The following is a 57,479-nucleotide window of genomic DNA, read 5'->3' on the forward strand; positions in this document are numbered from 1 at the left end:
CAATTTCTAAGAAGGGTTTCAATAATGTCGAAACTCAGGCCCCAAATCACCTCTAAATAGGAGGAGAATTACAGTACTACTGGTGTAATAGAATAGCTCTAACACCCTCAGAATTTCAATAACGATGGAAACCGAATTTCCCTCTTCCTCCTTTTGGGGTCATTTTGATTCATTTGACGATAAGATGACTACAGACAGGGCGCGAGAAGACGTCGCTCGACACTCTGGAAGAGCAAAACTATATTGTGGTCCAGCGATAGATATGAACACATGGTGATTGTTGCCGCAGTTGATCGATCCGAGAAATCGTCGCTCGTTATTGACGAGGCAGCAGTATTAGCAGAGGCATTCGATGAGACGGTTCACGTTGTACACGCACTGACACGTTCTGAATTCCTTGACCTGGGTATTACCAGCGCGCAGGCAGACGAACCGAAGGACATGGAACAAATCCGGTCTGCAGCGGCAGAGATGGCAGAGAAGTCTATCTCCAGCCTCAGTGTACCTTACGAGACTGTTGGCTTGGTCGGAAACCCCGCAGACAAGATTATTCAGTACGCTGAAGAACAGGATGCACGGTATATCGTAGTTAGTCCTCGAAAACGCTCCCGGACCGGGAAAGTTCTGTTCGGGAGTGTTGCCCAGTCGATTCTGTTGAATGCCAGCTGTCCTGTCGTTTCTCAGATTGACGCCCAGTAAGAAGATGATCGCCAATCGTGAGTTCAAGTCCTGTGTAGGACGCTTTGAGGAATTCCCTTGTCACTTGGCGGTGGATTTATCACCATCTCGCTCCACTTTTGAACATGGTACGCTTCAAGGATAGAACCGACGAGGTAAAAGACGATCTTGAGGAGAAGCTTTCTGAGGCAAGAAACACGACGGTTTCGGCGTCTCTGGTAGAGAGTTCGCTCTCGGACAACAAACTTACATTCTCGATAGAGGCGGACATCCGTGAGCTATTCCCCGAACTCGACGACGACCAACGCTACAACGATATCTCTCTGGTCGAATTAAGAATCTCAACTATACCCGATGAGGAGTTTGCCAACTTAGAAGATTCGACCTTTCCTGAGTGCTAAAGAGGGCTGAACGAGGAAGATACGACCGCATTTATTCGATTTCTTGGTCGTCTGTAAGCATCGGATTCGTGATTTTGTCGTGAAGCGATGTCGGTGGGCAAGGCTCTTCTGAATCTTTGATGAGCTTTGCGAGTTCTTTGAGACTATACTCGTCGGAGCCAACGTTCCTTCCGGCTTCGTTCACTGGAGCATAGGCAAGCTTTGAGCCATATGCCGGTGCAATAACACGGGTATGGCGGCCAATTTCTCCTCTCGCGATTCCTCCAATTCGGATATCTCCGTTCGTTGCTTCGTTGATAATAGTGAGAAGGGTTAAAGCGTCATCTAGTTTTTGCGCTGTTGTTTCGATATATACAACGTCCCCGTACTCGGCAGCTTCCTTAACGATGGAGAGCAGTGTTAGACGTTTTTGAGTATCGGAGTAATCACGATATGAAACGATGATTTCGACATCGGTTTCTCGTAATGAATCGAGAATCTCTGGGTTTTTCTTGACAATATCATAGTTGATGTCTACCGCTTCAACGGAATCCAGTTTCGCTGCTTGCTCTATGTTCTCGATTCTGCGCTCAATGTTCAATCTACGTTCAGATTTGCCGTATCCCGCAGTAGCGATTATTGGGGTTTCGGCGCTGTACTTGTTCAGTTCCCTTATATCGTCTCTGTTATTCACCTCAAACGAAATAGCGTCGGCGTGCTCTCTCGCACCAATTTCTTCTGATAACTGATTTACCATCCCCGCAAGAACTAGCTCGGTGAAATCCATGCCCTGGAGTTGCAACTCAACGAATAAAAATGTTTTATCAAGCCCTTGCCACCCATCACAGGCTAAACGGGGAGGAAACTGTAGAAGACTAAAAAGTCATATTCTTGGCCGTAAATTTCCAGAATGAAACAGGAAAAATATACTATTATTGTACATTTATTCCCTCGACCTTCACGACTGCCCCTCCCTATATTAGCCAGACGTACTCTCAAGGCTGAAAAGTTTGGGCATTAAATAAAATTTAGTAATATCCAATTCCTAGCTAGATTAGGTTATTACCCCATTACTTCGTACTGCTCCACGTCGATTTCTTGTGGGCCACTTATATGAACTAGTTGTCAAGAGGCTGGTTTCCATTTCTTGGCTATGGAACACCCACATGCCGTTCATCAACTACGGGGACCAGCACATCTCCATCAACGAGGGCTCCCGGGAAATCCGCCTCATCCAGGAGAAGGGCGTCTCGCTCACTACGCGCGACCATGAGAGTGACTAAGCGAATGACGATGGGCGACGTGATGACCGAGCGTCGCTACAATAGCCGATAGATTTCTCGTCGATGTACCGATTCGATGTCCTCGTAGTAGGTGTGAATGTAGTCGTCGATTCCGGCCCGCTCCGTGATTGACTCGCTATCCGGCCGATCACCACGCATGTACTTCACTAACGGCCGAGGGAGGTCCTGTTCTACTCGCCAATATGACGTGAATCGGTGTCGGCCGTAATGGCTTGAGACAGGTCGGTGGTGTTCGGTTTCCGCGTACTTTGGGTGAAACACGTCACGCCAAATCTCACTAACTACTTTTCGTCGCAACTTGTTCCCTTTCTCGCTGAGGAATATCCACGGTTCGCCGCTATCGGGCCGAACGAGAAGGTACCGTGTGAGAACGTCTTGGAGTTCTGTATCAAGGGGCAGGACTCGGGGACGTCCGGATTTGTTTCCAAATCGGTCGTGAGGAATGTACACGGCATTCGGGCGTCCGTTGAGCATCCAGTGATTGCCGAGAGACTGGAAGTGTGTTTGGAGTTCCTCGTCTTGAAGGTTGAGTTCACCAAGGGGTAGATTACAAACCTCTGTTGCGCGGAGTCCCAATTTGAGCTGCATCAGGACAATCGCCAGATTGCGCAACGTCTTAACACGTCCGACGAAGTCTCGTAGCTCTACAAGCGGAATTCGTGGGAGCGGCTTCTGCTCTGGTGCATCCAGCGCTACCGTCTGCTTCACGATAGTGAACGGATTGTACTCCGAAGAGTGTGGGAAACTCGGTGAAGCCTGCCAGTATCGATAGACCTCCTCGAGTTTGCGGACTTTCTCTTTCACGGTCCCCGGGTGATTCCCCTTATCGTCGCGCTCATGGTAGATGAACGACCGTAAATGCTGTTCAGCCAAACACGCGGGGTGGCGGCCCTGTTCGTGCATGTGCGCTCGCCACTGTTTGAACAATCGATGGTAGCCAGCCCGCGTCCGTGGTGTGATACTCTTCGCATCTAGGACTTCATCTGCGAACAGGTCGAACGGGTCAATACCTGTTGCTTCGAACGTCGCCTCGTACTTGGCAAGAGGGTCAATTTCTTGACCGAAAGCTTCGGCGAGTCGCTCTTTGTCTGCGGAAAAATCATCAGTCATCGCGACCCTCCTCTTCGCTCAATTTTCTTGTCCCAAACACGACCTGCGTGTTCGAGGTTTGCGGCGACCATCAGAACGGGATGGTACAAATGTGGATGATTCGGGTGATTTTGGAGCCAGCCATAGAACCGCTCGATTTTCACCCAATAGGTGTTATAGGCTGTATCGAGCGAAACTTGTTCGAGCAGATTTCCAATCCATGCCTCAACATCGGTAGGACCGGCAAGTGCATGATGGCGTTCGCGCCAATCGAGGTGTTCTTTCCAGCGCCGGCCAGCCAACAGGTACTCCTCTCTTCCCCGGGTCGAATTGCATCTTTCAAGGATGTACTCTGTCAGGAATGTTCCGTAGGTATCTTCACCTTCCGCGCCCGATGTCGGCCTTCACGAGAACGTCCATGAGTTGGACTTCTCCTCGCTGTATCCGAACATCATCCGGACGCGGAACGTTAGCCCGGACAAGATTTGCTGTGAGTGTCATTCAGACCGCGAAGATGTCCCAGGACTCGGCTACAGCATCTGCGACGATCGAGGGTATCTGCCGGACGTACTGGCGCCGCTCATCGAGGACCGCGACGATATCAAGGCCGAGTTGCGGGAGACGGACGACGAACAGCGCCGCGAGGAACTCCAGGGCAAGTCGGACGCTATCAAGTGGATTCTGGTGTCGTGTTTCGGCTATCAGGGGTTCTCGAACGCGAAGTTCGGCCGCATCGAGTGCCACGAGGCTATCAACGCATTTGCCCGCGAGATTCTTCTGGACGCAAAGGAGGCGCTCGAGGACGGCGGGTGGCGCGTCGTCCACGGCATCGTCGACTCCATCTGGGTGACGCCGCGCGACGGCGAGGAACAGGAATCGCTGGAGACGCTCGCCGAGGAGATCACGGCAGACGTCGGGATTCGATTGGAGTACGAGTCGGCCTACGACTGGGTCGCGTTCGTCCCTCAGCGAACCAGCGACGCCGGGGCACTCACGAAGTACTTCGGGGCACTGGCGACCGACGTCGACGAACGGGAATTCAAGTACCGTGGCATCGAGATTCGCCAGCGGAGTACCCCGCCGTTCATCGCCGACGTCCAGGAGGACCTCGTTAGGGTTCTCGACGAGACGCGATCGCCGGAAGCGGTCTGCGACCGACTCCAGCGGGCGCTTCAGGAGCTTCGGACTGGCGAGGTTGATTCGGGCGAGCTAGTCGTTGAGCAGCGAACGTCGAAGAAGGCCGAACAGTACGCCCATTCGACGCGGACTGTCGCGGTGCTCGAGCGAGCGGCGGACGACGGCCCGGACATCCAGCCGGGCCAGGGCGTGGCCTACGTGGTGGTCGACGACTCGAAGCGGTCGCGAGAACGCGTCCAGTTGGCCGGAGAAGTCGACGAGTACGACGCGGAGTTCTACGCCGAGGAGTTGCTTCGGGCGGCCGAGAGTGTGCTCTCGCCGTTAGGCTGGCAGCAGACGGATATCGAGGAGTATCTTGCGGAGCGGACTGACGCTAGTCTTGGAGCGTTTATAGGCACCAGGTACTAGTACTAGGCTTCAAGGTCGGATAGGTGGTGAACCTTGGCAGAACAAACAAGTCCAGCTACGATGGCTTTTGAGGTGGCAGACCAGTTACGAACTTGGCTGGAAAGCACTTTAGAATCGTAGTTCGTCGCACTTAGCCCGCTAACTGTACACCGCAGTGATGTGCGTCAATAAGGTCAATATCACAACTCGTCGAGAGTCGACGGTGCGTCCTCACTCAGTATCCCCGAATTTTCTCCGTATTCGATCGAATCAAATCCACCTTCGAGTACCCCGAGGAACACTGGACCGCGGTTGGGTAGGCGTGTGATCATGTGGTCCGCATCGGTGACCGTGATCGTTCCTCCACCTTTCTTCTCGTGAACGTACTCTGCGGCGTCCTTGATGGCTGGTGTCACGATGTACCGACGAGAATTCCGACGACTTCTAAAAGGACGCCCTTCTGAGTCGACGCTGATTTGGTAACCGCCAAGCGGACCCTCGTAAGGGTCTCCTCGACTCAGCGACTCGGGGTCGGGGACTTCGGGCAGTTCGAACTCGTCAACTTCTGGGAGTTCGTCTTCTGTCGCAGGCCGTAAGGTTCCATCAATGGCGCTCTCGTTGGTTTCCCAGATATAATGATTCACTTCGGCGTTCGCGGTCCTGTCACAGGTTGTCCAAGCAATTATTTCCAGCTTTACTGAATCTATACTGAATTTACCAGCGAACCTGTGCTTTGAATAGTGGTGGTCCTCCCTCTCTTCGGCAAGTTCCTCTGCAATACAGATTGCAGTCCGTCATTGTCCAAGGGAAAAACACATTACAACATCAAATAATCTACCTGTAATGTACCTGTATACCCCAGACGAGATCGACAGAGAACGAGCAAACCATCAGGCGGTTATCCAAGGATGCGACGATATCGACGTCAAGCGAATTGGGAACCTCGGTGAACTTGCCTTCGAGCAGTTCTGCCGAGAGTATCTCCCGGTCGAGATGTGGGACTGGCAAAATGAGGAGGCTATCCGTCGCTGTAACCCCGAGAGTTTCTCCGGATATGATTTCGAGGTTTTTGGCTACGAAGTTGACGTTAAAACCTCACGAGATGTCTCTGCATTCCGGCCTGCAAACATTCTAGAAAACGATCCTGACGATGACATCATCGTCATGGTCTGGCATCGCGACAACGAAGATGCACTCATCCTCCTCGGCTGGGAACACACTGAGACACTCAAGTCGAAGGTTCGTACCCAAGCTGCATATTCAGGTGATGAGCCGGAGAAACTCGCCCACCTTGCTGCTCGCCCAATGAACGAGCTACACGATTTAGGGCCGAACACAGCCCACATGAACCAGAAACCAGAGAACCCGTTCAAACCGGGTAATCGGGTGGTGAAAGCTGGCGATGATGATGCGTCTGTGGCAGTCGTCATAGAAGTTCTCCCGCCAGAGCAAGACGTCGATCTCTATGGCCAGACGATGGATGGCGAAGCCGTTAAAGTCGCGTTCCCCAGCACGCTCGACGAAGGGCCTGGAAACTGGCGTGAAATTCACCCCGCTAAGCTCGCCTCTTACTGTGACGACCAAGATATCAGGCTCTACACGTACAAACATACAAACCTCGAGTATCCGGAGAACCCGTTCACCCTGGGGGATTACGTCATAAAACCCGATTATGATGATCCGGATTTAGCCAAGGTCGTTGAAACTGCACCAGATGAGCCGGAAAGAGATGTGAGCATTGCGTTTGTCCATCATCTCGACAAGGAATTAGGCGACCAGAGCAATGTCCCTTCTGCAGAACTCGGTGTTCAGTGTGAGGAATCCGGCATCAAACTTTATTCCTACAATCACACAGAATTGAGTTTCAAACCTCAGTATTAACCAGGGGAGCATATTCTGCTGAGACAGCACTGTCTCGCAACTTAACCTATCACCACGACCCTTTACATTGCTAAACGATGATATGTGGGATAATGCCCGAGTTCACTCCCTTAGTATCACAAGATGTTCGCGACTATTGGAGCCACGAAGAGCAAGAATTTACTCCGTGGCTTGCAAGGGAAATCGAAGCCGAAGAGCCCTCGAATCTGGAAAATACTCTGGGTCTTGATCTGGAGGTTCTTGAACGCGAGAAGAACGTCGGCAAGTACAACGTTGATATCTACGGCCGGGTCGCCGACGATGGGCGTACAGTGATTATTGAGAATCAGCTCACGGTGTCAGACCATGATCATCTCGGGAAAGCTATGGCCTACGCCGCTGGGGTTGATGCGGATATCATCGTATGGATTGCGCCTCGTTTTAACGACGAGCACACAGACGCCTTTCAGTGGCTCAATAGCAACAGTCGAGAGGGAATCGATTTCTTTGCAATTCGCCTCGAGGTCTGGCGCATCGGTGATTCGGACCCTGCCGTTCGCCTGAATCCAATTGAGGAACCTAGTGAGTGGAAGGAAAAGGCAAAACGAACGAGCGATGAACTCTCAGATCGTGACAAGCGTCGAGAGGAGTTCTGGACGGAACTCCGAGATCGAATCAACTCCCGACCAACCTCGCTACGCGCCCGGAAACCACGGCCACGACATCATTACAGTAATCCAATTGGGAAAGCCGGATTCCACATGTCATTTGCCGTCTACCCGGACGAGCACGAGCTCTGTATTGCCCTTATTATCGAGGACGATGCCGATGCCTACTACGAATTAGAAGCCTACCGGAGTGAAATTGAAGGCGACTTCGACGAGCCACTCCTATGGATAGAGCCCGAGGAGACCAGAAGCGGAAATATGCGAAGTCGAATTGAACTCCGGACTAATGGCCATCTCGAGAATCGAGACAAGTGGGATACGTACCTCGACTGGTTTATAGAGAATGGTGAGCAGTTCCACGAGACATTTGGAAATCGGATTCAACAGCTCAATTGAAGAGTACGTCGAAGTACTACAAAGTCAATTGACTATCTGATTACCTTCCTTATTGCAATATACGTTGGGGGGTTACCCTTCTTGCTATATTATAAATATCGGGTGGAGAAGTAATTGGTAATGAGTTCAATACGTGCTGTCCAAGGAGGCCAGCGACCGATAAACGTTCTTGCCTCAAACATGTAGTCCATCATCCGATGAGGTTGTGGCTGCCGGCCTCCCGATGTCATCGGGAGGCCGGGAGCGGTGGGTGGGGAGGCGGGCGTGGGTGGATGGTTTCGAAAAGACAGCAAAGAGTGGAGTATCGCTATTCCTTCACCGACCGCGTTCGGGGAAATTCACGGTGCTCCAGCCAGTCAGAGCCACTGAGCATCGTCCTTCGTACCAATTTTTGGCCACGCTTCGGAACTCGACCTGCTCACCTTCTCGCACGATTGGCGCCCTGCTCTTGTGCCACACCGTGAACCTGATTCGTCCCGTCTCGTCCTCTATGAGCCCAACTTGCGCTATCTTCGGGTGGGTGGCTTGCCAGAGGACTTCCACAGTCCCGTGAATGCTCACCTCTCGTCGATTCACTTCCCCAACCTTCGCAATCGGAATCACGTACCCGGGTTCCGTCTGGAGCTCTTCGTGAACACCGACGACCGCGCTGAGCACACTCGCGCCGTCCACAACACGCTCGGCCAACCGCCGACTGATGGCCGCTCTCGACCACCTTGGTAGCTTCTCAGCGATTCGCACCGTCTGCTGGTTCACCGCCGCCAGTTCCTCTTGCGAAAGCATTTCCCGCGGGTCATCCTGATCTGGGTGTTGCCACGGGTCGACGCTCGCCGCTCGCTTCTCGAACTCGGTGCGTCGCTCGACACTCCCCTTCTCGACTTCGGCTCTCGTCCGTGCTTCCCGGTCTGAGTCCTGGTCTCTGTCCATTCGCCGTCGCGTCCGTTCGAGTTCCCACTCGCGTGCCAACAGTCGCTCTTCGGCTTCGAGGGCGAGTCCGCGTCCGACGCCTTCGGGGTGGTTCAGGTCGACCTTCGCCTGAATCTCCAACTCGACCGTCGCTTCGAGTTCCGGGGTCTCCTCGACGTCCGGGAACCGCTCTGCGTCCGCCCAGTCTCGTTCCTGTCCATCGACCCAACGCTCTTTACCGATTGTGTTCGTAGTAGTCATTGGAATCCCTGAGATTCCGAAGGCGCGCCCACTACCGCGTCTTCTGCGAGACTCACCACTACATGAGTCACAACTCGGCTCTGTCCTGCTCCTCGTCTCCTGCGCTCTCGCTCGCGCCTTCGGTGCTGTGTGGGCGCGAGCGAGAGCAGAAATAGCCAGACAGACGAGCACGCGCGCCGACCCGCCTGGAGCAAGCGACCAACTTTAAGCCGTTTTCGCGTCCGGCCCGGAGTGCGGGACCGTGTCCAGTGCGACGGTCGCGAGTACGGCGAGCCGCGTAGTGGCTCGGCGCACGCAGCGGCCCAAAGTACTGGAACGCGAAAGCCCGCGAGGGGCGCAACCGAAAGCGCGCTTAATGCTGGCGTCGAGACCAGACGCCCGGAACGGCCGCAGGCCGCACGCCCGGAATGGTCGGTCGCGAGCGCGGCGGAAGGCGGCATGCGGCGCGCGGGCGTACGCTGCGTCCACACCCACTCGAACAGCGAGTGACGGAGCCCGACCTATCCACGGGGTGGGACTGAAAGGGGCCGGCCGCTCGCGCTTGCGTGGTCGGCTCAGCGACCCCTATCCGCGTGGCGGTTGCGCGGATATGTCGCTGAGCGACCGTCTCGAGAGCGGAGCGAACGAGACCTCGCCAGTCGCAGCCCGCGCAGCGAAGCGAGCAGGACCGTCTGGCGGTGGCGAGCGGGCGGGGGCTTTCGGGGATGTGTACTGCGCGGTCTGGTCAGGAAGATCCGTTATCGGAGAAGTTGGAAGTTTGGCAGATCACTCGGTGAACGTGTTTGGATCAGTTCGGTCGTAGATACCGTCGAAGTCATCGTCGAAACTCGCGATGGTATCGATATCTCGGACGTGGCAGTGTGCCACGGTCGTCGCGTCCGTGAAGCTGAGTTCGTGATCGTCGTATGTCTCGAAACACTCGTATGCCGCATCGAAGATATCGGGGGTGACTGGCTCGAAGGTGATGACGTCCGGGTAGGGGTCGTTTCCAAGAAGCCGATTTGCCAGTGAAATGGCTGGCGCGACATCGTGCGTTCGCTTGCGAGTGAGAGTCACGGCTTCGTCGAAGATATAGTCGTTCGTGTAGGGTTGTCCGAGCTCGCCGTCCAGAACATGGTCGAAGAAGGTGCGTGCAGCGTCGTGGCGCGCGGCATCGGTGTCGTGATGGGCGTAGAAGACACCCGTATCGATGAATACGCTCATCCGTAGAGGATATCGTCGATGTCGTCCTCGGTGGTTTCTTCGCCGGACGCAATTGCGCCTTCGTGAAACGCTTCGTGTGCAGCATCGTCGACGGGAACGCGGGACTCACGGAAGGATTCGATAAACTCGTCTTTTGATGCAGTTGCATCTTCGACGAGCCGTTCAAGGATTGCTTGCTGGGTCACCTGTTCACCGGTCTTCAAGCGGATTTCTGCCTGGAGACGCTCAAGCCGTGACTTCGTCTCCTCGTCCATCTTTACTGACGTGGCCATACGCTCAGTAGTATCTTCTACTGAATAGCTCTTTCTACCAACTCGATACCGGGAGTGACAGTGAGGTATCCTCCGGTGGCGACGGCCAGGGGCTTTCGAGAAGCGCTTGCCGAATCAGAACGAACGAGCGTACACCATCGACGGACTCGCAATGTGAACCAATTAGGGAAACCGTCACGAGACGGTGTTCTCTACAGCCCGAGAATCTTACCGCACGATCTCCTCGCCGTAGAGCGGTGTCTCGAAGTAGTGGTTTCGCGGACTCGCACACGTAAGCAGCGCATGTTGGGTGCCATGACCTGTAACAGACGCACCTTCATCGAGTCGGTCGGAAGCACAGTTGGAGCAATTACCGTCTACGGTAGCGTCGGCATCGCCACGGCCGCAAGTGCATATACCAAGCACAACTGCTACGGCTTCGATTACTGGCGGTACATCCCCAGTGGGGTCGTGCGGGAGATCTCCGCATCGTCATGCTCCACGGCTGTTCACAGAACCGAAAACCGACAGAAGGTGTCTGCTTCGGCCTGTACTGAAAAAGGTGGACTCGCCATATGACCTCTAGGACCTAAATATCCGACTTCCAAAGTTACAAAACAGTCCACTATTGTCGTTTCAGTAATGAAACGATTCCTGAGTGCATGGGGTGGACCCGTACTGGTCTTTGTTCTCGGCGGGAGTTTGACGCTATTTCATCTTGCGCACGTGATTGCAGACGGTGAATCGCTTCGAACGATCGCTTTCGGAATTCTCGTCCCGTTGTTGATGAGTCTCGGTGTACTCCATGGCGGTGTGTGGTTATACCGGAACCGAAGTGCGTTCGACACGGCTGCGAGTCGTCGCGTCGGAGTGTGGTGTCTCATCGGCGTGGTGGTCTTGAGCCTGAGTGCGCTGCTCACCATCCTCTACCAGCGTTTCCATGGCGTCTATATGGACGATCAAGGATTCGTCGTTCTCAATGCGGCATCATTTGGTGCGCTCATCGGCCTCGTTATCGGCCTCTATGATTCTCGACACCACCATCAAAAGCGGGTGATTGAAACTCGTGAGCAGGCACTTCAGGACCTCCATGGAACCACGAGAAATCTCATCCAGACGTCCGACCGGCAAGCGATCGCCACGCACGCAGTCGACGCGGCACGTGACATCCTTGAGCTTCCACTCAACGCCTGTTGGTTATACGATGAGACGGCGAACATATTGACGCCCGTCGCTGCCACCGACGAAGGAGACGAGCTAGTCGACGAACTCCCCACCTATACAGCGAATGAAAGCCTGTCGTGGAAGGCATTCGAGACGGGCAAAGTCATGGTTTTCGACGATGTCCGCGATGCACCAGGTCGGTATCGGTCGGACACCCCGATTCGGAGTGAGATCATCCTCCCACTCGGTGACTACGGAGTAATGAACATCGGCTCAACTGAGGCCGGTGCCTTTGACGAGATGGACATCTCGCTGGGGCGGATTTTGGCAGCGAATACCCAAACGGCATTACAGCGCGCCGACCGCGAACAGCAACTGGCTGTAGCCCGTGATCAGACGAAGCAGTTGAACCACCAGCTCACGGTTCTGAATCGTGTCTTTCGCCACGACCTTCGGAATGCAGCGAACGTTATTCAAGGCCATGCCAACCTGCTCGTTGCGGACACGGACGGTGAAACAAATAGTGCAGAGACTATCGCCGAACAAGCCACCGACCTAGTTAGGATGGGCGAGCAGGTCCGAGACATCGAACGACTGCTTCAAAACAATAGGCACGAACGCCAAATCGTCGATCTCATCGAGGTCATTACGACCCAACTTGAGCGTGTCCAACGCGATTATCCCGTGGCGAAAGTCGATGGACCAACAGGTGAGTGCGCGGTGTACGCCCATCCACTCATCGATTCTGCAATCTTCAACGTGATTGAGAATGCGGTTGAGCATAGTACTGAGCGAGAACCGCGTGTAGAGGTCACGATTGCGGATAGCGAGGACCATGTGACGGTTCAAATCGCAGATAATGGCCCCGGGATTCCCGACGCCGAAGTTGGAGTGTTAGAACGGGGGTATGAGACACCGCTTGAACACACGAGTGGGCTTGGTCTCTGGTTGGTGAACTGGATTGTGAACGAGTCTGACGGTGAGGTGTCGTTCCACGAGAAGTCAGATGGTAGCGTCGTGTGTCTGCAGTTCGAGAAGGCGAATTCAGCGACAAGCCCAGATGATTGAATCGTGCAAGACCGAGGCTCTCGCTAGTTAAACACGGAGTATCGAAGGCCAACGTATCCATTGGGTGGGACTGAAAGGGGCCGGCCGCTCGCGCTTGTAGTAGTCTCAGCGACCGCGAGCGGCCGGGGGATTTCGAAGATGTGTACTGCTCCGTTTGGTCGGAACCACCCTGTATCGAAGAAGAAGGGAACGCTGTGAGTCACTCGGTAATCGTATTCAAATCAGTTCAGTCGGAGATCGAGTCGAAGTCATCGTCGAAGCGCACAATCGTACCGATGTCGTGATTCGGCCATTCGAAAAAGTGGTGAGACTGAGAAACAGGAACACACCACGATGGCGCTGTTGAAACCCAAAGCGTGAGCGGGATGGCGTGCTGAATACAGCGGGTATAGTCACTACGGCGTACAGATGCGGTAAAACGAGACGCTGGGAACGTCTGCAGTATCTATACGGACGCTGTAAGCCCCCCATCGACGCGAATATTCTGGCCGGTGATGTAGCTTGAAGCAGGTGAGAGTAGGTACGCGACCGCGTCCGCAATCTCTGCGGTCTGTGCCGGTCGTCCCATTGGAATTTGATTCCTCGTGTCTTTATCTACGTCGTAACTATCGACGAATCCGGGTTGTACCGTGTTCATCCGAATTCCATTCGCTGCGTATCGGTCAGCGTAGAGCTTGGTGAAACTCCCAAGGCCAGCCCGAAGCACCGATGATACGGGAAATGAACTCGACGGTTCGAATGCCGAGAAGGTAGAGATATTCACAATAGACCCATCACCTTGTTCTTCCATAATGGGTGTGATGAGTCGAGCCATCCGGACGGTATTCAACAGAACGAGGTCTAACCCCTCGTGCCACTCCTCGTCAGAGATGTTGAGGAGGTCACCGGACGCCGGATGTCCAGTGTTGTTCACCACGGCGTCAATACGCCCATAGCGCTCATACGTCGTTTCAACGAGTGCTGCCAAATCATCAGGATTCGTCACCGAGCCTTCAAACCCATCTCCACCGAGGTCGTTCGCAACCTTGACGGCGCTCCCTGACCGTGACAACAGAACCGGCGTGTATCCATCCTCGTGTAATCGCCGGGCACAGGCTTCCCCGATACCGCTTCCCGCAGCGGTAACTACTGCGATTTTCTTTTCAGTCATGCAACTACGTGCCTTCTACCGTGACCGCGCTCATTAATACACCGCGACGCACACCGGCTACGAGTTCTCCTTTGGTCGCCTTTCGTCACTTGCGCGTGTCCTTCCTAGCAGTACTGGCTGAGATGGTATCCATGCCAATATGCGGTCTATCAGCACCTGCTTCTGACAACTCCACGGCAAGATAGCTTGAGCGACCAATATGGTATTCTCATTACGGGGTGGGAACGAACCGACACCCTTGCCAGTAGTTTCACGCTCACTTTGAAGAGAAGTCAATGACATCGTCCATTAAGCTCTGAAGTATGGCTACTGTCTGTGACTCATGTGCATCGGAGTCAATTCGGTAATACGCGTGACCATCGACGCTTTTGACTCGGCCAATGAGCACGTGGAGGAATCGATAGGCCTTGTTCAGATCGACAAACTGCAAGAGCGAGGTCAACGAATTGAAATAGACGACGATATTGCGGTCGGTTTCTGCCCAGCGTTCCAGATACTTACTGATTTGAATGCATAGACCAGTTAGGTCGGCTGGATTCCCAACAGCATCGAGAAATCCTAATGATGTGGTTGTCGTTGACTTCGAAGTTGTAGCGGCAGACCGCGTGATTTCACCGACATGAATGAAGCCGAGGTCAGCGGGTTGCTGCCCGCCATAGGATTGCCAGTCCGCAAACCACTTATCTGGTCCATCTCGATAACTGATAACGAGGAGATTTGTCTCTTCAGGTCCAGTCTGAGTTAGTATCTCGTAGATTTGTGTCTCAGCGTCTCCATCAAGGGTAGGAGCGCATAATAGCGTATTCCTAACCGCATGAGGAGACTGACGCATAGGCAAACCTATCTAGAATATTATTTAAAACTATCGTCATATGCTGTCGGTGGGGTGATAAACACGCTGGATTACTCGCTCCTGAGGCCTCCACCCGTCGTCGGAGAGCGTATTTACTACTGCGCAACATTGAGTGTGATATGATGCCCAAATCGTTTTTCCACGTCGCATTGAAGGTCCGCGACATCGACGAGTGTGTTGGATTTTACCGCAGGCACTTCAATGCGTAAAAAAGTCTAATTATAGATGCAAAAATAGGTGGCGTAATTGGTAACGATTTGTAGGCCACCTTCGTCAATTACGCCATTATAAATATCCCTCGCGCACTAGGTCGTGATGCGAGCTCTAAGTAGAACGGAGTATGGCAGAAAATACCAAACAGTTTTAACGGTGGTATTTGGAACCGTACATTGACAGAATGGCAGGCAGATACGTTCTCGTTCCTTCTACTCACCCAACTACGTCGGACTGTTATCATCAACCTCACGACCACGGTGAGTCCCAGCCGTATTGTACACCGTCGGCGACGTACGAACGTATCTCGCTTCAGACGGCCCTCACGCTCGAATTACGACCGTGCCAGCGGTGTGCCCACAAGAACGGATCTAGTCCGAATGCAGATGCTGATACTACTTGTCCATTCTGCACGGAAGAGGTCATGAAGACCCGACTACCACATCACTTACAAAACTGTCCGAAGGTACCATAGCAAGAATCACGATTCTTCTCGGTCCACGGTGTTGACGTTTGTGAACTCAAAGCGGGCCCCTCCTGTTGCACTTTCAGTGACCGAGTACTCCCACCCATACGCATCAGCAATTTGAGCCACGAGTGTTAGTCCTAGACCAGTTCCTTGCGTGTCCGAGGAGAATCCTGCCTGAAATACCGCCTCACGCTCGTCCGCCGGAATTCCTAGTCCATTATCTTCGACAAAGAAGCCATCGTCGAGATCGCCGACGCGGATTGTCACCGATTCGCCGGCGTGTTCGATGGCATTCCGGAAGAGGTTCTCGAATAGGTGACGGAGGTAGGTCGGTTTTCCATGGATGGCCTGCGTGGTGTCGACAATCAGTTCTGCACCGTTAGTCGCTGTCGTTGACCATGCTTCCTCGGCCTGAGTAACGAGGGTGACCGTCTCAGCCGGCGGTATCTTATCGATTCCCTTAGAGAGCATCATGAGGATGTCGATGGTGTCTTCGATCCGTGTGAGCGCCTCGTTCACCTCGTTGAGTGCACGCCCATCACCGTCAGCAATCTGTTGGAGGTAGATTTGTGCAATCTGAAGGGGGTTTCGGAGTTCGTGTGCCAACATACTCGCAAAGCTCTTTAAACGGGCATTCGACTCCTCAAGTTGTCGCTGGTACTCCATGCGATCAGTCACGTCTTGGACCACAAGCATACCGGCAAAGACCTCGTTGTCGGCGTCCCTGATCGGAAGGGTGTAGGCCAACAGATGTCGGTCATGGTACTCAACTTCGAACGAATTCGCCTCGCCCTCGAGCGCAGCGTAGAAATGCGGTTCGACCTCTTCGACGAGCTCGTCCGGATAAATCTCGTGCACACTACTGCCGATGCGGTCTTCCGGATTGAGGCCGGTTGCCTCTACGAGTTGGCCTCCAACAGCGGTATAGCGCAGATTCTGGTCGAACAGTCCGACTGCGCCGTTCGGAAAGTTCTCGACAAGTGTTCGGTAACGCCGTTCGCTCTCTAGGAGCGCCCGTTCACGTTCCTTCCGCTCGGTGATGTCCCGAACGACGCCGATTCGCTGGTACGCACTATCCGCGGCGTCGGGAAGCATTGCAAACGTTCCTTCGACAGGGATGCGATCCCCGGTAGCCGTCTGTAATTCGGCCTCGATCGTGGGGTTGTCGACTTCTCCTTTGAGCATCGCGGTTCGCATCTCGGACCCCTGTTGTAATACCTCCTCGTCGATAACTAGCGTAGCATAGGACCCGAGCAGCTCATTACGGGAGTAGCCGGTCATCTCGCAGTAAGCCTTGTTAACCGTCGTGAACCGACCGTCTTCGTCAATCGCATAGACGCCGTCGTTGACTGTCTCGACGATTTTGCTCTTCAGAGCCTCCTCGTCGTGGAGGTGGTGTGCCGTCCGTTCGTCGATTGCGGTCGACAGAAGGTTTGCAACGCTTTGGACGAACTCCGCGTTATGGTCTGCAAAATCGTGCTCTTCCGACGTGAAGACCCCTAGTATTCCCCACGGATTGTCCGTGTCGCCGATACTAACGGTAACCCCACCAACTACCTCGGTAGTGGCGAACACCTCCGAGTCCAAAAGGTGTGACCTATCTTCGTCGTCAATAACGATGATCGGCTCTGCGGAGGTAAGTACGTCCTCAAATCCCGAGTCGCAATCTATGTGAATAGTTGCGGTCCCGACGAGCGCTTCGGCCCACCCGACGCCTTGCCTGAGATGCAGTACGTTCTTATCGGGGAGTAGTTCGAAGACCCCGCAGTAGGTGGTATCAAGGGTCTGGGTAATGGTACTCGCCGCATCACGCAGTAGCTGATCAAGATTGTCGGCTTCAATTGCCCGTTGCCCAAGCTTCGTGATGACCTCTCGGTGGCGACGTAGGTCTGTTTGATTGGGCACACTCACTTTGAAAGGTGTATCCACTCCGCGTAGATAAACCCGCGCTTTCAGGGCATCCGCAACGGTATCTCTACTACATCAATGGATTATTCAATTGTCTGTCAAAGGAATATATGTCTTGGGTAGTTAGCAACCATTGGATTAGGAGTGCTATCGGCCAACGTTGTTTTGTCCTAGCTCGGAGAACTCAAAAGAGTGGTGGATAATAATGTGCTCTGCCAAACGAACGTCACAAGACACCCCGCCAATCAACGACGGTGGAACATCGCTTCCAACTCGTATCTTTAGGGCTCTTGTCCATCAACGCCGTCGATACGCCCTCTACTATCTTCGTGACCACGAACAGGCCCAGACCGACGACCTTGCCATCCAACTTGCTGCATGGGAGCAGGGCATTCCAAAACATGAAACCCCCGCTGAGGAGGTCAAACGGATCAAGACGAATCTCGTCAACACGCAGTTCCCGAAACTCGAGGATTACGGTTTCATCGAATACGATTCGCGAAGCGAAGCTGTCTCCTATTCGTACCCGCCAGAGATTCTTGATGAAGCCCTCGAACTTGCGGCAATCATCGAAACCCCGTAAAAGCGGGTGTGAGCGAAGGCTTGTCAGAGTTCATCTCCGACGGTAGCGAACAACCGGAGACTTTCATATGGAAGTCGAGAATCATTACGATATATATGCAATCGATTCCCGTGATTCTTCTATTTCAAAGAGAGAAACGACAGGGTCGTTTTCACTCACCAGAAGACATTTCATTGACTATTTGAGACAAGAGGTATGGTTTCCCGTAGACGGCTCCTCCAAGCTGGAGCGTTCGGCCTCTCGGCGACTGCAGGGTGTCTCTCCACCCTCCGTAAGTCCGGTCGGTCGCTTCCGAATGACGTTGGCGATGGTGAAACACAGACGCCGGGCGATGTCCCCGAGTGGACGCCAGCGTGGACACTGCCGTTCGATGACTGGCACGTCCTCGGACTCGATACTGCCGATGGACTCCTCTATGTCACATTGAGCAAGAGCAATGGTCCCTCGTCGATTGCGGCTGTCGACCCCGATTCGCAGTCAGTCCGTTGGCAGACGGAGTCGGAAGGCGAAGCAGTCGCCGGTTCTCACGTTCCCGACCAACAGACGGCAAAAGACCAGTGGGGAGTGACGCTGACCGAAGACACCGTCTATGCCGTCGCCGGGCCGGTAGAGAAACGCGAGTGGAGTTCGCTCCACGCGCTTTCGCGGGCTGACGGAATGCGTCGGTGGTCGTTGAAACGCAAGCGCGAACTCTCGGTCGCCGGCGTCGTCGACGGATTGGTCGTTGCGACCGGTCTGGAATTCTTCCCGCCGCCCGGGACGACACCCGTGAGCCACCAGACGCCGGAGTCACCGCTCTCGACTACCGTGTACGGCCTCGATACAGCGACCGGGACGGTCCGGTGGACTCGCACATTCACTGACGTCCAGGACGTCGCCGTGGGCGATGGAATCTACGTCGCCGACACCGACCGACTCGTGGGGCTCACGGTCGATGGGAAAACGCAGTTCACGTACGACCAAGGGCCAGGCAGCTTGGTCGGGGCGACCACCGACCGTGTCTTCTACGTGACCGGCCAGGGAGTTAGTGCAACAGTTCACGGCGTCTCCCCGGACGGCAGTCGGGACTGGCGGCGAAATCTCCCGGTCGACGAAATCCTGGTCGATGGTGACCGGTTGTACACCGGCGGTGACACGGTTGCTGCAATTGACGCAGATGGAACTGTCGTTTGGACCGACAACGAGTACGGCCACTGGCTTCTCCTCGACCCGGACCGCGATACACTCTATACGCGGTCGCAGATAGCCGCCGACGCAGCGACGGCTTACGATGTTAGTGGAAGTAAGCGCTGGACGTTCGACCCACCATCGAAGGATGCGTGGCCGGAGACTGCAACCCGTGATGCAGTCATGGTCACCGCAATCACCGGGGATCACGCTGATGAGCCGTTCTATACGCTGTATGCCGTGAACGCCAATGGGAAAGCGACTGCCGCGCTCGGCAAGGACACGGTATTCGACGCGACCGGACTCGACGGAACGATCTATATTGGCGATGGAGAGTCGAATCTCGTCGCGCTCAACCCGTAGGTGACGGTTATCCGGATCGGCAGTCCAGGAAAGGCTTCGCGAAGTACGAGTCCCTCAGAGTCGTGGTGCGATTTCGGTGTTCTCTTAGGCGCTTGCTCGTTTAGTTCTCGTATGGGGGCCGGCATCCACGTCGAAGTTGAGTTGACCGGAGTTGATTCCTGTCCTGTGGTTTCGATGAGCGAGGATTCGGAGGTGACGTCGGTCTTCACCGACCGACGACCGGGACCGAACGGGAGTCAGGTAGTCGGGGAGCTCACGGTGAGCGCAGACGATGAACGGTCTTCACCCGAATGTGTCTCGGAGGTATTCTCCGATGCCACGGAGTCGGTCTACCGGTTCTCGAACGAGCACGGCGGCTGTCCGTGTGACCGCCTACCCGACCACGGTTGTCCAGTCCGCGACATCCACGCTGCGTCGGGGGCACTCGTCGTGTCGTTCATCGTTGGCGATGTCGAGGCATTGAAACCGATTATCACTGACCTTCGGTCGCGCTATTCTTCCGTCCACGTTCGTCGATTGACGCAGTCAAATGCCGATGGCCGAGAGGCGCTCCTGTTCGTCGATCGAAGTGCATTCACCGACAGGCAATTCGAAGTACTACAAACCGCCCACGAAATGGGATACTTCGCCCAGCCGAAGCGGGCCGACTCGGCCGACGTTGCAGCGGAACTTGATATCTCCGCCGCGACGTTCAGTGAACATCTCGCGGCGACGCAGGAGAAGCTACTCGAACAAGTATTCGAGCAATAGTAATGGTATTAACGTAACGGTCTTGCATATTGCTTAAATAAACCCAGGTATATTAGGAATAGGGCGTATCCCAGCTCCGCGCCGAAGACGAAGTGGAGACAATGCCCCAAACAATCTACCAGGAAATCGGCGGCCAAGAGGCGGTCGAAGCCGTCGTTGACGACTTCTACGACCGCGTCCTTGCCGACGAGCAACTCATCGAGTATTTCGAGGGGATGGATATGGAGGCGCTGCGCGCCCACCAAGTACAATTCATCAGTTCGGTCGCCGGCGGACCGGTCGAATACTCCGGGACCGATATGCGCGAAGCACACGCCCACTTAGATATCACCGAACCGGACTTTGATGCCGTCGCAGAACATCTCGAAGCGGCTCTCCGGAATAACGGCGTCGGCGACGACAATGTCGAGGCAATCATGGCGGAGGTTGCCGCGTTGAAGGCACCGATCCTCAATCGATAGGATTCGAGAGCGGTCGAATCCTGTATTTTGACCCGTTTTCCATTTAGTGTCTACCTCGGGTGTGTTCAGTAACTGTACGCTTCGACCTGCGCTCCTGTATCGTCGAAGACGAAGACGGTATCACCCGAGTTGTTCCAGATCGCAGAGCCACTGCCCCAGTAGAGGTCGCTCGACGAATCCGTCCCACTCCCAGTATGGAGCATCACTGTTGCGCCGGCATCGAGGCTAAACCCACTTGGGAACGCGTACGTATGAGCGGTTTCGTCCTCGACCGTATACCCACTCAGGTCGAGCGACCCGCTCCCTGTACTCTCGAAGACCACATACTCGTCGTTGAGATTGTCCGTGTCGCTTCCGGAAGCGTCCGCGTGGACGCTCTGGACGGAGATGTCGCCCGTTCCTGAGGAATCGGGATACGAGTGCTGGACGACGAGCGCGCCCGTATCGTCGTAGACGGAGCAGGTGTCGCTGTCGTTGTTCCACACCGACGAGCCTCGTCCCCAGTAGAGGTCGCTCGACGAATCGGTGCCACTGCCCGTATGGAGCGTCACCTGCGCGCCGGGCGTGAGCGTGAAGCCGCTTAGGAACGCGTAGGTGTGACCAGCACTGTCCTCGACGGTCCAGCTAGTCAGGTCGAGATTACCACTGCCCGTGTTCTCGAAGACCACGTACTCGTCGTTGAGGTTGTCAGAATCACTGCCCGACGCATCTTCGTGAATCTCGGCAATCGAAATCGACCCCGTTCCGCCGACGGAGGGGTAGGCCGAGAAGATCGGATACGAGGTGTCGAACGCGGTCGTCGTCGGGAGCGTCGAATCGGCGTTGACGTTGTTCGTCGAGTCGGTCACCTTGTCGTCGTTCAACCGGAGTTCGGAACCCAAGCCACTCGCGACGTCGTTCAGGTTCGTCACCGCAGAGTCGGGTGCACCGCTCGCGCCCATTAGGATGACCGCACCGCCGTCGTCGACGTGGCCCTGCAGTGCACTCAGCTCCGAACTCGTGAACGCCTCGGCGGGCGAGGTGACGATGAGCGCCTGGCCACGCGAGAGGTTGTCGGTGGTGAGGTTGTTCACTTGCTCGAATTCGATGTCGAAGCCTTCGAGGTGGCGCTGGTAGTAGGCTGCATCCTCACTGCCGAGCGCCCAGTCTTCGGTGAACTGTCCGTGGCCACCGTCGATCAGGACCTGGCCGTCGAGCGAGGAGAGGTAGTCGATGAGGTTCGTCAGCACGACGAAGTTCTCGTACGTGCTCGTATCCACCGCGAAGCCTTCTTCCTGTTCGCACGATTCATCGATGAGCAGTCCACCGACGATGGCGACGCCCGCCGTTTCGTCCACCCCGACGAGCGGGAGTTCGTCCGACCCGTAGTCGTACCCACCAGTTGTCGACTGGGTAGCCGAGGACTCCGCATAGATTGCGGCCTGCTTGTCAGGGAGCGCACCGGACGCTGTCTTCACAGTCGTTGCTTTGGGGAAGAACAGATTGTCGGCGTCTCGGTTACGGTACTCGGTGGAGTTTGCTGGGTCGCTCTCCGTCCAGACGTGCAGGGAGTCGGCCTGGGCAGTCACCTCGGCATCGTAGAACGATTCGTGGTTCAGGAACGACGAGCTGTAGAGGCGGGCGTATCCTTGCGCGACCATATCGTAGTTGTAGAACGTATCGCGGGCGCCGTTCCCCGATTTGTCGTAGTGGATGTACCCCAGCAGTCGGTCGTAGGTGTCGAAGATGCCCGGTTCACCGTCGTCGAACGAGAGGTCGACGTTGATACCGCTCAACTCCTGGGTAGCGTAGTCCGACGCATTTGCGCCCCAGGTCGCGAGGTAGTCAAGGCTCTCGATGCCTTCCCATTCTTCTTCGCGCTCGTGCTGCTGGTACTGGGCTTTCTCGGGGGTGTCGATTCCGAGAACCCGAACGGTTTCTTCGCGGCCGCTATCGAAGCGCACGTCGACCGTGTCGCCGTCGTTGACGTCGACGACGGCAACGTCGTGAGTGGCGTTCGGGTCAATCTCCATCCCCGGCCGATTCGCGAAGTAGTCGAAGGCGCTATTGTAGCGATCCGTGGTCGGCTTGTAGTACGCCCCACCGTTGTTCGTGTTGTCGGTCACCTGGTCGTCGTTGAAGCGGAACGCGAGCGAGAGGCTAGTAGCGAGGTCATTGAAGTTCGCCGTCTCGTCGTAGTTCGAGTAGTCAGCGCGGTCGTGGAGGAAGAGCACACCGCCGTTGGCCACGAAGTCAGAGAGTGCCTGTTTCTCCGAGGACGTGAACGCCGTCGAGGGTGCGGTAATCCACGCGGCGTCGGCCGTCGAGAGGTCCGAAGCGAGCGTCGAGGTCGCCTGGACTGAATAGCCGTTCTCGCCGGCGTAGTTCGCCATGTTCGAGAAGTCGGTGAGCGGGTGGTACTGGTCGTGGCCTTCGTCGTAGAAGACGGTCCCGGAGCCTCCGAGGTGGGCGTCCCAGACGTTCAGGACGAACTCCTCGTTTCCGCTTCGGAAGTTTGCGTTGTTCGAGACGAGGGTTGCGCCGAAGCCGACGACATCCCCGTCAACGGCGACGAGGGGGATGTCCGTCGACCCGTAGTCGACGGCATCGCCGTTTCCATCGGAGTCTTCGTTCGATGCCGTCGTTTCTGCCCAAACGGCGACGTTCGAATTGGTGGTCAGTTTTCCGTTGTTCGCGTTCAACAGGCTCGCCGACGAGTCGAATTCGAGGTGTTCAAGCGTCCCTGTGGCAGCGCTCGCGAAGTCGATTGTGTCCGTACTGGTTGTGCTCCCGGCGGCAGCAAGTCCAAGTACGCTGATGAATTGACGACGGCGCATAATAGCAACATGTGAAATACCGCAATAAATTCTTGGAATAGTTGTATTAAGACACACAGTGTCAAAATGTGGCCAACGGTGATTCGGCATACCGACGGTAAGCACCATCGTCCCAGATAGTAAAATTGTGATTAGTAAAATCGTGATTTAGATAATCGGCAGTGAATCAACGAGAGTGCACGAAAGCGCGTTGAAGAAGAGTCGGTAATCGCGATTCATGAAATTGGTCGTCGATGCGAACGTCGTTATCTCGGCACTGACTGCAAACTTGAAATCAAGAGAGCTCAGCTGACCGTTCGAGATGACCTGAAGGGTTCTACCCTTCTACTTCACAGAGACACTCATGTCGCTGTGATGAACGACCAATGACGAATGCATGGGTTTCGCTTGCAAGAAGATACATCTTCTCAGCACGGTCGGCTGCAGCAAGCCCATCCTGATAGTACGTCTTTGCACGGTGGTTTCGCCAGAGATCTGCGAGATCCTCAGCTACCGACTCGGCAAAGATTCCAACTGAAGCTGCTTCGCGGTATACCCCGGGATGAGTACCAGGTAAGTCGTCTGGTTGCATCGTTCCACGTTCGAGTAAGCGGAACTCGACCGTCCGTTCGATAGCCACAAACGAAGCTTCGATGACGAGAGTGTAATAACCCGCTTCACGAAGCGAGTGTGCGCCAGCGAGCAGTCTACCTGAATTAAGGAGAGAGTCCCGCCGTTTACGGCGGGCGTGAATCCGATACTCCACGACACAAACCACGTTCGACGCTTACTCTGGGGTATCCTCTCTAACCTTTTTCTCGCCTTCAAGGAGCAGCCCCTTCCATGTCAGTCCACGGTGTTTTTTCAATTCCTTCAACCGCTCGTACTGTTCCTCGTCATCGAACTCGATGCGTACTTCGACCATGTAGTAACACATTAGCCACATACTTATGTGTGTTCGGATGCAACCAGTAGTTGATGAAGCGAGCCAACACGTTCGAGGTGGTTCCTCTGTCCAACGAGGACGAGGAGTTGCTTCGACGCTTGTTGGACGCTTCTGCCGCTCTCTGGAACGAAATCAACTACGAGCGCCGCGAACACTACGCAGACCCAGACAGAGACGTATGGGAAATAAGCGAGTACCGTGGTCGCTACGGCGGTGTTCTCGGTGCTTCGACAGTCCAGCAAATCGAACGCAAAAACTGCGAAGCATGGAAGTCGTTCTTCGCGCTCAAGAAGAAAGGCGAAGCCAACGGAAAACCCGGATTCTGGGGCAACTCAGAAGACGGACGGGAACTCCGAACGTCTATCCGAAACACGTCATACTCTGTCGAGTGGGGCGAATACTCTCGCCTCGAAATTCTCGTCGGCAAAGACCTGAAAGACGAGTACGGGCTTGGATACCGTGAGCGCCTCCGACTCGAAGTTCGGGGCGACCCCAACTGGAAGGAGTACGAGAAACAGGGTCGGTTGGAGTTGTTCTACGACGAGCAAGCACAAACGTTCAGGGCCTTTCAGCCAGTCACAATCAGCGAAGACCATTCTCGGCTGGCACACCCACTGGCTTCCGAAGAAGCCGCTCTGGATATTGGTGCGAACAATCTCGTCGCCTGCACAACCACGACCGGGCAGCAATACCTGTATGAGGGACGCGACTTGTTCGAGCGATTCCGCGAGACAACGCGAGAAATCGCACGCCTTCAATCCCTCTTGGAGGAAGGTCGGTACAGTAGTCACCGCATTCGACGCCTGTACGACCGGCGTACCAAGCGACTTGACCATGCTCAGGACGCACTCGCCCGCGACCTCATCGAACGACTGTATGGCGAGGGCGTATCGACGGTGTACTTCGGAGCGTTAACTGACATACTCGACACATACTGGTCGGTAGAAACGAACGCGAAAACGCATAACTTCTGGGCGTTCCGAGCGTTCGTGAACCGACTGGCGTGTACCGCCGAGGAATACGGTATGTCAGTCGAGGTTCGGTCTGAGGCGTGGACGAGTCAGGAGTGTCCCAACTGTGGTTCAACAGAAGACACGACGCGCCACCGTGACACGCTGACCTGTCCATGCGGTTTCGAGGGACACGCAGACCTCACGGCGTCAGAGACGTTCTTGAGACGGCAGACAACGGTAGCACGGTCGATGGCACGGCCTGTATGCCTCAAGTGGGACGACCACGAATGGTCAGAGTCACCACGCTCAGTTCCCAACGAGGAGCATACAAACCTGCAAGTTGCCTCCGTGGGTCGGTAAGCGATACCCCTAGCGTGAGGAAACCTCGCCGTTCACAGCGAGGAGGATGTCATTCATCTGCGAACACCGCCTTTCGAATCGACTGAAGACGGTCATCGCCATACACCGTGATTCCCTCTTCGAATATCTCCTGAAGTTTCGCTCCCGCTCGTTGCGCACTCTCTTTCGATTCAACGTACGGTTCGAATACAAATCGATCTCCGTCGAACCGCTGGTCACTAAGATCACCGACTACATCTGTAATGAGTCGCCGTGCGCTCGTTCGGTCACCATCAACGACGATGAACAGGTCAATGTCACTTCGTCTGTCGGCAGTACCGCGAGCGACGCTTCCAAAGACGATAATCCCGAGGACAGTATTGACCTCGTCAGCCTCAGCAATGGTTTCACGAACTTGTTCGACGAACGTCCGTATTGGGTCGCGAAACTCTGTTTGTTCGATTCCCAGTATCGGATCGTCTTTTTGCAGGCGGTCTGGGTCGATTGAGACGTAGTTTCGCTGCGGCGTCTCTCGGATTCGAACTGCTCCGATACTGTCGAGTAAGTCAATGGCTCGCCAGACCGTCGAGCGAGCGACGTCTGTTGCATCGACAAGTTCTGGAATCGTGAATTCTGTCTCATGGGCATCGGCTAGCAGACGGAGGATATCGTCGGCGACACCGATACGGAACACGTCGGTATCTCTACTTGGGGGTACGTCGATGCAAATGGCCGTCTGTCGTTTCGCCATCTCGGATACTATCTGATTCTATGCAACGACATATAAAGATGAGTGGTTCTATCCACAACAGGATGTTTTCCAGCCAGACTCAACGAAGACATTGCAGGTGAGTATCATGTGGAGAAAACTACAAACGTTCGTATCACCTCGATAATACGCGCCACCCTCAATTTCCAGCTGGTCTTTACGAGATGTTAACGCGGTGCACTGCGAGGGAGACGTATCGCATCTCCTCCCAACGACAGCGCCGGTGATGCATCGTCTGCGAACACTCCCGCACCACGAGAGTACATACAAATCCAGCCGACGACAGACCAAATCTCCCCGGACGGAGTCGAGAACCATGTTCGTCGCCTGCACAGGTTCGCCCGAGAGTCGGATGACCGTTCATGGCATGGACGTCTTCGCTCGAAGGAACCTCAGACACCGAAGACAATCGAGTGGCTCATCGTTGCGACGTCCGATGAAACGCTCGAGTATTACGTCGGCATACACGGCTCAGAGAACTCGTCTCTCGACTCGCTCGAAGGTGTTCTACGAGGAATCTTCCCGGACAGCTACGAGTTCAGTCGCGAAACAGTCGACCCAGATATCCTCCTCGACAATTCCCTAGGACCTACCGAGACGGCCACCGACAAAGAGGGCAGACCTGAAGGCGAAGCACCGCCAGAATCGTCCGTCGCGAGCATCGAATTCTATAGTCAGGGTGAACGCCGTGAGGACTGGCAGACACGCCTCACTCCCTACAGTGACTTCCAGACCGACGACTCTGATGCGCGACCGCCGCTCACCGCGGTCGTAGAAACGCTGGCCACGACGGACGTCCCCGTCGTCTTCCAAGTGCTTCTCCGTCCGAAACCCGACTGGACGCTCAAGGCGGACTTGCGACGCCGCAAGCTCGAAAAAGGCGAAGAGTCGTTCCTCGGTCGAGTCGTCGAGAGTCTCTTCGTCCCGAACTCACCGACGGAAGAGACGACAGCGCAGACACAGCCGGTCACCCCCGAGAATCAGCGTCGGTTAGACGAACTCGACGAGAAGGAGACGCGCCATTGTTTCTCGGTGAACGTCCGAGCGGTAGCCACCGCTCGTGACCCTGCAGCCGCGAGCAGCGCTGTAGGTTCGCTCTCGACGGCCCTTGAACCAATCGGGCACTCCTGCTATCAACTCGCGGTGGAGACGAACGAGGCGGCTCCTCGTGACGCTGAAAGCAACCGGACAAACGCACTCGGTACACTCGATGCCATTCGTGACCGGGAGTTTCACGAGATGCAGACCGGTTTCTGGACTCGTCTCCCTGGAAGGGGAACAGGCAGTCCCGAGATCATCGCCGCACCGGACGAGGTTCCAAACTTCTGTCTGCTCGGTGGGGCTGGACTCACATCGAACGCGAAGCGAGCCCTCGATCTCACACCAGGCGAGCGGACGGCCGTTCCTCGACCGCCCTCCGAGCACCTCGAACCGTATCTGGTACCTGGACTTACACTTGGCCGCCCGTTGACGCAGGACAACGCGCCAGATACGGAACTGCTGTCACTTCCGCCAGCACTCCAACCGCTCCACGTTGCGTGGTTCGGCAAGACCGGGTCGGGGAAGTCGACGAGCCTCATTCGGGCGATGCTCGACAACCACGTCGCAAACGACGGCCCCTCTATTCTCATCGACCGGAAGGGCGACGGCATGCCCATCGAGTATCTGCGTGCCCACTACGCGACGTACGGCACCCTCGAGAACATCTACTTTTTCGATTGTGCGGAAGTGCTGCCTGCACTCTCGTTCTTCGATATTCGACCACAGCTTGCGGTCGGCGTCGACCGCGCCACGGCAGTCCAGGACGTGGTCGACCACTATATCGAACTCCTAATCGGGATTATGGGCAGAAACCGCTTCGAGCGAGCCGTTCGGTCACCGGACATCATCCGCTACCTCGTCAAGGCGTTGTTCGACCCGGTGCATGGCTCGGATGCGTTCTCTCATCGCGACCTCCAGCGGACGGCGATGCGAATGGCCGACACGCAGGATGCTCCGCCGGTGAGCGACGAGGATCTTGCGGTCCTGCTCGGTGGGGTGGTCACGACCAGCCAACGGTCGTTCGTCGAAGTAATGCAGGGCGTGCTGAACCGTATCGAGAAGGTCCCGCTCGACGACCGCCTCGCCGAACTCTTCAATCACGTCCCGGACGGGGGAGATGAGACGGACTCCCAGTTCGACTTCTTCGATGTCCTCGAGGAGAATGCGGTGGTTCTCATGGACACGAGCGGCCTGCGCACAGAGAGTCGACGGGCGCTTACGCTCGTCGTCCTCTCGAACCTCTGGACGGCGCTTCGAAGACGTAAGCACCTTCACACGAAACGAGGGGCCTCTAGAACGGACTCCGAAACTGGTGAAGAAACGCAGGACCCGTCGCTCGTAAATCTCTACATCGAGGAGGCAGCTGACGTCGCGGCGTCGGGGCTGATGACCGACCTTCTTGCCCAGTCGCGTGGATTTAGCTTGTCGGTGACGTTGGCGATGCAGTTTCCGGCGCAAGTCCGGAACGCGGATACCGAGGCCTACGCGGAGATTCTGAACAACATCTCGACGATCGTCACGGGGAACGTCGCGGTCGACGCAGATTTGGAACGCCGGCTCGCGACCGAGGGGATGCCCCCGAGCGAGGTCGGCAATCGCTTGCGTGCGCTCAGGCGCGGCCAGTGGTTCGCGACGCTTCCGGCGGGATTCAACGACCCTGAACCACGGCCGTTCCTCCTCGAATCTGCGCCGCTTCCTGCTGGGCATCCGGAGGGTGATGCGCCGCTGTCTGAAACCCAGGCGCTCGCGTTCGACGCGCTCGTCGACGTTGTCCGTGACCAGACGCGACTTGAGGCCGGACTCGACATGCTCGGTGACGAACCTCCTACGAATACCGATGTACAGAACGAGGTTTCAGAGTCGAGTTCACCGTCGACGGAGAGAGTCGATTCTGCGCTTCCGTACACCAAGCGTCTCCCAGTGTGTATCCGTTATGACGAGGCAGTTCACGCAATCGTCTGCACTGGGTGTGAGAGCCGCCACGACCCCTCGTTTGCGGGCGTGAAACGAGGAGTTGAGTGTTGTTCGAGCTTGGAGCGTATCGATCGCAAGGACTTCCCAATTTCGAGTACCAATTTGATGCTCTCAGCACGAGAGCGTGAGGAAAGTGAGTACTCTGATCGCCAGCTCGCGTTCCTGCAGGCAGTCCACTCTGCCCATCAGGGTGAGTACGACCCCGAATGGGAGTACGATATCTGCTGGGACGATATGACTCGTCTTCAGGAGTACGTTGGCATCGAGGCCGAGGAAGTGCAAGACCTCCTCGACGATGACTTGCTGACTCTCGACTGCACGCATCCTCACCGCCTGTATACGGTCACAGCTGAGGGACGAAATGAAATTCAGGTCGCCTATCGGGAGGGCCTTGCATATGGCCATGGCGTCGGTGACCTCGGAGAATCGAGTCTCCACCGTGTGATGGTAGAGTTCGGTCGTCGATACGTCGAAGAAGCCTACGCGAACGATGCTGAATCTGATGTGGTGGAGGTCGTTCCGTACTATGAGCTCGATGATGGACACCGATTAGATGTTGCGGGCCTGGATGTTGATGGAACCATCCGGGCAGTACTTGAAGCCGAACGTGTCAACCACGATGTACTCCGGGCTGTGCCGGAGGATTACGATAAGATGGCGGCGTTCGACCCTGAGGATGCAATTTGGGTTGTGAAGAACCGCGATGCCGCCCACGACGTACTGGAGGCGTTGAATGATCCACCGACCGGCGAGATTCGTGTCGAGAAGACGTACAGTCGCTCGTCACCGCCTCGGGCGTTCCGCCTTGATGCCCCAGGTTGTTCGCAGATTCATACGCTTCAGTACCTTCGAGACACGGTGCTCGAATTAGAACCGCCGAACTGAGACTGATTCTCGGTTTTCAACGAGACGAGGTGAAGATATGCTTGAGACGAGCAACGATGCCACGAGAGACGGACGTTACTTCCTGAACCTCGTTTTCGAGCGCCTTGCGTTTCGAACGTTCTGTGTCGCGCTCATCACGAAGGCGCGCGTTCTCTGTTTCGAGTTCCCGAAGCTGACGTTCAAGTGTACTAATCGTCTTGATACGTTCCTGCTCACGTTCGTAGGTAGAGTTTCTGTCTTGCGAAGGACGGACATCGACTGCCGAAGAAGACGATCCCGCCGAATCGACTGTGACAGTGGTGTCTTCTGGCCGCGCCTCGTCGGGTTTCTCACTCGGCGAGTAGTGCTCGTTGGTCACCTGAACCGCTCGATCGATGGTCGTCTCGCCATACGTACTGCCGTCGGCGTAGTGGACGACATCCCACTTCTCACGGAGCAGTCCAGATTGTCGAAACAGCCGATCCATTTGGGTCGTGTCTCCACCGGTCCAGAACGCGAGGAGGCACGCAAGCGCCATGTCTGCTTCAGAGTTGCTGTCGTACCCATGCGTTTCACCGCGCCACAGACGTTCGAATTTCGCGCTGTTTGATGCAGCTCTGGCACGAGAGAGTAGTTCTTCGTCTGAAAGTCGACTCTCCGATGATGAAGCTGACTGTGGTTCGGTGGAGCCGTTAGAATGTCCTGGCTCGTCAGGGGTCGATACTTCGTCTTCATCTTCGTCTGCGACGTGCTCGGCGTACACCCCGGAGAGGGCGTCTGTCCGTTCGATAATCTTCGTGGGTGTCGTCTCAACGTGGCTTGCAGTCACCGTGAAGAATCGAGCAGTCTCATAGAGTTCGATATCACCGCGTCGATTTCGGCCAAGGGGGAGTTCACCCTCGATGAGCACGTGGAACCCCGTTCCTGAAGGACTGACCTCGGTGTAGGAGTTGAGTTTGTGGATGATATCCGACGCCCAGTCCTTCGGCGTTTCTGTCTTGGGATTTCGTGCATCGTCGAGGTCGATTCCGACGAATGGGTCGTGGCCACAGAAGACGAAACCGAGCCCTTCAGCAGCACCGTTGAGTGCATATTCATGTGCCGTCTCGAAACTCCCCCACGTTTCGTCGTCGGTTGTGGATGCATAGCGACCGGTATAGGGATTAACGGGGATTTTCGTCTTCTTCTCGCCGCGAGTCTGTTCTCGCCAGCAAACCCATTGGTCGTATTCGAGAAGTGATTCCGGGATGTCGGAGGCCGTTGGCAGTGTCGTCATCTCTGGGGTTGGGCTTCTCATCATCGGGAGACGTCCGAGTACTGAGTGACGTATTCCACTACTGCAGGCAGAGTATTTCATGCTATTCTGCCCCGAAATGATGTGATACAAGGTAAATTGTTCACCAGCACAATATCGAACATCTACACCCCGGGAAAACGGACCACCAGTGGCTGAGAACCTTCGACTGGTCTGCTAGTGGACTCTCTGCTCGTCTACACCCGCTGATTCTCCCGGGAGAAGGACTGTTGTGGAGAGATGTAGAAAAACGGGGATGGATCTGCTGTCAGCGGCAGTACGCTGGTCGGCACGTCGAACGATGAATCGGTGATAGAAGGCTTGAAGGCCAGTAATTAGATTTCTCGGAGAGTGGAACGTCTACGGGCGAAAACGGCGATATCGACATAGAAAGTGGGGTGTATCCCCAGATTTCACCGCCGATGATTATTACACAGTGCTTGCCAGAGATGCCGTATGCGATCCAGAAAACGTACTAGTGCAGGTTAGAAGCTCCGTTCTATTGAATCTCGGTGTAATTACCGTTTGAGTTGTTCCATGGAGTATAGACGGCTAACCCCTCAAATTCGACACTGTATCCGGTGATGTACCGTCAAATTCGGTATTCAGATGTGAACAACCGGACTCGGTGGTTTCTGCCTCTCTCCCTCTCGGGCAATGCGTAAACGGAGACCCTTGGATACAACCGCTCTCCTCCGTCGAGACCCCAAACCAAGCGCCTATTGCGCGACCGCCAGAACCCCAGTAAACTCTGAACCGGGATACCGTACGCTACACCCCTCAACAAACTACATCTCCCGGAAAGAAGGTGAATTCGTATCTGGTTCGATGATAACCGAAGACAATGAGAACACGAGAATCGAATGGACTGAAGGGGTGTATGGAAGTATTGACGAGATTGAAAACGCCTGTTCTGAGTCGAACCTGAGCGTGTACCTGTAATAGCGATCATCGTACTGCAGTAACCGATGCTGGCTATCTGACTCGGCAAGACCGTCCTTAGTGATATTACCATCGAGGTACGCCCACTTATCGAGTTGCTTCAGTATGGATTTGAAAGCAGACGAGTAGGGGTGTGATTCACGATATGAATCTCCCCGTGCATGAAGAATGATTTCGCGTTCCTTTGAGGAGAGATTCTCACGATTCAATTGTGAATCAAGCAACACTGCCTGAAGAGCCTCTATGGGACTCACCATCGGTCTGCGCCGGCAGGAATTGATAACCCCGCGGCGCGAACACCGGTCCATGCCAGAATTGCACCCGGAGGCCAGCGCCTTCTTGGAAACCGTCGACGCCCTTCCGCAACCGCCCCGCTACGCGCTCACCGTCGAGAGCGCCCGCGAGGCGCTGCGGGAACTGTTCGCCGACGCAGAACGGGACGCCGAGGTCGAGGAAATGAGCGAGTTTACGATCCCCGGTCCGGTGGGGAATCTCCCCGTCCGCCTGTACACACCACGGGCCAACGCGCCGCACCCGACGCTGGTGTTCTACCACGGCGGCGGCTGGGTGGTCGGCGATCTGGACACCCACGACAATGTCTGCAGGGCGCTGTGTGCTGGCGCCGACTGCGCGGTCGTCAGCGTCGACTACCGTCTCGCGCCCGAGCATCCGTTCCCCGCAGCTGTCGAGGACGCCTACGCGGCCCTGAAGTGGGTCGCCGAGCACGGCGAGGGAGCGACGCTGGATACGGATCGCCTCGCCGTGGGCGGCGACAGCGCCGGAGGGAACCTCGCCGCCGCGACCGCCCTACTGGCCCGCGACCGCAACGGGCCGGCCCTGACTCACCAGTCCCTGATTTACCCTGCCGTAGCGTCGATGGGCGTCCAGGAGTTCCCGAGTTACGAGGAGAACGGCCGGGGCTACCTGCTGGAGATGCCCGGGATGGAGTGGTACTGGGAGCGGTACGTCCAGTCGCGGGTCCACGAGCGCAATCCGTACCTTGCGCCACTGCTGGCAAGCGACCATTCGGACCTCCCGCCCGCGACGGTCCTCACGGCCGGATTCGATCCTCTCAGGGACGAAGGCCAAGCCTATGCCGACCGTTTGGAGGCGGCTGGTGTCCCCGTCGAACGACACCACCATGAGGGACAGATCCACGGGTTCGTCAGCCTAACTGACTTCATGAGCTCGGCTGACGACGCGCTGGACGACCTCGCCGCCGACCTGCGGACGGCATTCGAGGCGTAGGATCCCGCCCGGTAGCTCCGAATCCCGTTCGCGAATTCCTCTCAGGTCGAGTCGGGGACCGCCTACCGCGTCGCGTACAACCAATCGGCGGCCGACGCCTGACGTCGGGAGAACTGTCCGTCTGGCCCGAACCGGCAGTTCGGCGCGTGCGAGGCTCGGCAGGGCGCGGTCGTCCAGGAGCGCGCAGGCGAGACGCACGTACTGGCGGTCACGTTCGACGTCCAGGTGACGACAGAGCGCGGGACGACCGAGATGACGCTCGTCGTCGAAGCGGTCGACCGGTCGTCGAAATAACGAGAAGAGCGTCGAGAAACCGCTATGCCAGGACGAACGTCTGCTGGGCGGTGTCCGTCTTCCCGTTCTCGTCCTCGACTTCGAGGGTCACCGTGAACCGCCCGCAGACCGACGGCGGCGTCATCTCGACGGTTTCGCCGGTCGCGTCGAACGTTCCGTCGCCGTCCAGGTCCCAGCGGTAAGTCGCGATGTCGCTGTCACCGTTCGGGTCGGTCGAGGTACCGGCGTCGAGGGTCACCGTCTCGTCCGAGCCGATGGGTTCGGAGGCGGCGTCCTTCGGCGTGGTCTGTATCTCGGCGGTCGGTGCCTCGTTCGGCGCGTCGCCGGACCCGCCGTCTCCGCTACCGTCTTCGCTACCGTCTTCGCCGCCGTCGCCACTTCCGTCACTTCCATCTCCACTGCCACCGTCGCCACTGCCGTCTCCGCCGCCGTCGCTACCACCGTCGCCATCTCCGCTTCCGTCGTCTCCGTCCCCGCCGCCTCCGTCGCCCGTCGCGAACAGTTCGTCCTCGACCAGTTGGCGGACGAGGTGCTGGTGCCACTTCACCCGCTGGTCGACGGGGACGCCCTGCGTCGTGACCTCGGCGAGGTAGCCCGTCGCGCCGGCGTCGCGGGCGGCCTTGTGGCTGAACAGGCCGTCCAGCCCCCGGTCGGGAGCGGAGAACGGCGCGACGCCGAACTCGTAGCGCCGTTCGGAGACATAGTGTTCGTTCACGTACCGGGTCGCGGCTTCGGCTTCCTGTCTGGCCGCGTCGCCCCACGAGTGGAACAGCGCTTGCCCCACGCCGCCGACCATGTCGCCGTCCCAGATGCCGGTCGACTCGTGGAGGTCGACGACCACGTCCGGGGCGAACCGCTCGACGACGCCCCAGACGGCCCGGGCGAGTTCGGTTTCGGGGGTTTCGCCGGTCGGGAACTGGCGGTTCAGGTCGACGCCGCCGTCGGCGACGCGCTGGTCCTGCGTTACGGCGAGCGCGTTCGCCCGGGGGATGGTCACCAGCGTCCCGCGGTCGATGTCCCACTGGGCTATCTCTTCTGCGGCCAGATAGCCCGCGGCCTCGTTGCCGTGCATCCCGCCGACCACGAGCGCGGTCGGACCGGACTCGCTGGCCCGCGTCACGCGTACCGTCGTCTCTTGCTCGGTACCGCTCATAATGGTGTACGAGTCCCGCGAAAGACCGCTGCTCTGGGTCTTGCCGCTCGTCTGGAGCGCACCGACGCCGAGTAGTCCCGCACCGCCTGCAGCCATCAGAAAGGTCCGACGTGTACTAGGCATGAGTCTACGACTGACTCTTGGAGCATCACTCCTTCTTGTTTTTGGCCATTCATCCGGAAATACGCTGGGAAAATCTAGAATTCAAAGACTATCTGGATTTGATTTCCAAAAAGTGTGTTCTACGGTACTGTCCTCGGACAACCGGTGACCACGGCGGGACGCGTCCGAAATTACGTTACGACCTTCGAAACGGTGTCGGGGCGTTCCGAGCGTTCGCCCGGAGAAACTCCATCGCTCTCGGTCCTCCCATCGCCCCCGAACGAACTCGACAGCGACGACACACTACTTTACTCGAAGATTCGCTCCTTCTCTCGCGACCGTGACTGCGACCCGCCCGACCCGCCGTTCCCGCCGGAGAGTTTCGTGTACGCATAGTAGGCCAGGTACACCAGGAGGGCCAGCGCGACGACCGTGACGAGGGTGCTGACCAGCCACGAGAGGAAGCCCAGCACCACGGCCACGATCTTCGCGACGACCCAGAGGCCGAGGAGGCCGAGCAGGAGCCAGCCGCCGATTCGAATCCACCGGTTCATACCGCGACGGTTTCGTTTCAATCATCATACCATTTTCGGCTCTCCTTCCCGCGGAGGGGCCGGAAACGGCATTTGTCACGCTCACCGATATGTTCGAACGTGAGATGCGTCTCGTACAGATTCTCATTAAGGACGAACATCGAGAGGACGTGTTCGACGCTCTAGACGAGAGCGGAGTGGACTTCGTGGCGCTCCGTACGGACCGGCGCGACGCCAGCCTCGTTGCCTTTCCGCTCCCGTCCGGCGCCGTCGAAGAGATAATGAGCCAACTGCGGGAGGTGGGCGTCGACACCGACCGGTACACCATGATCAGCAACCTCGAAGCCGCGCTCACGTCGAACTTCGACGAACTGGAGAAGCGCTACACCGAAGGCCCCGACGCGGAGTCGCGCGTCGCTCGCGGCGAACTCCGGACGGCCGCTCGCGAGATCGAACCGGACCGAACGATGTTCATGGTCCAGGCTGTCCTGAGCGCGACCGTGGCGGCCGCGGGCCTCCTGCTCGACTCCGCGATCGCCATCGTCGGCTCGATGGTGATCTCGCCGTTCACCAGTTCGCTACTGTCCGCCGCCCTCGGCGCTATCATCGGCGACTGGAACCTCTCGCTGGACGGGTTGAAATCGCAGGTGCTCGGCCTGACGCTCGCGGCCCTCGCCGCCGGCGGCGGCGGTCTCATCGCCCGCGAAGCCGCGCTCGTACAGCCGAACCGCGCGGTCCTCCACATGCACCAGATTACGCAGTTCAGTTCGCCGAACCTGCTGTTGCTCACGATCGCGGTCACCGCGGGGGCCGCCAGTGCGATCGGCCTGGCGACGAACCAGGGAGTCGTGCTCGCCGGGGTGGCCGTCGCCGCCGCGGTCGTTCCCTCGGCCGCCACCGTCGGACTCGGCCTCGCCTGGCAGCAGCCCTCCGTCGCGTTCGGCGCGTTCCTCCTCTTACTCCTCAACATCGTGTCCATCAACGTCACCTCCGCCGTCACGTTCCTCCTGTTGGGCTATCGACCGTCGGTGCTCAAAGACGACCGATAGGGCCGGCCTTCTCCGGGGCGACCGTACCTCTCTCGGACGTTACCGCACCCGAAATCCCCGTATCGCTCGCGTCGCCGAACTCGCATCGCGTGCGTCTGGACGCGATACGGACGACCACCCCAGGCAACCTGACCGGCGGCAACCAGTCGTCGTTCGACGGATAGCCCGTCCTCTACGCGCGGCCGTTCCTATTCACTCGATTTGAGCGCCGCTCACGTGTAGACGGAATACGGTTCAGAGAGGAAATCGGACGGCGAACGACGACCGAAGTGCGAGAGTCTCGGCAGGAGTGAACTACCCTACTCGCTCACGTCTGACGCTGTTCGCTCCTTGAGGGTAGGGCTTCCTGTTTCGACGACGCGCTTTGCAGACACGGACGTATCCACAGGGAGCGCAGTCTCCACAGGCGTTCCTTCGGAGTGTCCCACTCCTACATCTTCGAGGCCGCGAGACAGGATGTTCCACGCCGCGTTCGCGTCTCTGTCCGACTCAAACCCGCAGGCAGGACAGGAGTGCTCACGGACCCACAATGGCTTGTGCGTCGAAACGCCACACGCCGCGCACTCTTTGGTCGTCCCTCTCGGGTTCACCGCGACGAAGTGCGTCCCCTCTCGCTCACACTTATATTCGAGCAGCGAGAGGAACGTCCGCCACGCGGCTGAGGCGGTGTTGCGGCTGTTCGACGGCGACTCCAGCATCCCCCTCACGTTCAAATCTTCAACTGCAACAAGGTCGTACTCCCTAGCATAATAATTTGAGAGCTTGTGGAGGAAGTCACGGCGCTTCCGTTTCAGGTCGGCGTGACACTCCGCGACCCGACGCCGTTGCTTCTCATAATTGTTCGATCCGTGTTGCTTCCGCGAGAGCTTCCGTTGTTCGCGTTCTAACTGCTTGCGTTCGTCGGAGAGGTCGAGCGATTCGACTGCCATGCCGTCGGTGTCGTGAGCGTATGTGAGAATCCCCACGTCAATGCCAACGCACTGCTCGGGATTCTCGGACAGGTCGGGTGGCTCACGGTTTATCTCGACACCGAAGGTGGCGAACCACTCGCCCGTCGGCTCCTTCTTGAGTGTGACTTGCTTGAACTTCGCGTCGTCAGGGATGGCGCGGTGCAGCCGTATCGGAATGTCCGCGAGTTTCGAGAGTGACAGGACAGTCTGACCGCCCTTCTTGTCGAGCTTGAAGCCAGACTGGTTGTACGTGAAACTGCGGAATTCCCGTGGTGGCTTCCACTTGAGCGCACCAACGCTGTAGCCGTTCTGCTTGAGTTTGGAGAGACTTTTGAGGTTGTCGAACAGCCGTTCAACGACGGTCTGGAGTACCTTCGAGTACACGTCCGAAAGGCCTTCCCACCATGTCTTGAGGTCGGGCAGCTCGGACCGTAGGGTGGTCATGGACGGCAGTTCGCCGTGTTCATCTTGGTACTCGTTGAGGCGGTAGAGCGTGTGGTTATAGAGTTGCCTGCAAATATCGCGGTGGCGGTCCAACTCCTTGCGGTGGGTGACGGACGGTCTGAGTCGATATTTGTAGGCGTAGTACATCCCTTATTTCCGTTTCTCGATCAGTTCGTCCAGCTTTTCGCGGACGAACGACGAGAGGTTAAGGTGTTGGTCCTCAATCCACTCGTCTTGGTTCTCTCGAATGGTAATCGTCTTCCGTTTCACTGTAATGCACGCTATACGTACTATGCGTATAATAGCTTCGGGAAAGCTTGGACCGGTGGGACAAGTGGTGAACGTTTTTGGGAAATGTGCGGCGCTGTATCCCCCTCTCTATTCACTTCGCTTGTTCGTTGAGGAACGGGGCTTAGCGCTTCAATCCAGCTAAGGCGCCTCGCGACGACAGTTCCGACGATGGACAGGACGTCCGACGTTCGATTCTCGCGCTGGTGGCTCGTGGCGGTCGCCGCGGTGGCGATGGGCGCGGCCGGAACGTACCAGTTCGCGTGGTCGTCGATACGGATACCGCTGGGGACGAGGCTGGCGGCCCCCGAGGTCGCGCTCGGGACCGTGTTCACACTCTTCGTCGTCCTGCAGACCGTCTCGCAGTTCCCCGCCGGGTGGGTCCGCGACCGCTTCGGCCCCCGAATCCCGACGGCCGTGGGGGCGCTCTCGCTGGTCGCCGGATACGCGGGGACGGCCTGGGCACCGACCATCGAGTACGTATACCTGTTCTACGGAATCGCCGGGGTCGGGGCCGGGACGATATACACCGTCGCCATCAACACGCCGGTGAAGTGGTTCGACGAGCGACGCGGGTTGGCCACGGGCGTGGTCGGACTCGCCTACGCCGGACTGAGTTTCGTCCTGATTCCGTTCGTTCGGGAGAGCGTCGCCGACGACTTCGGGCGGACGATGCTCGGACTGGCGGCGCTCGTCGGCGTCCTGACGCTCGCGGCCGTCCCGTTTCTCAGGGACCCGGCCGACGAGGACGCCGACGCCGGCGAGGTCGGGAGCGACGGCGGCACCGTCCGGGAGGACGCAGACGCGGCGGTCGCGCCCGACGCGGGGGAGTACACCTGGCGCGAAGCGGTCCGGACGTGGCAGTTCTGGCTGCTCTACGCGGTGTTCGTCGCGGTCAACGGCGCCGGCCTGATGGTCATCGCGAAGGTCGTGGCGTTCGCCGAGGCGATGGCTCTCCCGGCGGCGGCCACCGTCGCGGCGTCGCTGGTCGCGCTGGGGGACGGCGCCGGGGTCCTCGTCGGCGGCACCGCCTCGGACCGGTTCGGACGCGAACGGACCATCACCGTCTCGCTCGTCGTCTGCGGCGTCTGTCTCGCGGGCGCCGCGGCCGCGGCGGTCGAGGGGCGCTCGATGGCGTTCGTCGGCCTCGTCACCGCGGCCGCGTTCTTCCGCAGTCCCGTCTTCGCGGTGGTGCCGAGCCTCGTCGGCGACTACTACGGGACGAGTCACTCCTCGGAGAACTACGCCGTCCTCTACTCGTCGAAGCTGTGGGGCGGGGTCGGCGGCGGAACCGTCGCCAGCGCCCTCGTCGTCCGTCTCGGGTGGGACTCGACGTTCTTCCTGGCGGCGATTCTGGTGGTGCTCGCCGGATTCGGGACCTACTTCCTGCGGCCGGTGGATTCCGACCGGTCGTAGTGTCGCGCTTCGGGACTGCGACATCGTGACGGTGACCGAGCACTGGACACACGCCACACCGTCGACGGTCGCACCTCTTGACGGAGAAAACACGTTCGAAACTGACGAGAAACCGCGTCGAACCGATTCGACCGTACGCGCCGACTACGCCGGCGACGGCTGGCCGCCGCCGAGTTTCCGCAGGAGCCACAGCACGGCGAGGAACGGCAGGACGGGGAGCATCACTATCATGACGCCCGCCGCGACGATGTATCCGATAATGCCCATCTCGCTGTTCGACCGGAATCCGGAGTACCGGGACACTTGGTGGGACATACGTCCGAAATTACGGGTTCGAATCAAATATCTGTTACTCTCCGCTCCCGTTCCACGCCCCTGGAGGCGCTCGGATTCTGTCCAGCCAGTCAACCACGACGTGTCGAACGTCGAGAGCGACGGATTCGTCGCGCACGCGACTCGACCCGAATAGGGGTTCCTCAGCAGACGTTCGCGGTTCAGCTCCGTCGAACCCCGCGATACCGTTCACGCCAACTCGTCGTCCAGTCCCCACTCGGCGGCGCGCTCGCGAGCCTCCTCGCGGGCGCGCTCTCGAATCGCGGAGATCTTCTCCTCGTCGTCGAGGAACGCCTCGACGGCCGACAGCGACTCATCGCCACCCTCCTCCGACCCGCCGCGCCGCTCCGCCGGAGCGGCGCGGCGGGTCCGTTCGGCGAGGTCGGGGTCGCCGGCCAGGCGGTCGGCGGCCATCGCGGGGGGCACTCGTAGCTCCGCGGTTTCGTGGGCCTCGTCGAGCGCATTGCCCGCGAGTTCGTACAGTTCGGCCCGATACGGACCGGGGACCGCGAGGTCGGCGAGCGCGTTCGGCCCGCCGCGGTCGGTGCCGGTATGGTAGGCCAGCACCGGCACGCCCGCCTCGAAGGTCAGGACGCCCTTGCCGTCGGCGTCGAGCAGCAGCGCGTCCTGAGGTTCGAAGACCGCGTACCCGGTGAGTTCGCGGTCGAGTGCGGTCGTCAGCGCGGTCGCGGGGTCGGAAACCACCCGCGACCGCAGCAGGGTGCCCTGCGGGAGTCTCATGGTGAGTCGGGCACGACCGCGCTCCGGAAGCGCTCGGCCACGTCGTCCGATTCGCCCGCCTGCACGTCGAGCGCGGCGGCGGCCTCCCGGTAGGCGACCGCGGCCGGACTGTCGGGGGCGTGCGCGAGCAAGGGTTCGCCGGCCTGCCGGGCCGACCGCGCCGCGGGGTCGTCGGGGACCGTCGCGAGCGTCGGGCCGTCGAAGTAGCGCTCGCTCTTGTCGGCGACGCCGGCCACGTCCTCGTCGTCGTGAACCTTGTTAAACAGGACGCCCGCGGTGTCGGTGCCGTAGGAGTGGGCGTACTCCTGGACCTTCAGCCCGTCGCTCAGCGCCGGAATCGTCGGCTGGAGCACGACCACGACGCGGTCGGCGAGCACCACCGGCAACACGGCGCTTTTCGACCCGAGCGCGGCGGGCGAGTCGAGCAGGAGGACGTCGGCGTCGGCCGCGAGGTCGGCGACCACCGACCGCAGGCGCTCGGGGTCGGCGGCTTCGAACCCCGACAGACTCGTTCCGCAGGGGACGACGCGCATGCCGAAGCGCTCGTAGACCGCCTCGTCGACCGACGCCGCGGTCTCCTCGACGAGTAGGTCGTGGAGGGTCGCGTCGGCGTCGGTCAGGCCGGTGTGGAACAGCAGGTTCGCCATCCCGGTGTCGGCGTCGACGACCGTCACGTCGTACTCGGCGGCCAGCGCCATCCCGAGCGCCACCGTCGTGGTGGTCTTGCCGGTGCCGCCCTTCCCGCTCGCCACCGCGAAGGCTTCGACCATCGCTCTCGGCTTGCGCGCGACCCGATAAAAATCTGTGCCTTCGGGTGGGAAATCTACGCGTCCGTGAGAGGCTCACGCGGTCCGGGCGCGGTCGGAGACGGTGCGTCGTTCGCGGCCGGCCGTCGAACCGGCGAGCCGATTCGACGGCCCTCAGGCGTCGGTCTGCTCGGCGTACACCCGAATCGCGTCGGCGTCCCGGTCCAGGTACTCGTTCGTCCAGGTTTCGTCGGGGTCGACCGGACCGTCGAGGAGGTCTGTCTCCGAGAGCGTCCCCGCGAGCGTTCGCCAGCGCTCGGCGTCGTGGTTGCCCCATCCGGCCTCGCGGACGTGGTCGGTCCACTGGAGTTCGTCGGCGGCGACTCCGAACTTCCGGCGTTCGACGTCCCGCGTCCGTTCGAGGGTGGCGTTGCGCGCAACCAGCGCGTCGACGGCCTCGTCCGGTTCGTTCGTGGCGGCGACCCAACCGCGGGCGGTCGCTCGGAGGAACGCCCTGACGGTGTCGGGGTTGGTCGCCGCGAACTCCGGGTTCGTCACGAGCGTCATCCCGTAGACGTCGAGGTGGTCGCCGATGGGTAACTCGTCGGCCGTTCGGCCGTGCTCTCGCTGGAGTTCGTGGCCGTTGGTGACGACGCCCACCGCGGCGTCGACCTCCCCGTCGAGTAGCCTGTGCTGCACGCGGTGGTGGGTGTGTTCGTCCACGGCCGCCAGTTCGACGTCGTCGCGCACGCCGGCGTTCTCAAGCAGTTGTGCGGTGAGGATTCGCGTCTTGGTGGCCGAGGGGGCGACAGTCCGACCCGCCAACTGGTCGGGACGCTCTAGGCGCTCCCCGAAGACGTCCCGGAGCGCGTATACCGCGGCGGGGGTCTTCTGAGTCACCGCGGCCACCGCGAGCGGCTCCGCCCCACGACTCCGGACCGAGAGCACCGCGCTCCCGCCGGCGAGCGCGAACTCGCGCCGGCCCTTCCCGGCCTGTTCGGCGGCGAACGGCGAGCCGTGGCCCTCGACGAATCGGACGTCGAGGCCTTCGTCCTCGTAGAACCCCCGCTCGCGCGCAAGGAAGTAGGGGGCCTGGAACCCGTTCGGTTCCCAGTTGAGCTGGAAGTCGACTGTGACCGTCATCGGCCGACCTCCGTCGTGAAGGCGTCGTTGGGAATCCGGTCGACGCCCAGCACGTCGGCCCCCGCGACGTCGAGCAGGTGGTCGAAGAGTCGGTTCATCCCCGCCAGGGTCTCGCGGTCCCAGTCGGCGACCACCATCTCGCGCCAGCCGTCGCGAATCGCGCGAATCGTACGCGGGTCGTCGGTGTCCATCAGCCGGTCCCCGATTTCGGTCCAGAGGTCGTCGTCCTCCCGGAGTCTCGACACGGCGTCCCGGTAGGCGTCCCGGAAGCCGCCGACCGCCTTGGGCCGGTCGGCGAGGTAGCGCTCGCTCGTAAGGAACGTCGAAATCGGGAGCGTGCCGTCGGTGCCCGAGAGCCGCTGGACCAACTCCGCCATCGGGACGACTTCCCTGCAGTCGCCGGTTTCGGTCAGTTCCGGGACGATCTGCCAGAACTGGAGGCCGGCGTCCACCTCGCCCGCCCGGAGCATCCGCGAGAGTTCGACCTTCGAGCCGGCCTCGACCGAGGTCGCCGCCGCCTCGGGGTCGAAGTCGTGGTCCCGTCGGCAGGCTGCCCGCGTGAGAATCCAGTTCTTGTCGAGCCGCCGGACGACGCCGACGCGGCGGTCCCGGAGGTCGGCCAGCCCCTCGACGTCTGACCCGGGCGCGGCGATGAGCGAGCCGACGGTGCGACCGTAGGGGTGGAACCCGACGATGGGAGCGCCCTCCGCACGTTCGCGGGCGGTCGAGAGGTAGTCGATGTCTATCAGGTCGGCGTCGCCCCCTTGTAGCTTGGCCTCGACGGTCTCCAGTCCGTCTTCGGTCTCGTCGGAGACGAGTTCCACGTCGAGGTGGAAGCCGTGGTCCCGGTCGAGTCCGAGTCGCTTGATAGCGTACAGGAGGTACCGCGGACTTCCGTTGTGCTCGAACCGGGCGCGCATCACCGGTCTGTCGCCGGGCGCTTCGTGCTGTTCGTCGAACGCGGCCTGCTTCTCCTGGACGTCCATCACGGCCGCCCCCCGGGCGCGACGATGGAACGAATCTCGGCTTCCTCGTCGACGAGGTCGCGAGCCTTCATCCAGTCGAGGTGCTCGCGGAGTTCGTCATAGTCGGCCAGTTCGGGCGTCTCGTACTCCGGGACGGTTATCTTCTCGCGGACCGCGTCCACGTCGACCTCCTCGAAGAGGGTCGGCGCGACCGACTCGTCCTTCTCGAGCATGTCCAGGTACAGTTCGCGGTAGTTCTCGGGGTTCTCGTTGACGGCCTCGACCGCGCGCCGGTAGCCCCGCATGAACTTCCGGAGGGTCTCGCCCGTGAGACGCTCCCCGCCCACGATTCCCATGTGGTTCTCGAACTCGGTCACCCGTTCGAACCCCAGTTCCTCGGCGAGCGTGCTGTGCGGTTCGAGCAGGGTCGCGGCGTCGACCTCCCGGTCGCGGAGCGCCCGGAGTCGGTCGGTCGGCATGCCGTGGTGTTCGAGCGTCACTTCCTCGGCGGCCACGTGCGCTTCGAGCGCGCGAATCGCGGTGTACTCCTGGCCGGTTCGACGGTTCACCGCGACCGGAACCCCCGCGAGGTCTTCGGGGGTTTCGATACCGGTGTCCGGGCGCGTGAACACGGCGTAGGGCTGGTCGGCGAACGTCCCCTTGGCTACGACTTTCCCGTCCCGCATGTCCCACGTGCGCTTGAGGCTCTCCCACTTACAGATGGGGTAGAGGTCCACGTCGTAGTCGTCCGTCAGCGTCTCCTCGGCCGGAATGTACTTGCGCTCGACCTCTTCGCGGTCGCGCTCGACAAGTTCTACCTCCAACCCCTCGTCCCCGAAGTACCCCCGATCGCTCGCCACTCGCTGCGGTAGCATGAACGAGAACGGAAGGTGGAACAGCCGAACGGTCGTTCGTTCGGGCATAGAAAACCGGGTACCACGTTGTATCACTTAGGGTTTTCCACGAATCCTTTAAGTGCATTAGCGTGGGTGATATTGGCATGGACCAGGTGCACTTGACCGCCCGAGAGACCGAGGAGGCAGTCGACGGCGTTCACTTCACGCAACTGGCCGCGGGGGAGAACATGAGCATCCAGCACTTCCGAATCGACGCGGGGGCGACGATTCCGGAGCACACCCACGACCACGAGCAGCTGGGTTACATGACGAGTGGGGAACTGGTGGCCGTCGTGGACGGCGAGGAGTATCGCTTCGGCCCTGACGATTCGTACTGCTTCCTGAGCGGGGAGCCACACGCCGCCGAGAACAGGGGCGACGAATCCGCGGTCGGCATCGGCATCTACAGTCCGCCGCGCCGAGAGGCCGACTGGAAGTGAGATGCGGGGCGTAGACCACATCAACGTCGACGTCGACGACCTGACGGTCTGCCTCGAGTTCTACCGGGAGACGCTGGCTCTCGAACTCCTGCGGTCGCCGGAGGAGTTCCGCGGCGAGCACGCCATGTTCCGCGCCGGCGAGACCGTCGTCACGCTGGCGGAGACGAACCGGGCCGAGGGGTGGCACGAACGAGGACTCGACCACCCGCTCGACAAGGCCCACGTCGCGTTCGAGGCCGACCGCGAGCGCTACGAGGCCCTGATCGACCGACTCGACGGTCAGTTCCCGAAACAGGGTCCGTACGACTGGGACGAGTTCGAGGGGTTCTACTTCCTCGACCCCGACGGGAACCTCCTGGAAGTCGTCACCTACGAGTCGCTCGACGGCGAGCGCGAGCGGCCGCTTTTGACCCACGACGACGTCGAGTGACGACACGAACGGGGCGGTCGGCCCCGGCGTCGAGACGCGGCGGGCGAGCGGGGTCGGACCGGTCGTCAGTCCCCGCTCTCGACTCTCCCTTCGGGGACCCTGCCGTCCCCGTTCCAGCCGCGGGCCTCGTAGTACTCCTCCAGCGCCGCCTCGAAGCCCGGGAGGTCGTACGGCAGGACGTCGTCGCTCCGGTCGAACCCCCGCCGGTTGTTGAAGTGCCGCTCCAGTTCCACGACCCGCGCGCCCACGTCCAGCAAGGTCCCGTACTCCGCGTCGAACAGTTCCTCCAACCGCTCCTCGCCGACGTAGCCGCTCGAGAACGCGCAGACGACGGCGCTGTCCTTGAAGGCCGCGGCGTTCTCCGACTCGACGAGGAACGACGCCTTGCCGTCGAGGCCCTCCGGGTCCAGTTCCCCCGAGTACTCCGCGGTGAGTATCTCGGAGTACATGTGGTCGGCCCCGCTGTTGGAGGTGGCGTAACTGAGCCCCTGGCCGTTGATGACCCGGCCGTCGTGGGCCGCGAACTCCAGGCCCTTCGACGTCCAGTTCTCGACGCCGAGTTCGTCGTGGATTCGGGCCACGCCCTCCGCCAGCAGGTCGCCCACGCCCTCCCTGCGGGCGATCTTCTCGACGAGGTCGTGGACGAGTTCGGCGTTGCCGAACTCGTCCACGCTGGCGAGGTACGCCGAGACGGTGACCCCGCAGGAGATGGTGTCGAGTCCGAGTTCGTCGCAGAGGCTGTTGGACTTCATCACGTCCACCACGTCGCCGACGCCGGCGTTACTCCCGAACGAGAACACCGTCTCGAACTCGGGACCCTCGGTTTCGAGGCCGCGTTCCTCCTCGCGGGTCGGGAGCTTGCAGGCGAACGCACACTGCGAGCAGGTCCCGCGGCGGTACTTCTTCGCCTCGACCGCGTTCCCGCCGATTTCCGCGGCGTCCTCGAAGGAGAACTCCGAGAAGTACCTGGTCGGCAGCGAGAACTCGTCGTTGATGAGTTCGGTGCTGCCGGTCGTCCCCTGTCGCTTCATGATGTCGTCGGCGTTCGCGGCGTCGCGGTGGACCGCCGCCTGGATGTCCGGCACGTCGACCTCCGGGGCCGAGTCGCCCGCGAAGCTGACGCACTTCAGGTTCTTCGCCCCCATCACCGCACCGAGTCCGCCTCGGCCGAACGCCCGGGTGTCGGAGGTCATCATCGCCGCGTACCTGACCAGGTTCTCGCCGGCCGGCCCGGCGGTGACGAGGTGTTCGGAGCCGAGGTCGCGCTCGGTCTCGACGTACTCGCTGGTCTCGGAGACGGTCGCGCCTTCGAGAGCGGGCACCTCCTCGAACGTCACCCCGTCGTCGGTGACGTGAACCGCGAGAAGGTCGTCGCTCTCGCCGACGATTTCGACCGCCGCGTGGCCGGTCTCGACGAAGTTCCGCGAGAGGAATCCGCCCGCGTTGGTCGAGCGGATGCCGCCGGTGAGCGGCGAAACCGCCGTGGCGTTCATCCGACCGGTGAAGCTCATCCGGGACTGCTGGAGCGGTCCTGACGAGAAGTAGAGCCGATTCCGGCGGCCGAGCGGGTCGGCGTCGAACGGAATCCTGTCGTGGGCCAACTTGGTGGCGACGCCTCGGCCGCCGACGAACGACGCCAGCACGTCGTCGACGTCCTCGGTGCGGCTCTCGCGCTCGCTCAGGTCGATTGTCAGTAGCGTACCGTTCGCCCGGAGCATCTCCGCTAGCCGTTCGGGCGCGAGAACGTAAACCGATGGGGCTCTCGACGCCGTCAGACCGGCCGACCCGACGACGGTGCCTCGGGCCCGGTCCGGTCTGGTCCGGTCCGCGTCGCTCCGGCCGGACTCACCCGTCGATGTCGGCCACCGCGAGCGCGGTTTCGAGTCGTCGCCACGTCTCGGGGTCCTGCCACCCCCAGCCGCGTCTGCGGACCGCGTCGCTCGACCCGAACTCGTCGGCGGCCAGTTCGAAGGTGCGTCGCTCGCTCGCGGAGTCGGCCCCGCCGACGGCGTGAACCTCGTACGGACGCCGGACCGCCTCGGCCCACCCCGCGGTCGTGGCGGCGAGGAAGTCCGCGAGCGGCTCCCTCCGCCGTCGGAGCGCCTCCTCGGGGGCTATCAGGCACGATCCGTAGATGGGAAAGCGGTCGGCCACCAGCAGCGAGTCGACGCGGACGCCCTCCTCGCGGAGTTCCCGCGGGTCGGAGAATGACCCCGTCACGACGTCGACCCTCCCGGAGCGGAGCGCGTCCCGCTCCTCGCCCGCGACGTCGACGAGTTCGACGTCCGAGAGCACGCCCGACTGCGAGAGGAACAGCCGAGCGAGAAGTCCGACCTCGGACTCGACGGGCATCCCGATTCGGCGGCCGCGTAGCTGTTGGACGCTCTTGAACGAGGTTCCGAACCGGTCGCGCTCGGCGTAGAGGACGGCCATCGCGCGCTGGAACGGCACCGCTATCGGCACCACCTTCCGCCCTTGCTGGCGGGCCCGGAGGACCGACGTCGCCCCCGCCACGCCGACGTCGGCCGCGCCGGAGCTGACCGCCTCGACGGCGGCCGAGGAGCCGTCGTTTCGTTCGAAATCGACCGAGACCCCGCGGTCGGCGTACTCGCCGCGGCCCGCGGCCGCGAACAGCGGCAGGTGGAGACCGTTGGGCGCCCAGTTGAGGCCGACCGTCACCTCGCGACCGCCGTCCGCGTCTGCGCCTGCGTCTCCGCCGGGTTCGTCGGCGACGTCGAACACGGCTCGCGCTCGGTCGAGGAGCGCGTCGGCGTGGCCGCCGTACACCCGCTCGACGGCGGTCTCGCGGTCGCAGGAGACGTACCACGCGCGCGGCGGACGGCCGCGCGTCTCGTCCCGGACGGTGGTGGTGTTCACGAAGTCGCGCTCCTGGAGCCGAGAGAGGGCGTCCGTGACCGCGTTGCGACTCAGTTCGGTGCCGACCCGCACGGCGAGTCGCGACGCGTGCGCGTCCGCGTCGCGCTCACGCTCGGCCCGAAGCAGGAGGTACGCCAACACGCGTCCGAGGTCTTCGCCGAGTCCCACCGCGAGGCGGTCGACGAGCCGACCGTCGTCGTCGGAGAGGACCGGGAACTCGCGAACGTCCATCGGTCGCCGGATGGACCACCCCTAGCGGTAAAAATCCTCGTACACCCCGCCGAACCCGGTCGACGGAGTCGGGTACCTTCGGTCGGTCAACTGCGAGTCGTCCTTCGCGCGCCGTACTCGACGGTCAGGAACTTGCGGCCCCGCAGCCACATCTCGTGGGGGGCGACGACTTCGGCCCGGCCGTCGGTCGGGTCGGCGGTGTCGGCGGCGAGGCCCCCGGAACCGACGTCCGGAGGTTCGTCAGCGTCTCCGTTCGCCGCCTCACTCCCAGGAGTAGCCGAACTCCGACGCGTCGCGGTGGATGTAATCGTTCTCCATCACCTCGCTCACGGTCCGTCCGAGCGCGTCGAGCGCTTCGTCGATTCCCTGCACGTCGCCTCGTTCGAGCGTCTCGTCGTAGGGCTCCGGAAGTTCGTCCGGGACGGTGGGCGCGCGGTAGCCGACGTCCTCGTCGGAGGGATTCCAGTAGAAGTCGAACTCGTCGATCAACCCGAGTTCGCGAACGACTCGAAACTCCTCGTCGGTCAAGTAGGTGTGTTCGGCCCACTCCTCGAAGGCGTCCTCCCAGGCGCCGTTCTGCAGGAACTCGGCCAGGTTCTCGCGCCGATGGGTGTCGCCCGTCTCGTCTTCCAGTTCGTCGACGGCGTCGTAGTCGCCCGGGTGTTGCGGTCCGCGGAGCGCCGGCGGGTCGGGCGTCTCGACGTCGAGCGTCATGGCGACAATTTCGGTCGACAGCCGTATAGGCTTTCTTCCCACGGCGGAGGACGGTCGTCCGGACGCCACCGTCGTTCCGACTGCGCACGGACGGCTCCGTCCCGCCGTCGGAACCCCGACGGCTATTGCGACCCCGACGAATCCTCGGTCCCGGCGGCGTACTCGACCGTCAGGAATCGCCGGCCGAACACCCACATCTCGTGTGTGGCGACGATTCCGGACGGCGCTTCGAGGTCGGATTCCTGAGCACCGGGTTCCGCGAACTCCACGTCCGCGGGCGCGTCGGTTTCCGACGCGCCCGCGGGCCGAACGCGGAACCGCTGGTCGAGCGGAAGCGCCAGCGCGCCGAGCGGCGTCAGCAGGAACAGCCCTTCGTCGCCGTCGCCGTCCCCGCCCCCGCCGTCTCCCTCTCCGCCGAGGGTCGTGAGTTCGAGTCCCGCCCCGTCCGGGTCGCCGAACTCCAGCAGTTCGGGTCGGAGGACCGTACTCAGGTTCGCGCCCGGGAGCGGCACCGCGATGTTGACGTACCGGGTCCCCTCGCGGTCGTGGTGGGCGTACAGCGCCACGAAGACGGCGCGGCCGTCCGGCCGCGTCCGGACCCACGCCCGCGTCCCGGCCCGCGGGTCGGCCGCGGGGTCGACGGCCGCGAACCGACTCCGGAGTTCGCGGACCGCTCCCTCGCGGGGACCGGGGAGGTTCAGCTGTTCGAGTCGACTCGTCAGCCTGCTGGCGAGCGCCGCGCCGAACCTGAACGGTCTGTGCCACTCGACGGCGTAGGTGAGGTCGTAGTCGGCGGTCTTCTCGTAGAAGTCCCGCACCTCGGGGTGGAGTCGGTCGGGGCCGAAGCCCGGCCGGGCGAACGCGGTCACGTCGTCCATCTCGCCCGCGACAGCCTCCTCCGTGACGATGCCCCGGCGCTCGGGGTAGTCGGCGCCGACGCGCCACCCGCCGGTGAGCGGACTGAGTGGAACGTCGGCGGCGCGGGCCGTCGCCCGCCGGAGTCCGGCGAGGGCGAGTGCGAGGAGGCCGACCAGCGCGAGCGCCCCGGCCGAGCGCCACCCCCGGCGACCGCGGTTCGACGAGTCCATACCGCGAGTTCGTCGTCCGGCCACTCGAAGCCTCCGCCGCTCAGGCCGGGCGGTCGCCGGCGTCGACGCCGAGGCGCGAGAACAGCTCTCGGGCGTCGAGGTTGTCGGCGAGCAGGTCCGCGGCCGCGTCGTACGGATTCGCTCGTCCCGACTCGCCGTCGCCGCTGGCCGTCGGGCACGATTTCCCGGCCGATTCGAAGACCGTCTCCAGAAACGCCGCCCGGACGCTCTCGTTCTCGAAGACGCCGTGGAGGTACGTGCCGAGTACGCGGTCTGTCGCCGCGCCCTCGCCACCGCTCTCACCCTCGCCTCCGAACGGGCGCTCGACCGGTCCCGTCGGCGTCGTCTCGCCGGCGTGAATCTCGTAGCCGGCGACCCGCCCGTCAGCCCCGGCGAACGGGCCGATGCCCGTCACCTCGCGCTCGACGGGTTCGACCCGCTTTGCCGCGGAGAAGCGCGTCTCGACCGGCAGGATACCGAAGCCGGCGACCTCCTGCCGGTCGCCGGTCCCCTCGACGTCGGCGTTCGTGATGCGCTCGCCGAGCATCTGGTAGCCGCCGCAGAGCCCCACGACGGGTCCCGAGAATCGGCCGAGCGCCTCGCCGAACCCGGCCTCGCGGAGCGCGAGCAGGTCGTCGACCGTGTTCTTCGTCCCCGGGAGCACGACGGCGTCGGCGTCGACGTCGGCGAGGTCGGCGTCGAGCGGGAGGTACGCCACTCGGACGCCGGGTTCGGCCGCCAGCGGTTCGAGGTCGGTGAAGTTCGAGATGCGGGGAAGTCGGGGGACCCCGACCGTCACGGATTCGTCGTCCGGCACGCCGTCGTCTCCCCCGACGACGGTCGACTCGCCTTCCGCGGGGAGCGAGACGCTGTCCTCCTCGGGGAGTCCGGGGTCGTCGTAGGGCAGGACGCCCAGAATTGGCACGCCGGTCCGGTCCTCGATCTCCTCGATGCCCGAGTCGAGGAGCGCGGGGTCGCCCCGGAACTTGGTGATGACCGCCCCGCGGACCCGGTCGCGGACGTCCTCGGGCATCAGTTCGAGGGTGCCGTAGAGGCTGGCGAACGCGCCGCCGCGCTCGACGTTCACGACCAGGAGGACCGCGGCGTCGGCGAACCGCGCGGTTTCGAGGTTCGCGAGGTCGCGCTCGCGGAGGTTGATCTCGGCGATGCTTCCGGCGCCTTCGGCGACGACGACCTCGTGGCGGGCCGCCAGTCGCTCGTAGGCGTCGACGGCCGCGCTCCGGGCGTCCTCCCAGCGGCGCTCGTAGTACGCGCCCGCGGGGACGTGCTCGACCGCCCGGCCACGAATCACGAGTTGGCTCTCGCCGTCGCCGCGGGGTTTCAGGAGGACGGGGTTCATCTCGGTCGTGGGCGCGATTCGGGCGGCCCGCGCCTGGACGTACTGGGAGACGCCGATTTCTCCCCACCCGCCGTCGGGGTCGACGACCGCCCGGGCGTTGTTGCTCATGTTCTGGGCCTTGTACGGCGCGACCGAGACGCCCCGACGCGTCAGCAGGCGACACAGGCCGGCGGCGACGGTGCTCTTGCCGGCGTGGCTCTCGGTTCCGGCGACCAGCACCGTCCGAGTCACGGGTCCCCTCGCGCACCCATCAGTACTCGGTCCCCCTGCGGGCGCGCTGGCCGGCGTCGATGGGGTGGCTCTCCTTCCGGACGTTCGTCACGAGGTCGGCGTCGTCGAGCAGGCAGTCGGGGCGCTCGTGGCTCCCGGTGAGTACGAGTTCGAGGCCCTCGGGCTTCGAGTGGACGAGGTCGAGGACGTCGTCGGGGTCGAGCAGGTCGCGGTCGACCGCGTAGAGAATCTCGTCGAGGACGAGCATGTGGACGCCGTCCTCGGGCGGGCCGTCGGGTGCGAGCGGTTCGCCGAGGTCGGCCTCGTCGGCCGCCGCCACCAATTCCTCGGCGCGGGCGAATCCGGCCGACGCCTTCGCGGCGTGCTCGTCGTCGTCCGACCCGTCCAGAAAGCCGTGCCAGCCGTAGTGGCCCGTGTTCTCGTAGGAGTAGCCGGGGAAGTGCTCGATGGCGTTGTACTCGCCGCGGACGGCCTCGACGCTCGACGCGCCGCCCTTCATGAACTGGAGCATGTGGACCCGGTAGCCGTGGCCCGCGGCGCGAAAGCCCATGCCCATCGCGGCGGTGGTCTTGCCCTTGCCGTCGCCCCACCAGACCTGGACGAGGCCGAACTCCTCGGGCGCACTCGGTTCGATGTCGCGCGCTTCGGGGGTGCGTCCCTCGCCGGGGGTCCGTTCGAGTCTCGCTTCGCGGTCCGTCTCGGTTTCGTCGGTGTTCTCGTCGGTCATGGTATCGTCGATGGATTCGGTCACAGCGCGTCGACGAAGGCGTCGAACGCGCCGCTCGCCGCGTGGACGTGGCAGTAGGTGCCGAGCGTCCGGTACTCGGTCAGTCCGTCGTGCGCTCCGTCGACGCCGGTGCCGCGCTCGACGTCGAACGCGAACCGGGCGTCGGTCGCGGGGTCGGCGCTGGAGTAGTGGAACTCGTGGCCCCGGAGCGTCCCGCCCGCGCCGGCGGTCAGCGTCCCCGAGCGCGCCCGGAGTTCGACGTGGTCGAGCGCCCGGTAGCGGTCGTGCATCCGCACCTCGGCGGGGAGGACGCCGGCCATCGCGTGCGTCTCGCCGTCGCCGGTCGTCAGCGACTCCGAGAGCGCCATCAGGCCGCCGCACTCGCCGAGGACGGGCAGACCGTCGCTCGCCCGGTCGGCGAGCGTCGCCAGCGCCGGCGACTCCGCGAGGCGGTCAGCGTGGAGTTCGGGGTAGCCGCCGGGGAGGTAGACGCCGTCGCAGTCGGGCAGGTCGTCGCCCGCGGTCGGCGCGAACGTCACCACCTCCGCGCGCTCTCGGAGTCGCTCTCGGACTGCGGGGTAGACGAAGCGGAACGCCTCGTCTTCGGCGACCGCGACTCGCACGTCGCGTCGCGGTCGCCCGCGCTTCGACTGCGCCCACTCGGACTCTCCGTTCTCCGACCGCCCGCCGGCCCCCACGTCCGGACTCGAGTCCGGACGTGGGGGCCGGCGGGCGACGTCGAGGAGTCGGTCGGCGTCGAGGTGGGCCGCAACCTCGTCCAGGGTATCGGAGTCGACCGGCGACTCGTTTGCCGTGTGGAGGCCGAGGTGGCGGTCGGGGATTTCGAGGCCCTCGGTCGGGGGAATCCGGCCGAAGTACGTCAGGTCATCGGGGAGCGCCTCGCGGATGCCCGACTCGTGGCGGCCGCCGTGGGCGCGCTGGGCGACGATTCCCGCGACATCGACGTCGCGGCCGGCGTGGCGGGCGTACTCCCGGAAGCCCAGGGCGGTCGCGGCCACGCTCTCCATCCCGGCGCTCGCGTCGACGACGAGCACCACCGGAAGGTCGAGGGCTTCGGCGACCATCGCGGTGCTCGACTTCTCGCCGTCGTAGAGTCCCATCACGCCTTCGACCACGCAGACGTCCCCGTTCCCGCGGTGGTAGTTGCGCCGGAGGCCGTCCTCGCCTTCGAGCCACGGGTCGAGGGTCCGCGACGGCCGGCCCGCGATCGCTGCGTGGTGGCTCGGGTCGATGAAGTCCGGGCCGGCCTTCGCGGGTTGGACCGCGCGGCCCGCCGCTTCGAGCGCCCGGACGACCGCGAGCGTCGCGACGGTCTTGCCGACGCCCGACGCCGTCCCGCCGACCACGAGGCCCTTCACGGGTCGGCCTCCGGTCGGTCGCTCGCGATTTCTTCGTCCGTGAGGCGGTCGTACACCTCGACCACCCGGTCGCGCACCGCCGCCGCCGAGACGCCGGTGCGGTCGGCCAGCGCCAGCGCCCCGCCCATGCCGACGCCCTCCTTGGCCTCGCCGGCCACGTAGGCGTCGGTCGCGGGGTGGGCCAACTCGCCGAACTCGGGGTCGGTGACGGTCACGTCGAGGTCGAGGTCGGCCGCCAGTTCGCGTATCGCCGCCGTCTCGTCGTCGGCGACGAACGACGTGGTGGCCAGCGAGAGCGGCGCGTCGACGCCGGCGTGGCGGACCAGCGCCGCCGCCGCGGCCTGCTGGGTCCCGCCGGCGAGCGTCACCCGGGTTCCCGAATCGGTCGCGCCGGCGGCGAGTCCCGCGACGGCGGCCAGCACCGGGTCGCCCGCCGAGCGCAGCGCCCGAATCGGGTCGCCCGCGGCGTCTCCCGCGGCGAGGTCGCTCGCCGCGAGCGCTTGCTCGACGACCTCCCGCTTCAGGGCGAGCGGGTTCTCGGGGAGCGACGACGACACCGTCGCTCGCTCGCCGAGCGCTGTCAGCACCCCGAGCGCAGTGGTCGTCCCGCCCGGAATCGTCTCGCCGACCACGAGTTCGTCGTCGGGGAGCGCGCGGCCGAGGTCCCTCGCTCGCTCGAAGACCGCGTCGGCCGCCGGGACGGGACTGGCGTCCCTGACGTCGCCGCCGGGGGCGTCGCCGACCGTCACCGTGGGCGCGCCCGTCGGGGCGGCGAGGCCGGCGTCGACCGCGAGCGTCTCGAAGTCGAGCAGTTCTCGCACCGCGCGGGTCACGACGGCGGGCGTCGGACACCCCGTCGGGCTAACGGGGACGACCGGCGCGAGGGCGGGTCGGCCGTACGCCACGATTTCGAGGTCGGCGCTCGGCGTGTGGGCCATCGCGGCGGGGTCGGCGCCCGCGGCGCTGATACCGTCGATTTCGGCCGTGGCCGTGCCGCCGGCGACGACGACGAATCTCGCGCCGCGACCGCCTCCGGCCGGTTCGTCCGTCGGTGTTCGGGGACCGTCTCGTCGTGAAGTCACGTTCGTCCTCTATTTCGGTGTAGTTACCGCAATTCTACTTTAATCGCTCGGTACGACGCCCGGCGCCCCCGATTCGACCGCAAGTCCGACCGCAACGGTGCCGACGTTGTTCGCGTTGCGGCGGCCGGACGCGCGGGCGAAAGCACCTTAGGCAAGCACACTTTATTTAGATAAATATTTCTTGCTCTTGGGGGAACGTGGCGGTATGCGAACCGCAACCGCAGTCATCGTGATTCTACTGGTCGCGACCGCCGGCGCAACGCCGGCGGTCGCGACGACGGCGACGAACCGCGCGACTACCGACGAAGTGGCGACCGCTTCGACCGCACTCGAGTGTTCGTTCCCCCTGAGCAAAGTCGACGCCACCGGAACCGAGGTGACCGTCGAAGCGGATCCCGAGCGCGTCGTCTCGCTCTCGCCGAGCGCCGCCCAGACGATGTGGGAAATCGGCGCGAGGGACGAGGTCGTCGGCGTCACCCAGTACGCGAGCTACCTGGACGGTGCCGACCGGAAGGCCAACGTCTCGGGCGCCGGCCAGACGTACGTCGACGTCGAGAAGGTGGTCGACTTAAAACCCGACCTCGTCCTCGCGCCGAACGTCACCGACGCGGGCACGATTCAGAAGCTCCGGGACGCCGGCATCACGGTGTACCACTTCCGGAGCGCCGACTCCATCGCCGACGTCTATCGCGACGTGAACACGACCGGCCGACTCGTCGGCGAGTGCGCGGGCGCCGAGGAGACCGTCTCGTGGATGCAAGACCGTATCGCGACCGTCCGCGAGGCCGTCCGGGGCCAGGAGCGCCCGCGAGCGCTGTACGTCTTCTACGGCTACACCGCCGGCAACGGGACGTTCATCGACGAGATCATAGAGACGGCGGGCGCCAGGAACGTCGCGGCCGAAGCGGGCGTCTCCGGGTTCAAGAAGCTCAACGCCGAGGTCGTCGTCGAGCGCGACCCCGAGTGGATACTCATGAACGACAACGACCCCGCGGTGCCCGACGGCGCGGCGTACGCCAACACCACTGCCGTTCGGCAGAACCAGACGGTCGTCGTCCCGATTCAGCGGTTGAACCAGCCCGCACCCCGAGTCGTCCTTGCCGTGACGACGCTCGCGAAGGCGTTCCACCCCGAGGCGTACGCCGCGGCGAACGCAACCGCGACTCCGACGACCGCGGGCGCGAGCAGCGACGAAACCGCCGCGGGGACCCCGGCGTCGGACTCGCAGGGCGTGGGCGTTCCCGGCTTCGGCGCGACCGTCGCAGTTGTCGCACTGCTCGCGGCGCTGTTCGTCGCCGGGCGAGAGTAGCGAGACGCGGACTCGGCCTGCACCTCGAAGAAACAAGTGGGGCGGACCGACGAAACCTGCTTCTTCGCGTTACCGCGAAATGCCGTACACGTCGCCAGTCCAGTCCCGGGCCGGCTTGTCGTACACGGGATAGTCGCGGTCGAGGTCGTCAAGGCGCCGGCGGTCCGCCGCGTCGAGTTCCCAGTCGAACAGTTCGGCGTTCTCGCGGACGTGCTCGGCCGACGACGACTTCGGGATGACGACCACGTCCTGCTCGACGGCCCACTTGAGGACCACCTGCGCGGGCGTCCGGTCGTACTTCTCCGCGAGTTCTCGGACGGTGTCGTCGCCGAGCACCTCCGTCCGGGCCAGCGGTGCGGCGGCCTCGACGACCACGTCGGTTTCCCGGCAGTACTCGACCAGGTCGGGCCGCTGGAACCACGGGTGGAACTCTATCTGGTTGACCGCGATGGGCACCGGCGAGACGTGATGGGCGGCGCTCAACTGGTAGGCGCTGAAGTTCGAGACGCCGACGTTGCGCACCTTCCCCTCCTCGCGGAGCCGCGCCATCGCGTGGAGCGTCTCGCGCAACGAGATGGCGGGGTTGGGCCAGTGGATCAGGTAGAGGTCGAGGTAGTCGGTTCCCAGTCGGTCGAGGGAGGCCTCGCAGGCGTCCAGCACCGACTCGTAGTTCAGGTTCGACGGGAGCACCTTCGAGGTGAGAAACAGGTCCTCGCGGGCCGCG

At 61.0% G+C, this 57,479-nt stretch carries 51 protein-coding genes and 2 pseudogenes (1 of these 53 cut by a window edge); 19 read left to right on the plus strand and 34 right to left on the minus strand.

Features of this window, described 5'->3' with window-relative positions; all coding sequences use genetic code 11:
- The first annotated feature begins 270 nt into the window (after positions 1–270).
- Positions 271–699, plus strand: coding sequence for a universal stress protein (locus tag NGM07_RS16340; protein ID WP_253513463.1), 429 nt, complete (start codon positions 271–273; stop codon positions 697–699).
- A 104-nt stretch (positions 700–803) separates the two neighbouring features.
- Positions 804–1,079 (plus strand): hypothetical protein, encoded by a 276-nt coding sequence (locus NGM07_RS16345; protein ID WP_253513464.1) that lies wholly within the window; start codon positions 804–806, stop codon positions 1,077–1,079.
- 31 nt (positions 1,080–1,110) lie between these two features.
- On the opposite strand, the gene NGM07_RS16350 is transcribed toward NGM07_RS16345, so the two are convergent.
- From NGM07_RS16350 to NGM07_RS16360, 3 genes are all read right to left on the minus strand, one after another.
- Positions 1,111–1,845 (minus strand): type I 3-dehydroquinate dehydratase, encoded by a 735-nt coding sequence (locus tag NGM07_RS16350; RefSeq protein ID WP_253513466.1) that lies wholly within the window; start codon positions 1,843–1,845, stop codon positions 1,111–1,113.
- Between the two features lie 532 nt (positions 1,846–2,377).
- Positions 2,378–3,472, minus strand: a complete 1,095-nt coding sequence (locus tag NGM07_RS16355; RefSeq protein WP_253513468.1) for a tyrosine-type recombinase/integrase — start codon at positions 3,470–3,472, stop codon at positions 2,378–2,380.
- Complete coding sequence (locus NGM07_RS16360) at positions 3,469–3,753, minus strand: hypothetical protein (RefSeq protein ID WP_253513470.1); 285 nt, start codon at positions 3,751–3,753, stop codon at positions 3,469–3,471. Before NGM07_RS16360 ends, NGM07_RS16355 begins: the two co-directional genes overlap by 4 nt.
- An 85-nt stretch (positions 3,754–3,838) precedes the next feature.
- Between NGM07_RS16360 and NGM07_RS16365 the strand changes: the two are divergent.
- Positions 3,839–4,996, plus strand: a pseudogene (locus tag NGM07_RS16365) (DNA polymerase domain-containing protein); the annotation flags it as partial.
- 179 nt (positions 4,997–5,175) lie between these two features.
- Here NGM07_RS16365 and NGM07_RS16370 read toward each other — a convergent pair.
- On the minus strand, positions 5,176–5,391 hold the full coding sequence (locus tag NGM07_RS16370) for a hypothetical protein (RefSeq protein ID WP_253513471.1): 216 nt from the start codon (positions 5,389–5,391) through the stop codon (positions 5,176–5,178).
- A gap of 427 nt (positions 5,392–5,818) precedes the next feature.
- Between NGM07_RS16370 and NGM07_RS16375 the strand changes: the two genes are divergently transcribed.
- Together NGM07_RS16375 and NGM07_RS16380 are read left to right on the plus strand one after the other, a co-directional pair.
- Positions 5,819–6,856: a DUF7961 domain-containing protein gene (locus tag NGM07_RS16375; RefSeq protein ID WP_253513473.1), complete on the plus strand. Its 1,038-nt coding sequence runs from the start codon at positions 5,819–5,821 to the stop codon at positions 6,854–6,856.
- 92 nt (positions 6,857–6,948) lie between these two features.
- Positions 6,949–7,899 (plus strand): DUF4268 domain-containing protein, encoded by a 951-nt coding sequence (locus NGM07_RS16380; RefSeq protein ID WP_253513475.1) that lies wholly within the window; start codon positions 6,949–6,951, stop codon positions 7,897–7,899.
- A gap of 315 nt (positions 7,900–8,214) precedes the next feature.
- Here NGM07_RS16380 and NGM07_RS16385 read toward each other — a convergent pair whose 3' ends face one another.
- From NGM07_RS16385 to NGM07_RS16395, 3 genes are all read right to left on the minus strand, one after another.
- The gene (locus NGM07_RS16385) at positions 8,215–9,066 is read right to left on the minus strand and encodes a DNA-binding protein (protein ID WP_253513477.1); all 852 of its coding nucleotides are present in this window, start codon (positions 9,064–9,066) and stop codon (positions 8,215–8,217) included.
- 765 nt (positions 9,067–9,831) lie between these two features.
- Positions 9,832–10,269 (minus strand): type II toxin-antitoxin system VapC family toxin, encoded by a 438-nt coding sequence (locus tag NGM07_RS16390; RefSeq protein ID WP_253513479.1) that lies wholly within the window; start codon positions 10,267–10,269, stop codon positions 9,832–9,834.
- Positions 10,266–10,541 (minus strand): hypothetical protein, encoded by a 276-nt coding sequence (locus NGM07_RS16395; RefSeq protein ID WP_368410211.1) that lies wholly within the window; start codon positions 10,539–10,541, stop codon positions 10,266–10,268. The genes NGM07_RS16390 and NGM07_RS16395 overlap by 4 nt, the downstream gene beginning before the upstream one ends.
- A 621-nt stretch (positions 10,542–11,162) precedes the next feature.
- Between NGM07_RS16395 and NGM07_RS16400 the strand changes: the two genes are divergently transcribed.
- Positions 11,163–12,752: a GAF domain-containing protein gene (locus tag NGM07_RS16400; RefSeq protein WP_253513483.1), complete on the plus strand. Its 1,590-nt coding sequence runs from the start codon at positions 11,163–11,165 to the stop codon at positions 12,750–12,752.
- A 445-nt stretch (positions 12,753–13,197) separates the two neighbouring features.
- On the opposite strand, the gene NGM07_RS16405 is transcribed toward NGM07_RS16400, so the two are convergent.
- The 3 genes from NGM07_RS16405 to NGM07_RS16415 all read right to left on the minus strand — a co-directional run bounded on the left by NGM07_RS16405 (position 13,198) and on the right by NGM07_RS16415 (position 17,348).
- Positions 13,198–13,902, minus strand: a complete 705-nt coding sequence (locus NGM07_RS16405) for an SDR family oxidoreductase (protein ID WP_253513485.1) — start codon at positions 13,900–13,902, stop codon at positions 13,198–13,200.
- A gap of 256 nt (positions 13,903–14,158) precedes the next feature.
- Positions 14,159–14,734, minus strand: coding sequence for a DUF7504 family protein (locus NGM07_RS16410; protein WP_253513487.1), 576 nt, complete (start codon positions 14,732–14,734; stop codon positions 14,159–14,161).
- A 715-nt stretch (positions 14,735–15,449) separates the two neighbouring features.
- Positions 15,450–17,348 (minus strand): PAS domain S-box protein, encoded by a 1,899-nt coding sequence (locus tag NGM07_RS16415; protein ID WP_253513489.1) that lies wholly within the window; start codon positions 17,346–17,348, stop codon positions 15,450–15,452.
- 202 nt (positions 17,349–17,550) lie between these two features.
- Here NGM07_RS16415 and NGM07_RS16420 point away from each other — a divergent pair, with 202 nt between their 5' ends.
- The 4 genes from NGM07_RS16420 to NGM07_RS16435 all read left to right on the plus strand — a co-directional run bounded on the left by NGM07_RS16420 (position 17,551) and on the right by NGM07_RS16435 (position 20,669).
- A complete protein-coding gene (locus tag NGM07_RS16420) occupies positions 17,551–17,928 on the plus strand; it encodes a DUF7344 domain-containing protein (RefSeq protein WP_253513491.1) in 378 nt (125 codons plus the stop codon).
- Between the two features lie 195 nt (positions 17,929–18,123).
- Entirely contained in the window at positions 18,124–19,458 is a 1,335-nt protein-coding gene (locus NGM07_RS16425) for a PQQ-binding-like beta-propeller repeat protein (RefSeq protein WP_253513493.1), read from the plus strand.
- 111 nt (positions 19,459–19,569) lie between these two features.
- Positions 19,570–20,208 carry a helix-turn-helix domain-containing protein gene (locus tag NGM07_RS16430; RefSeq protein WP_253513494.1) on the plus strand — a complete coding sequence of 213 codons (639 nt, stop codon included), beginning with the start codon at positions 19,570–19,572 and terminating at the stop codon, positions 20,206–20,208.
- Between the two features lie 101 nt (positions 20,209–20,309).
- The gene (locus NGM07_RS16435; RefSeq protein ID WP_253513496.1) at positions 20,310–20,669 is read left to right on the plus strand and encodes a group I truncated hemoglobin; all 360 of its coding nucleotides are present in this window, start codon (positions 20,310–20,312) and stop codon (positions 20,667–20,669) included.
- Positions 20,670–20,734: 65 nt separating this feature from the next.
- Here NGM07_RS16435 and NGM07_RS16440 read toward each other — a convergent pair whose 3' ends face one another.
- The 3 genes from NGM07_RS16440 to NGM07_RS16450 all read right to left on the minus strand — a co-directional run bounded on the left by NGM07_RS16440 (position 20,735) and on the right by NGM07_RS16450 (position 24,389).
- Positions 20,735–23,593 (minus strand): lamin tail domain-containing protein, encoded by a 2,859-nt coding sequence (locus tag NGM07_RS16440; protein WP_253513498.1) that lies wholly within the window; start codon positions 23,591–23,593, stop codon positions 20,735–20,737.
- A 208-nt stretch (positions 23,594–23,801) separates the two neighbouring features.
- A complete protein-coding gene (locus NGM07_RS16445) occupies positions 23,802–24,230 on the minus strand; it encodes a DUF8154 family protein (protein ID WP_497007264.1) in 429 nt (142 codons plus the stop codon).
- Positions 24,231–24,251: 21 nt separating this feature from the next.
- Entirely contained in the window at positions 24,252–24,389 is a 138-nt protein-coding gene (locus NGM07_RS16450) for a hypothetical protein (RefSeq protein ID WP_197407743.1), read from the minus strand.
- A 53-nt stretch (positions 24,390–24,442) separates the two neighbouring features.
- On the opposite strand from NGM07_RS16450, the gene NGM07_RS16455 reads away from it, so the two are divergent.
- A complete protein-coding gene (locus NGM07_RS16455; protein ID WP_253513501.1) occupies positions 24,443–25,723 on the plus strand; it encodes an RNA-guided endonuclease InsQ/TnpB family protein in 1,281 nt (426 codons plus the stop codon).
- A 49-nt stretch (positions 25,724–25,772) separates the two neighbouring features.
- On the opposite strand, the gene NGM07_RS16460 is transcribed toward NGM07_RS16455, so the two are convergent.
- The gene (locus tag NGM07_RS16460) at positions 25,773–26,453 is read right to left on the minus strand and encodes a nucleotidyltransferase domain-containing protein (RefSeq protein WP_253513503.1); all 681 of its coding nucleotides are present in this window, start codon (positions 26,451–26,453) and stop codon (positions 25,773–25,775) included.
- An 831-nt stretch (positions 26,454–27,284) separates the two neighbouring features.
- Here NGM07_RS16460 and NGM07_RS16465 point away from each other — a divergent pair.
- The gene (locus NGM07_RS16465; protein WP_253513505.1) at positions 27,285–30,371 is read left to right on the plus strand and encodes an ATP-binding protein; all 3,087 of its coding nucleotides are present in this window, start codon (positions 27,285–27,287) and stop codon (positions 30,369–30,371) included.
- 16 nt (positions 30,372–30,387) lie between these two features.
- Here the strand turns inward: NGM07_RS16465 and NGM07_RS16470 are convergent, their stop codons facing one another.
- Both NGM07_RS16470 and NGM07_RS16475 read right to left on the minus strand, forming a co-directional pair.
- A complete protein-coding gene (locus tag NGM07_RS16470; RefSeq protein ID WP_253513507.1) occupies positions 30,388–31,650 on the minus strand; it encodes a phage NrS-1 polymerase family protein in 1,263 nt (420 codons plus the stop codon).
- A gap of 782 nt (positions 31,651–32,432) precedes the next feature.
- Positions 32,433–32,840 (minus strand): hypothetical protein, encoded by a 408-nt coding sequence (locus NGM07_RS16475; protein ID WP_253513509.1) that lies wholly within the window; start codon positions 32,838–32,840, stop codon positions 32,433–32,435.
- 52 nt (positions 32,841–32,892) lie between these two features.
- On the opposite strand from NGM07_RS16475, the gene lipP1 reads away from it, so the two are divergent.
- Positions 32,893–33,834, plus strand: a complete 942-nt coding sequence (gene lipP1, locus NGM07_RS16480) for a LipP1 family hormone-sensitive lipase (RefSeq protein WP_253513511.1) — start codon at positions 32,893–32,895, stop codon at positions 33,832–33,834.
- A gap of 117 nt (positions 33,835–33,951) precedes the next feature.
- Positions 33,952–34,128, plus strand: a pseudogene (locus NGM07_RS25545) (DUF7261 family protein); the annotation flags it as partial.
- 22 nt (positions 34,129–34,150) lie between these two features.
- Here NGM07_RS25545 and NGM07_RS16485 read toward each other — a convergent pair.
- A complete protein-coding gene (locus NGM07_RS16485; protein WP_253513512.1) occupies positions 34,151–35,377 on the minus strand; it encodes a PKD domain-containing protein in 1,227 nt (408 codons plus the stop codon).
- A 314-nt stretch (positions 35,378–35,691) separates the two neighbouring features.
- Positions 35,692–35,937 (minus strand): hypothetical protein, encoded by a 246-nt coding sequence (locus NGM07_RS16490; RefSeq protein ID WP_253513514.1) that lies wholly within the window; start codon positions 35,935–35,937, stop codon positions 35,692–35,694.
- A 185-nt stretch (positions 35,938–36,122) separates the two neighbouring features.
- On the opposite strand from NGM07_RS16490, the gene NGM07_RS16495 reads away from it, so the two are divergent.
- A complete protein-coding gene (locus tag NGM07_RS16495; RefSeq protein ID WP_253513516.1) occupies positions 36,123–36,965 on the plus strand; it encodes a DUF389 domain-containing protein in 843 nt (280 codons plus the stop codon).
- Between the two features lie 299 nt (positions 36,966–37,264).
- On the opposite strand, the gene NGM07_RS16500 is transcribed toward NGM07_RS16495, so the two are convergent.
- Positions 37,265–38,506 carry an RNA-guided endonuclease InsQ/TnpB family protein gene (locus NGM07_RS16500; RefSeq protein ID WP_253513518.1) on the minus strand — a complete coding sequence of 414 codons (1,242 nt, stop codon included), beginning with the start codon at positions 38,504–38,506 and terminating at the stop codon, positions 37,265–37,267.
- A gap of 312 nt (positions 38,507–38,818) precedes the next feature.
- Here NGM07_RS16500 and NGM07_RS16505 point away from each other — a divergent pair, with 312 nt between their 5' ends.
- Complete coding sequence (locus NGM07_RS16505) at positions 38,819–40,063, plus strand: MFS transporter (protein WP_253513520.1); 1,245 nt, start codon at positions 38,819–38,821, stop codon at positions 40,061–40,063.
- A gap of 144 nt (positions 40,064–40,207) precedes the next feature.
- On the opposite strand, the gene NGM07_RS16510 is transcribed toward NGM07_RS16505, so the two are convergent.
- The 6 genes from NGM07_RS16510 to NGM07_RS16535 all read right to left on the minus strand — a co-directional run bounded on the left by NGM07_RS16510 (position 40,208) and on the right by NGM07_RS16535 (position 44,914).
- Positions 40,208–40,378, minus strand: coding sequence for a DUF7535 family protein (locus NGM07_RS16510; RefSeq protein ID WP_253513522.1), 171 nt, complete (start codon positions 40,376–40,378; stop codon positions 40,208–40,210).
- Positions 40,379–40,585: 207 nt separating this feature from the next.
- A complete protein-coding gene (locus tag NGM07_RS16515; protein ID WP_253513524.1) occupies positions 40,586–41,137 on the minus strand; it encodes a DUF8054 family protein in 552 nt (183 codons plus the stop codon).
- Entirely contained in the window at positions 41,134–41,907 is a 774-nt protein-coding gene (locus NGM07_RS16520) for a nucleotide-binding protein (protein ID WP_253513526.1), read from the minus strand. Before NGM07_RS16520 ends, NGM07_RS16515 begins: the two co-directional genes overlap by 4 nt.
- Before the next feature lie 150 nt (positions 41,908–42,057).
- Entirely contained in the window at positions 42,058–43,026 is a 969-nt protein-coding gene (locus NGM07_RS16525; RefSeq protein WP_253513528.1) for an ABC transporter substrate-binding protein, read from the minus strand.
- On the minus strand, positions 43,023–44,012 hold the full coding sequence (locus NGM07_RS16530; RefSeq protein ID WP_253513530.1) for an ABC transporter substrate-binding protein: 990 nt from the start codon (positions 44,010–44,012) through the stop codon (positions 43,023–43,025). Before NGM07_RS16530 ends, NGM07_RS16525 begins: the two co-directional genes overlap by 4 nt.
- On the minus strand, positions 44,012–44,914 hold the full coding sequence (locus tag NGM07_RS16535) for an ABC transporter substrate-binding protein (RefSeq protein WP_253513531.1): 903 nt from the start codon (positions 44,912–44,914) through the stop codon (positions 44,012–44,014). Before NGM07_RS16535 ends, NGM07_RS16530 begins: the two co-directional genes overlap by 1 nt.
- A 77-nt stretch (positions 44,915–44,991) precedes the next feature.
- Here NGM07_RS16535 and NGM07_RS16540 point away from each other — a divergent pair, with 77 nt between their 5' ends.
- Positions 44,992–45,327, plus strand: coding sequence for a cupin domain-containing protein (locus NGM07_RS16540; RefSeq protein ID WP_253513533.1), 336 nt, complete (start codon positions 44,992–44,994; stop codon positions 45,325–45,327).
- 1 nt (position 45,328) lies between these two features.
- On the plus strand, positions 45,329–45,757 hold the full coding sequence (locus tag NGM07_RS16545) for a VOC family protein (RefSeq protein ID WP_253513536.1): 429 nt from the start codon (positions 45,329–45,331) through the stop codon (positions 45,755–45,757).
- Positions 45,758–45,822: 65 nt separating this feature from the next.
- Here the strand turns inward: NGM07_RS16545 and NGM07_RS16550 are convergent, their stop codons facing one another.
- The 8 genes from NGM07_RS16550 to NGM07_RS16585 form a co-directional block, all read right to left on the minus strand.
- Complete coding sequence (locus NGM07_RS16550) at positions 45,823–47,475, minus strand: aldehyde ferredoxin oxidoreductase family protein (protein ID WP_253513538.1); 1,653 nt, start codon at positions 47,473–47,475, stop codon at positions 45,823–45,825.
- 127 nt (positions 47,476–47,602) lie between these two features.
- Positions 47,603–48,865, minus strand: a complete 1,263-nt coding sequence (locus NGM07_RS16555) for an ABC transporter substrate-binding protein (RefSeq protein WP_253513540.1) — start codon at positions 48,863–48,865, stop codon at positions 47,603–47,605.
- 261 nt (positions 48,866–49,126) lie between these two features.
- Complete coding sequence (locus NGM07_RS16560) at positions 49,127–49,579, minus strand: DUF7992 family protein (RefSeq protein WP_253513542.1); 453 nt, start codon at positions 49,577–49,579, stop codon at positions 49,127–49,129.
- A gap of 122 nt (positions 49,580–49,701) precedes the next feature.
- Positions 49,702–50,667: a hypothetical protein gene (locus NGM07_RS16565; protein WP_253513543.1), complete on the minus strand. Its 966-nt coding sequence runs from the start codon at positions 50,665–50,667 to the stop codon at positions 49,702–49,704.
- A 40-nt stretch (positions 50,668–50,707) separates the two neighbouring features.
- Positions 50,708–52,258, minus strand: coding sequence for a cobyric acid synthase (locus NGM07_RS16570; protein WP_253513545.1), 1,551 nt, complete (start codon positions 52,256–52,258; stop codon positions 50,708–50,710).
- A gap of 19 nt (positions 52,259–52,277) precedes the next feature.
- Positions 52,278–53,009, minus strand: coding sequence for a cob(I)yrinic acid a,c-diamide adenosyltransferase (locus NGM07_RS16575; protein WP_382194270.1), 732 nt, complete (start codon positions 53,007–53,009; stop codon positions 52,278–52,280).
- Complete coding sequence (locus NGM07_RS16580; RefSeq protein ID WP_253513547.1) at positions 53,006–54,364, minus strand: cobyrinic acid a,c-diamide synthase; 1,359 nt, start codon at positions 54,362–54,364, stop codon at positions 53,006–53,008. Before NGM07_RS16580 ends, NGM07_RS16575 begins: the two co-directional genes overlap by 4 nt.
- Positions 54,361–55,341 carry a nicotinate-nucleotide--dimethylbenzimidazole phosphoribosyltransferase gene (locus tag NGM07_RS16585; protein ID WP_253520230.1) on the minus strand — a complete coding sequence of 327 codons (981 nt, stop codon included), beginning with the start codon at positions 55,339–55,341 and terminating at the stop codon, positions 54,361–54,363. Before NGM07_RS16585 ends, NGM07_RS16580 begins: the two co-directional genes overlap by 4 nt.
- Positions 55,342–55,651: 310 nt before the next feature.
- On the opposite strand from NGM07_RS16585, the gene NGM07_RS16590 reads away from it, so the two are divergent.
- Positions 55,652–56,755 (plus strand): PGF-CTERM-anchored ABC transporter substrate-binding protein, encoded by a 1,104-nt coding sequence (locus NGM07_RS16590; RefSeq protein WP_253513549.1) that lies wholly within the window; start codon positions 55,652–55,654, stop codon positions 56,753–56,755.
- 69 nt (positions 56,756–56,824) lie between these two features.
- Here NGM07_RS16590 and NGM07_RS16595 read toward each other — a convergent pair whose 3' ends face one another.
- Positions 56,825–57,479, minus strand: partial view of an aldo/keto reductase gene (locus NGM07_RS16595; protein ID WP_253513551.1) — the 3' portion only. The gene runs 191 nt beyond the window's last position; 655 of the gene's 846 nt are visible here — the last part of the coding sequence; its start codon lies beyond the right edge, outside the window; its stop codon occupies positions 56,825–56,827.

It is taken from the genome of Halorussus vallis (assembly GCF_024138165.1).
GTDB classification, from domain to species: Archaea; Halobacteriota; Halobacteria; order Halobacteriales; family Haladaptataceae; genus Halorussus; species Halorussus vallis.

Excerpts from the sequence above, each read along its gene's own strand:
- NGM07_RS16520 (WP_253513526.1), bottom strand. The coding sequence starts at position 41,907 with ATGGTCGAAGCCTTCGCGGTGGCGAGCGGGAAGGGCGGCACCGGCAAG.
- NGM07_RS16420 (WP_253513491.1), top strand. The coding sequence starts at position 17,551 with ATGTGCTCTGCCAAACGAACGTCACAAGACACCCCGCCAATCAACGAC.
- NGM07_RS16540 (WP_253513533.1), top strand. The coding sequence starts at position 44,992 with ATGGACCAGGTGCACTTGACCGCCCGAGAGACCGAGGAGGCAGTCGAC.
- NGM07_RS16435 (WP_253513496.1), top strand. The coding sequence starts at position 20,310 with ATGCCCCAAACAATCTACCAGGAAATCGGCGGCCAAGAGGCGGTCGAA.
- NGM07_RS16510 (WP_253513522.1), bottom strand. The coding sequence starts at position 40,378 with ATGTCCCACCAAGTGTCCCGGTACTCCGGATTCCGGTCGAACAGCGAG.
- NGM07_RS16545 (WP_253513536.1), top strand. The coding sequence starts at position 45,329 with ATGCGGGGCGTAGACCACATCAACGTCGACGTCGACGACCTGACGGTC.
- NGM07_RS16490 (WP_253513514.1), bottom strand. The coding sequence starts at position 35,937 with ATGAACCGGTGGATTCGAATCGGCGGCTGGCTCCTGCTCGGCCTCCTC.
- NGM07_RS16375 (WP_253513473.1), top strand. The coding sequence starts at position 5,819 with ATGTACCTGTATACCCCAGACGAGATCGACAGAGAACGAGCAAACCAT.
- NGM07_RS16460 (WP_253513503.1), bottom strand. The coding sequence starts at position 26,453 with ATGGCGAAACGACAGACGGCCATTTGCATCGACGTACCCCCAAGTAGA.
- NGM07_RS16530 (WP_253513530.1), bottom strand. The coding sequence starts at position 44,012 with ATGGACGTCCAGGAGAAGCAGGCCGCGTTCGACGAACAGCACGAAGCG.
- NGM07_RS16440 (WP_253513498.1), bottom strand. The coding sequence starts at position 23,593 with ATGGTGCTTACCGTCGGTATGCCGAATCACCGTTGGCCACATTTTGAC.
- NGM07_RS16470 (WP_253513507.1), bottom strand. The coding sequence starts at position 31,650 with ATGATGAGAAGCCCAACCCCAGAGATGACGACACTGCCAACGGCCTCC.
- NGM07_RS16350 (WP_253513466.1), bottom strand. The coding sequence starts at position 1,845 with ATGGATTTCACCGAGCTAGTTCTTGCGGGGATGGTAAATCAGTTATCA.
- NGM07_RS16430 (WP_253513494.1), top strand. The coding sequence starts at position 19,570 with ATGGGGGCCGGCATCCACGTCGAAGTTGAGTTGACCGGAGTTGATTCC.
- NGM07_RS16560 (WP_253513542.1), bottom strand. The coding sequence starts at position 49,579 with ATGACGCTCGACGTCGAGACGCCCGACCCGCCGGCGCTCCGCGGACCG.
- NGM07_RS16590 (WP_253513549.1), top strand. The coding sequence starts at position 55,652 with ATGCGAACCGCAACCGCAGTCATCGTGATTCTACTGGTCGCGACCGCC.
- NGM07_RS16485 (WP_253513512.1), bottom strand. The coding sequence starts at position 35,377 with ATGGCTGCAGGCGGTGCGGGACTACTCGGCGTCGGTGCGCTCCAGACG.
- NGM07_RS16355 (WP_253513468.1), bottom strand. The coding sequence starts at position 3,472 with ATGACTGATGATTTTTCCGCAGACAAAGAGCGACTCGCCGAAGCTTTC.
- NGM07_RS16385 (WP_253513477.1), bottom strand. The coding sequence starts at position 9,066 with ATGACTACTACGAACACAATCGGTAAAGAGCGTTGGGTCGATGGACAG.
- NGM07_RS16405 (WP_253513485.1), bottom strand. The coding sequence starts at position 13,902 with ATGACTGAAAAGAAAATCGCAGTAGTTACCGCTGCGGGAAGCGGTATC.
- NGM07_RS16535 (WP_253513531.1), bottom strand. The coding sequence starts at position 44,914 with ATGCCCGAACGAACGACCGTTCGGCTGTTCCACCTTCCGTTCTCGTTC.
- NGM07_RS16340 (WP_253513463.1), top strand. The coding sequence starts at position 271 with ATGGTGATTGTTGCCGCAGTTGATCGATCCGAGAAATCGTCGCTCGTT.
- NGM07_RS16550 (WP_253513538.1), bottom strand. The coding sequence starts at position 47,475 with ATGCTCCGGGCGAACGGTACGCTACTGACAATCGACCTGAGCGAGCGC.
- lipP1 (WP_253513511.1), top strand. The coding sequence starts at position 32,893 with ATGCCAGAATTGCACCCGGAGGCCAGCGCCTTCTTGGAAACCGTCGAC.
- NGM07_RS16390 (WP_253513479.1), bottom strand. The coding sequence starts at position 10,269 with ATGAGCGTATTCATCGATACGGGTGTCTTCTACGCCCATCACGACACC.
- NGM07_RS16380 (WP_253513475.1), top strand. The coding sequence starts at position 6,949 with ATGCCCGAGTTCACTCCCTTAGTATCACAAGATGTTCGCGACTATTGG.
- NGM07_RS16345 (WP_253513464.1), top strand. The coding sequence starts at position 804 with ATGGTACGCTTCAAGGATAGAACCGACGAGGTAAAAGACGATCTTGAG.
- NGM07_RS16505 (WP_253513520.1), top strand. The coding sequence starts at position 38,819 with ATGGACAGGACGTCCGACGTTCGATTCTCGCGCTGGTGGCTCGTGGCG.
- NGM07_RS16425 (WP_253513493.1), top strand. The coding sequence starts at position 18,124 with ATGGTTTCCCGTAGACGGCTCCTCCAAGCTGGAGCGTTCGGCCTCTCG.
- NGM07_RS16500 (WP_253513518.1), bottom strand. The coding sequence starts at position 38,506 with ATGTACTACGCCTACAAATATCGACTCAGACCGTCCGTCACCCACCGC.
- NGM07_RS16455 (WP_253513501.1), top strand. The coding sequence starts at position 24,443 with ATGAAGCGAGCCAACACGTTCGAGGTGGTTCCTCTGTCCAACGAGGAC.
- NGM07_RS16555 (WP_253513540.1), bottom strand. The coding sequence starts at position 48,865 with ATGGACGTTCGCGAGTTCCCGGTCCTCTCCGACGACGACGGTCGGCTC.
- NGM07_RS16410 (WP_253513487.1), bottom strand. The coding sequence starts at position 14,734 with ATGCGTCAGTCTCCTCATGCGGTTAGGAATACGCTATTATGCGCTCCT.
- NGM07_RS16565 (WP_253513543.1), bottom strand. The coding sequence starts at position 50,667 with ATGGACTCGTCGAACCGCGGTCGCCGGGGGTGGCGCTCGGCCGGGGCG.
- NGM07_RS16400 (WP_253513483.1), top strand. The coding sequence starts at position 11,163 with ATGAAACGATTCCTGAGTGCATGGGGTGGACCCGTACTGGTCTTTGTT.
- NGM07_RS16525 (WP_253513528.1), bottom strand. The coding sequence starts at position 43,026 with ATGACGGTCACAGTCGACTTCCAGCTCAACTGGGAACCGAACGGGTTC.
- NGM07_RS16395 (WP_368410211.1), bottom strand. The coding sequence starts at position 10,541 with ATGGCCACGTCAGTAAAGATGGACGAGGAGACGAAGTCACGGCTTGAG.
- NGM07_RS16450 (WP_197407743.1), bottom strand. The coding sequence starts at position 24,389 with ATGGTCGAAGTACGCATCGAGTTCGATGACGAGGAACAGTACGAGCGG.
- NGM07_RS16515 (WP_253513524.1), bottom strand. The coding sequence starts at position 41,137 with ATGAGACTCCCGCAGGGCACCCTGCTGCGGTCGCGGGTGGTTTCCGAC.